The organism is Myceligenerans indicum, from assembly GCF_016742955.1.
GTDB classification, from domain to species: domain Bacteria; phylum Actinomycetota; class Actinomycetes; order Actinomycetales; family Cellulomonadaceae; genus Myceligenerans; species Myceligenerans indicum.
In genome coordinates this window covers 1-52413 of record NZ_JABBYC010000032.1, presented here as the reverse complement: position 1 = coordinate 52413, position 52413 = coordinate 1, and the positions used below count along the sequence as shown (strand labels likewise).

Here is a 52413-nt window from a genome sequence, read left to right as displayed (position 1 = left end):
AGATGTGTATAAGAGACAGGCCCTGGACCGGCCGACCGCCCCCGGTGTCACCGCCCGCCGACCCGCCGCGCGACTGATGCCCCTCCGCGGTCCGGGCCACGTTCCCGCTGCCGCTCCGGCCGCGACGGCGCCTGCCGGACCGGCCGGAGCCACTCCCGCCGCCCTGCGCGCCACCGTTCCCCCCGGGCCGGGACGCCGTCGTCGTCCCCTGCCCCTGACCGCTCACCGTCACCTGCTCCACGAGCGGCGCCATCTCTCCGACCAGGGCTGTCACCGTCGCATCCCCCGGAGCCACGTCCTGCGGCCGCGCGGTGATCTTCGCCTTGCGGGTCAGGACACGCATGTCGCCGCGCTGCTCCGGCAGCATCACGGTGACGACGTCGCCGCCCGAGCCGGCTCGCGCCGTACGCCCCGAGCGGTGCAGGTAGGCCTTGTGCTCGGCGGGCGGATCGACGTGCACCACCAGCTCGACGTCGTCGACATGAATGCCGCGGGCCGCGATGTCGGTCGCGACCAGCACCTTCACCGCTCCCGACGTGAACGCGGCGAGGTTGCGCTCGCGCGCGCCCTGCCCGAGGTTTCCGTGCAGGTCCACGGCGGGTACGCCCGCCGTCGTGAGCTGCCGGGCAAGCTTCTTCGCCTGGTGCTTGGTCCGGGTGAACAGGACCCGGCGGCCCGTGCCGCGCGCGAGCTGGTGCACCACCTCCTTCTTCGCGTCGCGGTCGGCGACGGCGAGGATGTGGTGCGTCATCAGCGGCGGCGGCGCTGCGGCCTCGTCCACCGAGTGGGTCACGGGCTGCTTCAGGTAACGCTTGACGAGGACGTCGACGCCGTTGTCCAGCGTGGCGGAGAACAGGAGCCGCTGGCCGTCCTGCGGTGTCCGGTCGAGGATGCGCTTCACGCCGGGCAGGAAACCGAGGTCGGCCATGTGGTCCGCCTCGTCCAGCACCGTGACCTCGATCTGGTCGAGCTTCAGCACTCCCTGCCCCAGGAGGTCCTCGAGCCGTCCCGGACACGCGACGACGACGTCCACGCCCGCGGCCAGCGCCTGAACCTGCTTGTTCTGGGAGACGCCACCGAAGATCGTCGTCGTCCGCAGACCCATGGAGCGCGCCACGGGTGCGAGCGTCGCGTCGATCTGGTTCGCGAGCTCTCGGGTGGGGCAGAGGATCAGCCCTCGCGGCGCCCTGCGGGCACCCGACGAACGCGAGTGGCCTCCCTCGCCGATACCGCTGTCACGCCTCGCGGCGAGACGCGCGACGAGCGGCAGTGCGAACGCGAGCGTCTTCCCGGAGCCGGTACGACCGCGGCCGAGGACGTCACGACCCGCGAGGGAGTCCGGGACCGAAGCGGCCTGGATCGGAAACGGGCTGGTGATGCCACGCTCGGCGAGCGATCGGACCACGGGATCGGGCAGGCCGAGTTCGGCGAAGGTAGTCACAGGGGGGCGGGGCCTCTCGGGCTCGTTACTGGCTTCCGCCGCGGAGCAACACGTGGGGAACCTCACGACGCCGGGCTCGCGGGTTCGCGTCGCCCTCGGTGGGAAAGTGTCTCACGTTCTTGTGGTTCCATGGCCCGCATGACGGACTTCCTCGCGCAAGCTGGCGCTGTGCTCGGCACCATCTGGACCGCCGCGATCACGCCGGTGGACGCTCCCCCGTCCGTTCTGGTCCTGGCCATGTGCGGCCTCGCGCTGGCGGTCGTGCTGTTCCGGCCGACCTGGCGCCTGACCCGGCACGTCATCACGATCGCGCACGAAGCCGCACACGCGCTCGCCGCACTCCTGACCGGCCGGAAGCTCGAAGGCATCCGGCTGCACTCCGACACGTCCGGCGTCACGGTCTCGCGCGGCCGGGCACGCGGGTTCGGCATGGTCGTGACCGCGTTCGCCGGGTACGTGGGACCGGGCGTGATCGGGCTCGGGGCCGCCTGGCTGCTGCGGGAGGGCTACGCGGTCGGGCTGCTGTGGCTGATCGTCCTGCTGCTGGCGCTGCTCCTGGTGCAGATCAGGAACCTGTTCGGGCTGTGGTCGGTGCTGGTCAGCGGGACCCTGCTCGTCTTCGTCTCGTGGTGGCTGCCACCGGAGGCTCAGATGGGTACCGCCTACGCGGTGACCTGGTTCCTGCTCTTCGGCGCCGTGCGGCCCGTGCTGGAGCTCCAGGTGCAGCGTGCACGCGGACGAGCGCAGTCGTCGGATGCCGATCAGCTCGCGGGGCTCACCCACGTGCCGGGCATCTTGTGGGTGGGGCTCTTCCTCCTGGTGACGGGTGGCTCCGTGCTGCTGGGTGGTGGATGGATCCTCGCAGCGGCGGTGTGAACCGGCCGGATGCGCCTCCGCCGGGCCGCGCCCGTGCCGGACGCCGAACCGCGACCTGGCCGAGGGCCGAGGTCGCGGTTCGGGACGTTCTCCCAGTCGCAGGCCACGCGCGCGGGTGCGAGCACCCGCCCGCGTGGCCCCTGACGTGTTACGCCTGGACGAGCACGAAGCCCGGGCCATCGGCGTCGGGCTGGATGTCCAGCGTGAGGTCGTCGAGGGCGACGGAGGCCGCCTGGTCGACGAAGACGTGCGTGGTATCGGACTGGGCAACCACCTGGTCCTGGGCCTCAGGAGCCTGGACGAGCGCGAGCTCGAAGTTGCCCGGCTGGCCCGCTGCCTCCGCAATGCGCAGGCCGCCCTCGGCCGGGACCTGGTTCTCCTGAACCAGCCCCTCGACCGCAGTACGGGCGTTGTCGGTCACGGTGAGCACAGGAGCTCCTCTCGTCGGTTCTCGTGACGCGTTCCACCGAATCAAGGTGCGCCCGACACCGCAAGCGCGAAACGCCCAAGTGAGACATCTTCCACGGACCAATCCTGCGACCGCTCCGCCGATGCCCCTCAGCGGCCGGAACTCGGCTCCGCCGCGCCGCGCAGGGTGAAATTGTGCGGCCGCCCTTGCCGACCTGGGTAGGCTGGGACGTCGCGTGCCCGTCGGCACGCGGTGTGACGGCCTTGCCGACACACGGGCCGCTAGCTCAATTGGCAGAGCTACGGACTTTTAATCCGCAGGTTCTGGGTTCGAGTCCCAGGCGGCCCACCAGTCGGCCCACGGCCGACCGATCGCCCCCTACGATCGACTGCGTGCGATCGTTCGAGGACCCGACCTTTGCGCCACGACCGATGTGGCCCGAGCTGGAGCGCCTCATCGGACGCTGCCCGGTTCCGGTCGATCAGGTTCCTCTGGACACTCAGACGGCCCGACACACCCTGGAGCACCTGCAGGTCTCGACGGAGACGGCGCTCGGCGCGTTCGTCGCCCACAGCGGCGGGTTGTGGGTCGACCACGGCTGGCTGCGCATCTACGGCAGCCCGTCACGGCAGGAACCCACCCGCCTTCCCGGCCTCGCCACGATGAACTGGTTCCCGCGAGACGCCGCGGAGCCCTCGCCGGTGCACGGGCTCGTCGTCGGGCACGACGTGCTGGGTGGCGCCTACGTCCTGAACGGCCACCAGCCGGAGGCCGACGGCCGGCCGGGACAGCCCGGCGAGATGCTCTACTTCGCACCGGACGCGCTCCGATGGGAAGAACTCGGGGCAAGCTACGCCGACTGGCTGGCCTGGGTCCTCGACGACGGTCTGCGAGACTTCTCCGCCGGGCTGCGCTGGCAGGGCTGGGAGAGTGAGGTCTCAGACCTGACGGGAGACCTGGGCATCAACCTGTTCCCGCCGCTGTGGTCCGAGGAGGCTCATACGGATCTGGGCGCGACCACTCGCACCGCCGTACCTCTGTCGGAGCTCGTGGACATCGCCCGCGAGACCGCGGAACAGCTGAACGGCGGCGGTGTCGGGTCGCTGGGCAGGTTCGAGGGCAGCCCGTGAGCCCTGCCGCGGTGAACCTTCGGTGGCAGATCCGTGTGTCGGGTGATGAAGCGGCGCAGAACAGCGTGTTCCCCTGTGGGTATCGGATGGCAACGGCGCTCTCGCGCGCCGCGGGCCGGTAGGTTGCGGCAAGGCGCTCCGTGCGCCCGTCGTCGGTCTGGCCCACTACTTCGGGGAGATTCCCGTGACGCCTGTCGACCTTGTTCTCCTGCTGATCCTGCTCGCCGCCCTCGGCGCGGGGCTGAGCCGGGGGCTTCTGGCCACGCTCGGCGGTCTCGTCGGCCTGATCGCGGGCGGCCTCGCGGCGTTCTGGGCCGTCCCGGCGGTCAATGACCTGCTACCGACGTCCCAGTGGCGCGGGCCGGTGGCCGTCGCCGTGGCGATCCTGCTCCCGGTGGTGGGTGCCTCTCTCGGATCCGGGCTGGGGCACGATCTGCGACGCGGGGTGGACCGCACCGCGCTGCGCCCCCTCGAACGCCTTCTCGGTGGGGTGGCGAACGTCGTCGTCGCGGCCCTCGCGCTCTCGTTCGTCGGCACCGCGATCAGCGCCACGGGCACGCCGGTCGTGGCCTCGGCGTTGTCGTCCTCAGCGGTGCTGCGCACCATCGAGGACCTGACGCCGCCGTCGGTCGGCCGCCCGCTCGCCGAGATGCGCTCCATGGTGCTCGACGACGGCCTTCCCCGGCTGAACCTCCTGATCGTCCCGCGACAGGCGCCTGTCGTGCCCGCCGTCGACCTCGACAACGCGAAACTGGAGGCCTCGGCACGGTCTGTCGCCCGGATCTCGGGCATCGCCTATGCGTGCGGGAAGAGCTCGACCGGGTCGGGCTTCGTCGTCGCCCCCGACCGGGTCGTGACGAACGCGCACGTGGTGGCCGGCGTGGGCAGGCCGGTGGTCGAGCTTCCGGCGAGCCCGGCCCGTGAGGGGCGTGTGGTCTACTTCGACCCGTCCGACGACCTCGCCGTGATCGCCGTCGACCACTTGGACGCCGATCCGCTCGACATCGCGCCGACGCTCTCGCGAGGTGATCACGCCGTCGTGCAGGGCTATCCGTTCGGCGGCCCGTTCACCTCGACGGGTGCCGGCGTGCTCGGGGTGGACACCGTCCGCGTTCCCGACGTCTACGGCGCGGACGCGACGGGGCGCGAGATCTACTCCCTGGCGGCGGCGGTGCGCCCGGGCAACTCGGGCGGGCCGCTCCTGACGACCGGTGGGCAGGTGGCGGGAGTCGTCTTCGCGCGCGCCGAGTCCGAGTCGGACATCGGGTACGCGATGACCAGCACCGAGTTGCTGCCGGTCGCGGCCCAGGCCACAGAGCTGACCGAGGCGGTGTCGCCCGGCCGGTGCGCCGCCTGACCGCCCGTGTACGCGGGTGCCGGGGGACCATCGCACCCCTGACGGGGACTTTCGCCTCTGCCCGCGGACGTCACGCGTGCGATGTGCTGTCGTGGTGGTCATCTGTCAGCTCCGTGGTCATGACACCCCCGCGTCCGAGGCGGTCACCGTCGACCGGCACGGCCGCCTGGCCCGACGGTTCCCGCGGACCCGACCACCGGGGACGGATCGCACCGGGGCAGGCACGCTCGCGAGCAGGCGGCCATGAGCGCGCCCACGACGACCGGTGTGCGTGGCGGGTTCCGCCTGGAGGGCGTGCACAAGGTCTACGGGACCGGCGAGGCCGCCGTACACGCGCTGCGCGACATCAACCTGGAGATCCCCCCGGGCGAGCTGGTCGCGGTGCTGGGCGCGAGCGGGTCGGGCAAGACCACGCTCCTGAACGTCATCGGCGGCATCGAGTCCGCCGACAGCGGCTCGATCGAGGTCGCCGGGGTACGGATCTCGCATCGGCGGCCGAGTTCGCTGGGCCGGTTCCGGCGCGACCACGTCGGCTTCGTCTTCCAGTTCTTCAACCTGATCCCGAGCCTCACCGCGGCGGAGAACGTGGCGGTGATGATCGAGCTGACCGGGCGCGGAGACCGTCGCGACGTCCCGCGTCTCCTGGACGCGGTCGGGTTGTCGGACCGGGCCGGCCATTTCCCGGCACAGCTGTCCGGGGGACAGCAGCAGCGGGTATCCATCGCGCGGGCGCTGGCCACCGACCCGGACCTGCTGCTGGCCGATGAACCGACGGGCGCGCTGGACGTCGCCACGGGACGGACCGTGCTGGAGCTGCTGCAGGACACCAGCCGGGCCGGACGCGGGGTGGTGATGGTGACGCACAACGAGGTGGTCTCGACGATCGCCGACCGCGTGGTCCGCACCAGCGACGGCCGCATTACCTCGGTGACCCGCAACGACAGTCCTGCCGACGCCGCTGCCATCCGGTGGTGAGGACGATGCCGGTGACGTCGCGTCGCGTCATGCACCGCAAGGTGCTGCGCGACCTGCGCCGGCGCCTGCCGCAGGCTGCCGCCATCGCCTTGACGACGCTGCTGGGCGTGCTGCTGTTCGTCGCCAGCTACGACTCGTTCCGCAACCTGTCGGTGTCGTACCAGCAGACCTACGAGCGCCTGCACTTCGCCGACCTCACCGCCGACGGCGGAGATCCCGCCTCGATCGCGCAGGCGGTCCGCGACGCCGACGGCGTCGCGCGGGTATCGGTACGCACCCAGGCCGACGTCCCGATGACGATCGCCGGGACCAAGCTGGTCGGCAGGGTGTCGGGGCTGGCCCCGGACGAACGGCAGCGGGTCGATGACATCGATCTCGTGTCTGGCTCGATGCCCGATCACACGCAACCGCGCGAGGTCGTGCTCGAGAAGCACGCCGCCGACACGTTCGGGCTCGGCGCCGGCAGCGCCGTCCGAGTGTTCGACGGCGAATCCTGGCACGAGCTGAGGGTCACCGGCGTGGCACGGTCGCCGGAGTACCTGTGGCCGGCCCGCGACCGTCAGGACGTCCTCAGCGACCCCCACTCCTTCGCCGTGCTCTTCGTCCCGCAGGACAACGCTGCGGCGCTGACGGGGTCGCCCGGCCCGAACGAGACCCTGGTCGAGATGTCCGGGCAGGCGACGACGGACGAACGCGACCAGGTGGCAGGGCTGCTCCGGTCCGCCGGCGCGCTGCACGTGCAGCCCCGCGCCGACCAGGCGTCCAACGCGGCCCTGCACGAGGACCTCGCGGGGTTCTCGGAGATGTCCGTCGCGTTCCCCGCCTTGTTCCTCACCGCCGCGGCCATCGCCGAGTACGTCCTGCTGACCCGGCTGGTACGCGCGGAACGCCCGGTCATCGGAACCCTGCTCGCCATGGGTGCACGCCGGGGAGCCATCGTGCGCCACTACACGTGGTACGGCGTCGTCATCGCCGGGGTCGGCTCGCTGGCCGGCGTGCTGCTGGGCGCACTGGGCACGTCGGCGGTCACCATCGCCTACACCTCGGCTCTGCACATCCCGGACACCGTGGTCGACCATCGGGTCCTCACCGCGGTCGTCGGTTTCGCCCTGGGTGTCGGCATCGGGCTCCTCGGCGCGCTGGCGCCCGCGATCACGGCCGTGACGACGGCCCCCGCGGAAGCGATGCGCGGCGACGGATCCCGGACGGTGCGGGCGGGAGCGGTGGCCCGCCTGTCCACCCGCTGGACCGCCGTGCCGGTCACCGTGCGGATGGCGGTGCGGTCGCTGGTACGGTCGCCGCGTCGTACCGCGGCGACGATGACCGGTACCGTGCTCGCGCTCGTCCTGATGCTCGCGTCGGCAGGCATGATCACGAGCATGGTCCACCTGCTGGACGTGCAGTTCGGTGAGGTGGACCGCACGGATGCCACGTTGCAGGTCGACCCGGGCGCCACGGATGTGGGCGAGCGGCTGCGCGCGACGCCGGGTGTGGCCGCCGTCGAGCCAGGGATGCTGGCCCCGGCCGTCGTCGCCGCCGGTGACAAGTCCTACGACACGGTGCTGGCGGGGATGGAGCCCGACACCACGATGCACGGGTTCCGGACGCCCGGCGGCGCCTACCGGGACCTTCCCTCCGAGGGAATCCTGGCGGGCGACGCGCTGGTGGGTGAGCTCGGGATCGAGGCGGGCGACACCGTCACCGTGACACCCGCCTCCGGCAGTCCTACCCAGGTCCGCGTGGCGGGGTTCGTCCACGAGCCCCTGGGCACCTACCTGTACGCCACCGACGAGACCGCCGGATCGATCGCGCCGCTGCACGCCGTCAGCTACGCGCTGCGCTTCTCCGACACGGTGAGCGAGGACCGGATGCGCGCGACGATCAGCAGCATTCCCGGGGTCCTGTCCTACACCGACACCCGCGCGCTGCTGCGCCAGGCCGATCAGTACCTCGCCCTGTTCTGGGTGTTCGTCGGCGTGATGCTCGGGTTGGGCGCGGTGCTCGCGTTCACCGTCATCTACGTGACCATGACGGTGAACTTCGCCGAACGGAGCACGGAACTGGCGACCTTGCGCGCGGCGGGCGTGCCGATCCGCCGGCTGACGACTGCCCTGGCCGCCGAGAACCTCGCCGCGACCGTCCTGGCGCTGCCGGTCGGTCTCGCCGCGGGAGCGGTGGCGGCCTGGGCGTTCCTCCGGTCGTTCAGCAACGACATGTTCAGCCTGGACCTCTCTCTGGGATGGGTCCCCCTCACGCTGGCCGCGGTCTCGGTCGTCGCCGCGGCCGCGCTGTCCCAGTTGCCCGCCGCACGGCTGCTGCGACGCATCGACATCGCCCGGATCGTCCGCGAACGCGCTCAGTGACGGCCGCCTCCGATCCTCGGGGCCTCACGCCGTCGCAGGGCCGGGGCGATGCCACGCCGGCCGGCAAAGGCTCCACGGGCGGCTCCGGCCCGCGGCGGCGGCGTGCCGAAAGATCGTGAGGTGTCCGGCGACGGACAGCTCGAGGTGGATCAGCGTGCGGATCAGGTCCACGTCCGGGCTGAACACGGCGGTAACGATCGCGCGGCGTGCCGGAGAACGTTCCAGCGGAGCAGTTGAACGCCCGCGGAAGTTTCCCGGAACTCCGTGGGCGTTCGCCCGATTCGCGACTCATGCCGACCTATCGTGAGGAGAAGTCCGCAGATCGGAGCACGACATGGCCCTCCTGGAACGCCCGGCCGCCCCGGCGCGGGTCTTCGCCGTCGGCAGCAGCTCCACGTCGCTCGGCACGGCGTCGAACCGCACCACCGCACCCGGCACGACCGCCAGCTCCCCGGCACGCAGGCCCGCGGCTCGCAGGCGGGTACCGCGCTGGACACCGCTGGTCTGGCTCGCCCTGCTGGCCGACCATCGGCGACACGCACGGCTCGCGACCCGGCCGGTGGCCGCCTCTGCCGTCGGGCCCGTACCGGGCCGGAATCCCGGACACGCCGGCTCCACCGCCGGTGTCACGCCCGGGACCGGCGAGGCTCCGGCCCCACCTCCCGCTACGCTCGGGCGCATGACTCGCCCCGCCGTCGTCGCGCACCGAGGCAACTCGTCCGTCGCGCCGCAGAACACGCTGGCTGCGATCGAGGCAGCGTGCCGGGCAGGTGCTGACGCGGTCGAGATCGACCTGCAGCGCACCGCGGACGGCGCCGCCGTCGTCATTCATGACGACGCCGTCGACGACACCACCGACGGCCACGGGGCGGTCGCCGAGCTGCGGCTCGACCAGGTCCGGGCCCTCGACGCGGGGAGCCGGTTCGGACCGGCCTACGCGGGACAACGGATTCCCCTGCTGTCCGAGGTCCTCGAGATCCTGGCGCGCCATCCGGACACACACCTCCTGCTAGAGCTGAAGAACGTCTGGAGCCCGGCAGAGGTCCGTGACGTGACGACGGCGATCGACGACGCCGGGCTGTCCGGACGGGTGCTCGTCCAGTCGTTCTGGCCCGACACGGTCGCAGCGGCCCGCGATGTCGCCCCGCATCTGGAACGGGGGCTCCTGCTCGCCTACGAGCCGCCGGAGGCCCTCGATGTGTGCGCGAGCCTCGAGGTGGTCGCGTGCAACCCGTCCGCGGAGATGGTGCGGCGCGATCCGGGGCTCGTCACCCGCCTGCACCGCGCCGGACTGCGGGTCATGGTCTGGACGGAGAACGAGCCCGCGGGCTGGTCGCGGTTGTGCGAGGTCGACGACGGCGCGGGCGTGGACGCCATCATCACCGACCGCCCCGACCGTCTCCTGGGCTGGTTCTCCCGCTGACCCCCGTGGCGCACGGGCGGGCCCGGACCTGACCGCCTGGCCCGGGAGCGGCGTGCACCGTCCCGGGGCCGCTACCGGTCCCGCACCGCGAGGACGAGCTCGACCAGGCGGACGAGGTCGGGCGTGGCGCGATCCTCCGGGACGGTCGCCTCGTGGCCGCCGCAGGCGACCTGATAGGTGAACGCGTCCGGCCTGCCGGGCTGCCCCGTCCCGGCGTCCGCCTGCCGCGCGAGCAGCGCGATGTCGACGCGGCGCACCAGGGCCAGGGCCTCGCGGGCGCGCGGGTCGTCACGGTCCAGGTCGAGGGAGCTGGTCGCGGTCATCCCCGCGAGGCCTCCGCTCCGGCGGACCCGCACGACACCTGCCGGCTGCCCGGTCCCCGACGGCTCCCCCGGCCCCCCGGACTCCTGGTCGGTTCCCGGGCCGGTCGACGGCCGGTCCCGCCTGGTGTCCTCCCGGCGACCGGCATCCTCGCCGACCGGGACGCCGACCGACCGCCAGGCTCCGCGGACGACCTCCGCGTGCGCGCCGGCGACGGCCAGGGTCGCGGCCGCGAACCCGGCGAAGTCGGTGGCCGGCCCGGCCGTGAGGAGCGCCTCGTACCAGATCCTTCCCGCCCCTTCGGCGGACGAACCGCCGATCCCGGTCGCGGCCAGGTAGAACGCCCGGTTGGGGATGCCGGAGTTGAGGTGCACGCCACCGTTGTCGTCGGTCGTGTCGATGTAGTCGTCCAGGTGGGCGGGCTGCGGATCCCTGCCGAGCACCGGGTCGTCGTACGCGGTGCCCGGCTGCGACATCGACCGCAGCGCGGCGCCACGCACGGCGTCGGTGAAGAGCCCTTCGCCGATCAGCCAGTCGGCCTCCATCGCGTCCTGCCCGAGGACGCGCTGCTTGAGGCAGGAGCCGAAGACGTCCGACATCGACTCGTTGAGCGCACCGGACTGCCCCTGGTACACGAGGCCCGCGGTGCGCTCGGTGACCGCGTGGCCGAGCTCGTGGGCCAGGATGTCGACGGCGATCGTGAACCGGTTGAAGATCCGCCCGTCTCCGTCGCCGAACACGAGCTGGGTGCCGTCCCAGAAGGCGTTCTGGTAGTCCTGGCCGAAGTGCACGGTGGCGCTGACGCGAGCCCCGGCGTCGTCGTACGACGTGCGGCCGAAGACCTCCGAGAGCATGACGAGCGTGGCCCGGACGCCCTCCCAGGCCTCGTCGACGGTGATGTCGCCGGACGGGGCCGCGTCGTCCTCGTCCCGCACCGGCGTTCCCGGTAGCGTGCGGGTGTTGGCGGCGCTGTGGACGGTCCAGGTGAGCCGGGCCTCCTCCGGCGGCCCGGGGGCCGGCTCGGGTTCGGCCGCCTGCGGGCGCGTCCCGCGCGCGCTGCGCCCTTCCCGGAATCCCGCGTCCAGGTCCAGCGTGCGGCGGCAGGTGTCGCCGACGTCGGCGTCGGCCAGCAGTCCGGAGGAGGCGGCCTCGGCCACCCTCTGAAGAAGATACGGCGGGACAAATCCGGAACGACTCATAAGTCTCAATCAACCATGCTGGACTCCGACGCGCCAGGGACACGGCCGCCGGCTGCGACCGGCTCGGGGAGCCCGCCCGCCGCGTCGGCCTCGAACCGGGTGCGGGGGAGCGCGCCCACGGCCTCGCGCTGCACCCAGAGGATGATCTGCTCGCGCACGTGACAGCGGAGGTTCCACAGGTCGTCCCCGTCCCGCGCGCTGATGCAGGCCCGGACCCGGATGGTGCCTCCGGTGGCGTCGGTGACCTGGAGGCTCTGCACCCGGCCGTCCCAGAGCGTCGTCCCGGAGACGATCCGTCCCAGCTCGGCGCGCAGGGCTTCGAGCGGGGTCCGGAAGTCGAGGTCGAACTCGACGGTCCCGAGCAGTTCCGCGGACGTGCGCGTCCAGTTCTCGTACGGCTGCTGCGTGAAGTACGTGCACGGCAGGATCAGCCGGCGGTCGTCCCAGATGTTCACCACCACATACGCGAGCGTGATGTCCTCGATCCGCCCCCACTCCCCTTCGACCACCACGACGTCCCCGACGTGGATGCGGTTGGTGAAGGCGACCTGGATCCCGGCGAACACGTTACCGAGCGAACTCTGGGCGGCGAGCGCCGCCACGATGGACACCAGTCCGGCCGACGCGAGCAGGCTCGTACCCACGGTGCGGGCGCCGTCGAAGGTCATCATGATGCCCGCGAGGGCGAGGACGCCCAGGACGCCGACGGTGATCCGCCGCAGCATCATGACCTGGGTGCGCAGTTTGCGAGCCTGGCGCCAGTCGGTGACGTCGCGGCGGATGCGCGCGTAGGCGCTGTTCTCCGCGACGAAGGCGAGGTTGCCGACGAGCCAGGCCCCGGTGACGATGACGGCGGGGACCACGAGGTGCTGCGCCACGGGGAACCACTCCGCGTTGGCGTAGCCCGACATGTTCAGCGCGATCCAGGCGGCGACCACCAGGAAGGTGGCGCGGACGGGGTTGCGCAGGCGCTGGGCGATCTCGCGCGCGATCTCGCTGCGCCGCCCCAGGCGTCTGACCAGCCAGGCCAGGACGGCCGTCAGGAGGTAGGCGACGACGACGGCCCCGACCATCCATGCGACCGTCTCGAGCAATCCGGACGCGCCCTGTACTGCCTGTTGTTCTGGCATGGTCCTACTGTGGCGCGCCGAGCGCATAATGCGCAAAGCCCCACAGCGCGACTTATCGGCTGTGCAGCCAGCCGTGCAGGCGCCAGGTCACCCACGGGAGCACCCAGTAGGCCATGATCGGCGTCAGGATCAGCGTGGAGACCAGCACGCGCAGCACGAGCGGAATTCCGGCCCACCCGGGAACGAACTGGCTGGACAGCCAGGTGAAGAGCAGGTTGACCGGGAAGAACCCGAGCCAGATGCTCGTCGCCTGCTTCCAGCGGGGCGGCGCGGGAACGGCGTCGTCGGCCCGGACCGGTTCGTCGAACCAGCCCTCGATCCCGGTCCGGCGCTCGATCCGGCGCTCCTCCACGAGTCCCGCGCCACGTGCAAGCCAGACGCCGCGCTCCTCGGACCGTTCCCAGGCGTCGAGCCGCGCCTCGTCGGCGAACCGGTAGAGCATGAACCAGTCGCTCGAGCCTTCGGCGGCCCGGACCCATCCGGACCCGAGGAACCCGTCCCAGCGGTTGGCGAGGTTCACGCCCTCCTGCACCCAGCGCGTCACCTCCGGCACGTTCTCGGGGCTCACGACGCGGTGGATCGACACGGTCACCGGCACGGTCGGGGCTTGGTTCATGACAAGCAGTGAACGACGAGGACGGTCCACACGGCCCGGCGGAACACCTCACCGGGAGACCGCGTCTCAGGATTCGGACGGGTGTGGCTCGCGTCACCGCGGCCAAAGGCCTCTGAGCTGTGGTCAGACCTGAGACGCAGTCCACATTCGGCCCGTCGAGCTACCACCTCTGTCCCAACCTTCACGCCGATACCACCGAACGCCTACTGACTCTGTGAACAAGGTCGCACCGAAACGGCGTTACCTGACCGCAACCATCCCCCACCATGGATTGGTCGCCGACGCCGGCGCGGGCCCCCAAGGCCCGCCGTGCGAGCCACCCGGGCCGCACGACGACCCGGCCCAGCTACGGGACTCCGCCCGGCCAACGAACGGTCGCGTGAGTCCGGACGACGACAAGCTGTGGACCTCGTCCCATGACGAGTGCACGCCATGGCGCCCAGACACGACAACCGGCGCGCACGGGTCCGTCCCCCCCGAAGGGCACCCCCCTCACGGACCCGTGAGCCCTCCGAAGCATGCGCGCCGCTGCACGAATGGAAGTCCGCGTGAAGCACCCCCACCCTGCTGCCGCACACCCTGTTGCCCGCTCCACCGCGTTCGCCGCGGTCCTGGCGATCGGCGCGCTGAGCATGAGCGCTCCCGCCATGGCGTCCCCCGTGAGCACGGCCACGGAGGGCATCGCAGCGCCGTCCACCACGCCCGGGACCCAGCCGGCAGCCACCGCATCCGTGGTGCTCGCCGACGCAGGGGTCACCGGACTCGACCCCGAGACCAGGAGGGCCCTGGCCGACGCGACCAGCGCCCTCGTCCAGGCCCAGCAACTCACCACGTCGGGCCATCTGAAGGCCAAGAACGCCGCCCGCATCGAGAAGGCCGCCACGGAGGTTCGCGAGCTCGTCATCGCCGCCACGGCCGACGGCACCCTCGCCGGCCCCGCCGTGGCCGCGCTCGAGGACCGCACGGGACGCGCCTCGCGCACCGGCGCCCGCTCGGCGCCGCCCACCGGGAACGGCTCGGCAGGGGCGGTGAGCGCGAACGCGTCGTCGGGAACCGACGTGTCGGCCGAGAACCTCAGCGAGGCAGCCGCCAACCTGTCCGGCCTCCTCGAGGCACCGGCGCAGAACGCCGTCTCGGACGTCGTTCCGGGACCCACGAAGGCGGAGATCGCTGCCCAGAAGGCCAAGGCCAAGGCGAAGGCGGAAGCCAAGGCCAAGGCCAAGGCAGCCGCACAGGCCAAGGCCAAGGCGAAGGCGGAAGCCAAGGCCAAGGCCAAGGCAGCCGCACAGGCCAAGGCCAAGAGGCAGAAGGCCGCGACCCTCGCCGCACAGGCCAAGAAGTACGGGAACGGTCAGATTCCGTCGAGCCTCCTGTGCAGCCTCGGATTCGACTCCGGGGAACAGCTGCGGTGCGACGCCGCGCTGGCGGCCGGGAAGCTGAACCGCGCGTTCCGGGCGGCGTTCGGGCGGAACCTCACGATCAACGACTCCTACCGGTCGTACGCGGACCAGGTGGCCGTCGCCGCGAGCCGAGGCGCGCTGGCCGCCCCTCCGGGAACCTCGAACCACGGTCTGGGGCAGGCCCTCGACCTGGGCGGCGGGATCTCGACGTTCGGCACCGCCGAGTACCGGTGGATGGTCGCGAACGCCGGGAAGTACGGCTGGAAGCACCCCGGCTGGGCGGAGCCGGGCGGCTCCAAGCCCGAGCCGTGGCACTGGGAGTACGGCACCGGAGCATGACCGAGCGGACGCTCCGGCACTCGGCCGGAGCGTCCGCCGCCGTCCCCTACCCCCAGCCGAGCTCGTGAAGACGCTTGTCGTCGATCCCGAAGTGGTGCGCGATCTCGTGCACCACGGTGATCGCCACCTCGTCCACGACCTCGTCCCTGGTCTCACAGATCGCCAGCGTCGGATTGCGGAAGATGGTGATCCGGTCCGGGAGAGACCCGGCGGCCCAGTTGTGGTCGCGCTCCGTGAGCGGGACACCCTCGTAGACGCCGAGGAGCCCGGGATCGCCGGCGGGGGGATCGTCCTCGACGAGCACGACGACGTTGTCCATCCGGGCAGCGAGATCCCCGGGAACCAGATCGAGCCCCTCGCTGACGGCCTGCTCGAACTCACCACGAGTCATCTCCACCACGAGGCCATCATGACCGACGCCGGCGCGTCGCGGGCCATCGGTTCCGCCGACCCGCCTCGCGGGCCATCGATGTGGCCGACCCGGTCCAGGGCCGGCGACACCGCCCGAAGACCGAGCACCCGAGCACCCGAGCGCCGGCCGCGCCGTCGTACGTCGGCCCCTGGCACGCCCCACATGAGCCGTGACGGATACGACATGGACGCACGCCGTGGCGCCTGTAGACTTTCCGCGTCCAGCCCCCATCGTCTAGCGGCCTAGGACCCCGCCCTTTCACGGCGGTAGCACGGGTTCGAATCCCGTTGGGGGTACGAGGAGGCGCCAAAGCCCCTGCTCAAGGCGGGCCTCGCCAGGTGTGAGGCACGCCATCGCCGCCGGAGTCGGATTCAATTTCCGGATCCGGCGCAGGGTGGGTTAGGCTTCTCTCGGTTCGCACGGCGGACCACCTTGGCCGCAGTAATGCGGCCATGGCCCTGTAGCGCAGTTGGTTAGCGCGCCGCCCTGTCACGGCGGAGGTCGCGGGTTCAAGTCCCGTCAGGGTCGCGCTTGACGGCCCGGTAACGTCGGTCTCGACGCACCGGGCTTTCGCGCACGACGCACCAGCGTCGCGGCTCTGTAGCTCAGTTGGTAGAGCGTTCGACTGAAAATCGAAAGGTCACCGGATCGACGCCGGTCGGAGCCACCGTCCACAGCGGGCCAGGAACTCAGGTTCCTGGCCCGCTGTTCGTTGTGCGGCACCGGTCCGTTGTGCGGCACGCACCGTATCCGGGTGGCACCCGCGCGACATCCACCTGCGCCGGCGCACTTGTTGACCAGAACACCAATGTGTCGAAGCAGTTGCCGAGACGCTCGCACCCACGTCGTCGGACAACTCATGCTCGCTTTTCCGCGCGCGGCCGAAACCACGTGCAGTTGCCTGCACAAGAGCTCGGAGACCGCACCGGCCTCATCCAGTTCGACTCAACAGTTGGTCGGTCGTCCAACTATTTCATGACCATACCGTCACATTGCCTCCACGTTGCGTGCGTCACACGCAGGAGGCCGCCGGAATCCGCGCCGCGCCGTGCTCTGGAATTGCCCTCCGCCTCCCCTACGGGTTGAGTTGACCTGAGCAGATACACGGCAGCGACCGCAAAGCCCGCGGCAAGGCACCGTGCACGGGAGGGGCACATGAGTCAGGACACGATGAACGGCGCGCCGCCGCAGGATCGCCCGACGTCGCTCGGCGGCCTCGTCGAGCAGATCAGCGAGCAGGCGTCGCGCCTGGTGCGGGCGGAGATCGCGCTCGCCAAGGCAGAACTCGCCGACAAGGCGATGAAGTCCGGGATCGGGATCGGCCTCTTCGTCGCAGCCCTCGTCGTGGTGCTGTACGGGATCGGCGTACTGCTTCTGGCGGCGGTCTACGGCCTGGGCACCGTCTGGCCCATGTGGCTCGCCGCACTGGCCGTGGGCGGGTTCCTGGTGCTCGTGACCCTGATCCTGGCCCTGGCGGGCCTCGCGCTGCTCAGAAACGGCACTCGGAAGCCGGAGAGCATGCAGCGCATCAAGGACGACGTCACGACCATCCGCACCGGCATCCAGGAAGGGCTGCACCGATGAGCACCGAGGACAAGGCACAGCGCAAGCCCTCCAAGGAGGAGCTCGAGGCAGAGGTGCTGCGCACTCGCGCGGAGCTCGCCGCGACGATCGACGAGCTGACCCTCCGCGTCAATCCCGCGCACCAGGCCCAGCGACTCGCGCGCAGCGCGAAGCAGGCGGCCGCGGGAGCAGGAAGCCGCGCGGCCGACGCCTTTCACCGGGAGAAGAAGAGCCCGGTGCCTGAGGGACACCGGGCTCGAAACACCAAGCTTCTCGTGGGAACCGCACTGGGCCTCACGGCCCTGGGCGCACTCACGATCGCCGTGGTGGTCCTGCGGCGCGCGCGGGGCTGAGCTAGGGCAGCACCCGGGCGCGCCGTCACCACTACCTGCCGACCCCGTCGGCTACGCGTCGGACTCCTCGGGACTCTCGGCCGCTGCACCGAGCAGCGCCCGAACCTCGGACTCCTTGTACCGGCGGTGTCCACCGAGCGTGCGGATCGAAGAAAGCTTTCCCGCCTTTGCCCAACGGGTTACCGTCTTGGGGTCTACGCGGAACAAGCTCGCTACCTCGGCAGGCGTGAGCAGGACCTCGGATTCACCGTGGATGGACATCCCTGCACCTCCTCCGGAACGGCGCCGGCCCTGGCGGCACCAGGTTCTTTGACGGCTCCCGCTCTCTCACCATTGTTAGCAGCAAACAGGATTTAGGCGACTTGAGAGCGGACTCATTTCGCTCACATTCTCCGACGCGTCTCTCCGCAACGGAGCGCCCTACTACGCAACCATAGCGCGAACCCCCGGCAGATGAGCGATTCGTCGTCATTTATCGCTATCGGGAACCATCATCTCACATCAATCGCCTACCAAGCCTTCACAGATGGCGGTTCGCGACGCGCGAACACCGTTGCGTCACGTCGGTCACGACAGACGACGACGCCTCGTCACGTCGTTGCGTCGGCGGCCTTCCGCCGCGTCCCGGCTCGAATGGTGCCGAAGATCACCGGCGCATCGGGCGAATCACACGTGCAGACTGGAGGAAACCACGTACAACCATGTACCGTTGGAGCCTGGACAGATCAAGCACACTCCGGGGCCGCACGTCTGTTGCACGTAGCCGCCCCGCTCCTACGTTGAGGGGGTCGGAGCCATGGGCCGCGGCCGTCAGAAGGCAAAGCAGACCAAGGTTGCTCGAGCGCTGAAGTACTACAGCCCTGAGACCAACTACCACGCCCTTGAGCAGGAGCTCCGAGGCGGGAAGTCCCACACGGACGTGGTCACGGACGATTCTCGCTGGAGTGCACCCGAGGACGAGGACTACGACAACCGCTACGCGGACTGGGCTGACTTCGACGACTCGAACGAACGCAACGAGCACTGATAACGAGCACTGATTCAGAGCTCGACGGCACGCGTCGTCAACACCCCAGCAGTCGATAGTCCTTCCTGAGCAGTTCCGCCGTGGTCGGAGCGCACCGATCGGCGCGCAGGACCTCGCCGGTCGGGACTGCCAGGGCACACGTTCCGGAACGGAAGGCCCCTGAGTTCCGGAACGTGCCCGTCCCTGGCAGTCCTGGCCACCGGCAACGAGGTGGACCGTCACTCGGCCTCACCGGTAGTCGTTCACCAGCCGCACCGCGCCGCCTTGCACGCCCTTCGTGCCACCCACCAGGTTCTCGATCTGCTCCGTGGGGTCATGGGCCTCGACCCGCCCGAGTTCCCACGCCGGCACGCCGAGCCCGGCCAGTCGGCTCAGAGCGGCGTCGGCCCCTTCAGGATCGACCACCGCCACCATCCCGACGCCCAGGTTGAGCGTGTTCTCGAGATCGCCGCGGGGCACACCGCCCAGCTCCCGCACCATCCGGAACACCGGCGGCAGCTCCCACGAGGCGCGATCCACGGTGGCCAGCGTTCCGCCAGGCAGGACGCGCGCCAGATTCGCCGCGAGCCCGCCCCCGGTCACGTGGGTGAAGGCGTGCACCCGCGCGGCGTCGTCGGCGGCCAGCGCGAGGACGTCACTCGCATACACACGCGTCGGCTCCAGCAGCTCCTCACCGAGAGTGCGCCCGAGATCCTCGACGTGCCGGTCCAGCTCCCACCCCGCGTGCCGCACGACGGCCCGCACGAGCGAGTACCCGTTCGAGTGCAGCCCGGAAGACGCCATGGCGATCAGGACGTCGCCCTCACGCACCCGGTCCGGCCCCAGGACGTCGTCGGCCTCCACGATGCCCGTGGCCGCGCCGGCGACGTCGTACTCGTCGGGCGCGAGCAGGCCGGGGTGTTCCGCGGTCTCGCCGCCGACGAGTGCGGTCTCCGCGACCTCGCACGCCTGGGCGATCCCGCGCACGATGTCCGCGACGCGCTCCGGGACGACCTTGCCGGTGGCGATGTAGTCGGTCATGAACAGCGGCTTCGCGCCGACCACCACGATGTCGTCCACGACCATCCCGACGAGGTCGAAGCCGATCGTGTCGTGCTTGTCGAGCGCCTGCGCGATCGCCACCTTCGTGCCCACGCCGTCCGTGGACGTGGCGAGCAACGGCTTGCGGTACTCCCGGAAGGCCGACATGTCGTAGAGGCCTGCGAAACCGCCCACGCCACCGAGCACCTGTGGACCCTGCGTGCGGCGCACGGCGTCCTTCATCAGCTCGACGGCCTTGTCGCCGGCCTCGGTGTCGACCCCTGCGGCCGCGTAGGTGAGCCCTTCGGATGTCACTGGTACTCCATCACTGGTCGGGTCGGTGGTCCGGGTCCGACGGCGGTGGCGCGACCGCGCCGGCTCGCGTCGGGGTCAGGGGCGGTCGAGAGCGCCGGACCCGCCGGCGGAGACCGTGAGGGCCGACAGACCGTCCTCGGGAGCCCCCAGGGGCAGCTCGGCCTGTTCGAGCAGGTGTTTGCCGAGCTGATCGTCCGACGGCAGCTCGATCGGGTACTTGCCGGTGAAGCAGGCGGCGCAGAGCTGTGACGCCGGCTGCTCCGTCGCGGCGATCATGCCCTCGGCCGAGATGTAGCCGAGACTGTCGGCCCCGAGCGACTGCCCGATCTCCTCCACGCCGAGGCCGTTGGCGATCAGCTCGGCGCGGGAGGCGAAGTCGATGCCGTAGAAGCACGGCCACTTCACCGGCGGCGACGAGATCCGCACGTGCACCTCGGCCGCTCCGGCCTCGCGCAGCATGCGGACCAGGGCTCGCTGCGTGTTGCCGCGGACGATCGAGTCGTCGACCACCACGAGCCGCTTGCCACGCACGTTCTCGCGCAGCGGGTTCAGCTTCAACCGGATCCCGAGCTGCCGGAGCGTGTCCGAGGGCTGGATGAACGTGCGCCCGACGTAGGCGTTCTTGGTGAGTCCCTGCCCGAACGGGATTCCCGACTCGGTGGCGTAGCCGATGGCGGCGGGAGTTCCCGACTCGGGCGTCGCGATGACGAGATCGGCGTCCACCGGGTGCTCGCGGGCCAGCTCCCGGCCCATCTCCACGCGCGCCGCGTGCACGGACCGCCCGTTGAGGGTGTGGTCCGGCCGGGCCAGGTAGACGTACTCGAAGACGCAGCTCGCACGCTGCGCGGTCCCGAACCGTGTCGATCGGAGGCCGTCGGCGTCGATACAGATCAGCTCACCTGGCTCGACGTCCCGCACGTACGACGCGCCGACGATGTCCAGCGCGGGGGTCTCGGAAGCCACCACCCAGCCGCGCTCCAGGCGGCCGAGCACCAGCGGACGCACGCCCTGCGGGTCCCTGGCCGCGTAGAGAGTGGTTTCGTCCATGAACACCAGCGAGAACGCGCCACGAAGACGCGGGAGGACCTCGACCGCCGTCGCCTCCAGCGTGTGGTCGGGGTCCCCGGCGAGCAGGGCGGTGATCAGCGCCGTGTCGGTGGTGTTCCCCCGGGCCAGCTCACCGCGGCGCTGAGCGCCGTACCGTTCCGCGACGAGGTCGACCAGCTCGCCGGAGTTGATCAAGTTCCCGTTGTGTCCCAGGGCGACCGTGCCGGAGGCCGTCGGGCCGAGAGTGGGCTGCGCGTTCTCCCACGTCACCCCGCCCGTCGTCGAATAGCGGCAGTGCCCGACGGCGATGTGGCCGGTCAGCGCGTTCAGCGCGGTCTCGTCGAAGACCTGGGACACCAGTCCCATGTCCTTGTAGACGAGAATCTGATCGCCGTTGCTCGTCGCGATACCGGCGGACTCCTGGCCCCGGTGCTGGAGCGAGTACAGGCCGAAGTAGGTGAGCTTGGCGACTTCCTCGCCAGGGGCCCAGACCCCGAAGACGCCGCAGGCGTCCTGGGGGCCCTTCTCCCCGGGCATCAGTTCATGGTTGAGGCGGCCGTCCGGGCGCAGAGGCATGCCATGAGTATCCCATGAAGGCGGCGCGCCACGTTCATACGGTCCCACGGGCGGATGTGACGTGCGTGACCCGCACGATCGGCGGTCCGGCGCGCCTCACGCCCGCCGGCGGGAGCGGCCGCGCTCGTACCTGCGCACGCTGCGGCGGTCTGCGAGGACAGCCAGCAGGCCTGCCACGAGGGTGGTGAGGGTGCCCGTGAAGGCGGTGATCACCGCGACGTACACGCCGGGCTTCAGCATCCCCTGCGCCTCCGGTGTCCCGACGACGAAGAGGCCGAGGCCCAGGCCGATCACTGTCCCGACCACGGCGCCGGCAAGCAGGAACCGGCCGACACGGGGCGCCCGGCGCACATCGGCAGGGCTGACAACGTCGCGCAGGGGCAGCCGGGCATCCGGCGCCTGATCGGCCGGGTGCACGGGGTCCGAGCCGGGTTCCGGTGCGGTCGAAGGAGTGTCGCTCACGGTCCCAGCCTAAGAGGTCGCGGGGGCGGACGGCGTCGCCGCCTGCCGTCGACGACGTCGAGCGGTCGGCGGGTCGCGCACGCGACCCGCCGACCGCTCGACGCTCAGGTCACTCGGCGACCGGCACCCACGGGCTGGCCCACCACCTGAGGCCCGGCGCCCAGTGGATGTTCGGGCGCTTCGCCTCGTAGACCTCGCCGCGGTACATCACCTGGTCACCCCACCAGTAGAGCCGCCACGGCTGCCACTCCGGCGCGGACGGCACGGCGGCATCGACCGTCACGGGCACCGCGATGCTCGTGGCGGACGGCTCGGCGACGACGTACAGCACGTACTCGCCCGCTTCCGTGTCCGCCGGGACCGTCGCCGTGAGCGACGTCGCACCGTCCGACACGGATGCCGTCCCGAGCGGGACCCCCCCGGAGACGTCCTCCCCCACGGGGGCGAGCACGGCCTGGGCGTCCGTGTTCCGCGGAGCGCCGAGCGAGGTGAGGTCGAGGCCCGCGAGGTCCACTGCCACGTCCTCGCCCGCCGTGACCGTGCCCGGCAGAGCCTCGGTGACCGCGTGCGAGCGAGCGAACGACGGCGACAGCGGCGAGTTCGTCCGGATGTAGTCCATCCAGGCGTCCCGGTCCACCAGGCCCGAGTCCCGCACGTCGGTCCCCTGCGTGAACACCCGGAAGTTGTCGCCGCCCGACATCAGGAACGAGAACGTGGCGACGCGGTACTCCGCCGCGGGGTCGACCGGCACGCCGTCGATCGTGATGGACGAGATGTTGTCGCCCGGGGTGGCGTTCGGATCGTCGGTGGACGCCGTGTACGAGACGTTGTCCGACAGGCCGAGCGCCAGGTAGGGGCGAGACGGACGTTCGCCCGCCTCGTCCGTCTGCCACTGCTGTTCCAGCAGCGTCTTGATCTGCTCACCGGTCAGCGTGACCGTGAGCAGGTTGTTGACGAACGGCAGCACGGAGTTGGCCTCGGCGTACGTGACGACGCCGTCGCCCTCTGCGCCCGAGGCCGCGTACAGCAGCTCGCTGCGCAGCCCGCCGGGGTTGGCGACACCGAGGTCGGCGCCCCCGCGCTCCTCGCTCGCGAGGGAGTCGCGCAGGGCGTTCGCCACGAGGTTCCCGAGCGCCGACTCCGACGCGCGGTCGTCCCGGTCACCGCCCGTCCAGACGCCGTCCACGTACTCGCCGCCGGCGAACGCCGTGGTGATGTCGGACGTGACCTCACCGATCGGCTGTGCGCCGATCTCCTCGGCCTCCGCCAGGGCGGCCTGCACGATCGTGTCCACCTGCGCCACGCGCGGGTAGGTCGCGATCAGTTCGTCGTCCGGTGTCCCGGTGCGACCGACGTTCTGGGCGGTGTAGTCCGTGACCTCGAAGGAGTCGGTGTCCACCGTGAGCGACACGTGGCCCACGTTGGAGCCGTAGTCACCGGTCTGGATGATCGGCCGGGTCTCGCCGTCCGTGCCAGGCACCGGGGCGTCCCACGCGTACTTCTTGTGCGTGTGACCGGTGAAGATGACCGCGACGCGCGGGTCCGTGCGCTCCACGATGTCCGCGAACGGACCGCCTGCGGCGACCTCCTCGTCGAGCGTGGCGCCCTCCGGCGTGCCCATGCTCGCCCCTTCGTGGGTCATCGCGACGACGAGGTCCGCCTCACCGTTCTCGGGGTCGCCGTCCAGGAGCTCGTCCGTGACGCGGTTGATCGCGTCCACGGGATTGCCGAACTCGAGGCCCTCGATCCCGGCAGGCGTGACGAGCGTGGGCGTCTCCTCCGTCACGACACCGACGAAGCCGACGTCGACCCCGCCGATCTCCTGCACCGTGAACTCCGGCAGCGCCGGCTCGCCCGTGGTCGCGTCGTACACGTTGGCGCCCAGGTAGTTCCAGTCGGCCGCGTCCGTGACGCGGCCGGTCAGGTCGTCCATACCCTGGTCGAACTCGTGGTTGCCCACCGACGACGCCGTCATCCCGAGCGCGTTCAGCACGTCGATGGTGGGCTGGTCCTGCGCCACCGCAGAGGCGAACAGCGAGGCACCGATGTTGTCACCTGCCGCGACGAGCGCGGTGGCGTCCGGGTTCTGCGCGCGGAGCTCCTCGACCGTTCCGGCGAACCCGACGGTGTGTCCGTCGATCCGGCCGTGGAAGTCGTTGATGCCCAGCAGGTCGATCGTCGTCGTACCCGGCTCGGTCGTGCCTTCGCCCAGGTCGAGACCGACCAGCAGCGGGTCGTGGTCCGAGGACCGGAACGGCGTCTCGTCGTACAGGATGGTCGCGTTGTAGTTGTACCGGCTGTACTCGTTCGCGACGGGCTCGTACGAGTTGATGTTCCAGATGTCGGTGCCGGTCACGGCCTCGACCGCGCCCGGGGAAGCCAGCACGTGGTCGAGCGAGCCGACCTGGCCCCCGTAGTTGTAGGAGTACTCACCGGTGGCGGCGCCGAGGTCGACGTAGCCGGCGTCGGTCACGACCTGGATCGGGTCCTCCTGCTCGTAGGCGTTGAAGTCGCCCACGAGCAGCACCTTGTCCGTGCCGGCCGCCGCTGCCTGCTCGTCGGCGAACGCCACCAGCGACGTCGCCTGGCGGACGCGGGACTCGTTGGAGTTGCCCTGGCCGTCGCCCTGGTCCGTGTCGCCGGGCCACGGCCCGACCGAGCCCTTCGACTTGAAGTGGTTGGAGATCACGAGGACGTCGTCGCTCGTGTCGTCCGCACCGCCCGCCGGCTGGAACACCTGCGCCAGCGGCTCACGCGCGTTGCCGAAGGCCTCGTCCCCGGTCAGGATCGTGGACCCGCCGACGGGCTCAGCCGTGGCGGTGCGGTAGACGAACCCGTTGCGGATCACGTCCTCGTCCGCGGGCAGCTCGGCCGGGGACTCGACGTATGCCCAGGTCCCAGCGCCTGCCGCAGCATTCAGCGCGTCCGTCAGGTCGGAGAGCGCCTGGTCCCGCGACTTGCCGAGGAAGTGCGCCGAGTTCTCGATCTCCTCGAGGGAGACGACGTCCGCGCCGAGCGCGGAGATCGCACCGACGATCTTGACCTGCTGGCGCTCCAGGTCCTCGTCCTCGGCGGCGCCGCGGGCGTCGCACCCTCCGGACACGGACACCGGATCGCCCTCGCGGTCCGTGTAGTACGTGCAGCCCTCGAGCTCGTCGCCCGTGGTGGTGAAGTAGTTCAGCACGTTGAAGGTGCCGACCTTCAGCGAGCCACCCACCTCGGCCGGCGAGGCCTCACGGGTGTCCTCGAACACCGCCGGCTGCAGGGCGTCTGCCGTGTCGGGCGTGAGCTGGCCCTGCGGCTGCAGACCCCAGGCGCTGTACCGGTAGTCGAGCACGACCGGCGCGGTGAACTGCACCGCGGCGCCGACACGCACGGGCGCACCGCCGGTGAGCCAGGGCAGCGGCTTCGACTGGTTCGAGGAGGAGCTGTAGTTCCACGAGGCACCGTCGTCGAGCAGCAGGCCGCGCGCGTCGTTGTCGGCGATCTGCGCGTCGTACGCCGCCGAGAGCGGCCGGCCGGCCGAGGTGGGCTGCACCAGTGGCGAGTCACCGGCCGCCAGACCGATCGTGCCGTAGTAGTTGGTCCGGTAGTTGTCCGTGACCGTGAAGTCGCCCTGCGGCGCCAGCAACATGCCTTCCAGGGCCTCACGCCCGGCATCGGTCGCGGGCCACTCGGTGAGCAGCGGTTCGACGGCGGCGCCGTCGTCGAGCACCGTCCAGGCCTCCGGCGTGATCTCCGTCAGGCCGTGGTACTCCGACACCGCTCCGGTGAGCTCGACGGAGTCGCCGACGGAGAGCTCCGCCGCTGCCGCCGCGGAGTAGACGAAGACGCCGTCCGAGGCGCCTGGTGTCGCGTCGGCGGCGGGGTCTCCGCCGGTGCCCCCCGTCTGGAGGTAGAGGCCGTTGAAGCCGCCGGTGGGGTATGCGGCCGTCACGACGCCACGCGTGGTGACCGTCTCCCCGGCCAGGGGGGAGGCGTCGCCGGTGCCCTGGATCTCGGCGATCGGAGTGACGTCCGCCTCGTCGGCGAGAGCGGGGGCCGCGAACACGGCCGAGGTGGGGAGGGCGAGCGCGGCCGCCAGGCCTGCCGCCAAGGCTCTTGGTCGCTGGACCGGTCTGGACGACCGGGGCGTGCTGGGTGTCACGCTGACTCCTTCTGCAACAGCGGGCCGACACGCGGCCCGGGAACGACTCTGCCAAGTGGTGCGCGACGTCGATCGGCGCCGCTGTACCCGCCACAGCGCGGGAGCACACACCGCTGGTAGGGGCACACAGGCCCAAACCAACCATCAGACCGTGAACCACCGGTTACGACCGGAATAAATCCGCCTTGTCCACCGAAAGGCACCGCCTCGGTCACGCATCCGTGAGAGTAGTTGGGGTCACGGACATCCACCTGCGCGAGGCGGTTTCGCGTCAGCCCACGCGGAGGTGCAGCGGCAGGAACTGGGAGAGGTCGGCGCGTTCGCCGGAGGCGGTGACCCGCCCGTCCGCGACAGCATCATCCCAGGTCACACGGCCTGTCACGAGCTCGAGCCACGTCGCCGGATCGGTCTCGACGACATTCGGCGGCGTTCCCCGCGTGTGGCGGGGACCCGCCACTGCCTGGACCGCCCCGGCGGGCGGTACACGCACCTCGACGGCATTCCCCGGGGCGACGTCGGCCAGTTCCTCGAGCGTGAAGCGAACCGCCGTCGTGATGTCGCGGCGCTCACCCACGCCCTCGGACCACGCCACGAGAGCGGCACGGCCGGTCACTGGATCGGTTCGGCGACGTGGTGGCATGCGGTCAGCATAGGAGGGGACACCGACACGCGGCGCTGTCACCTGGTACCGAGCCCTCTCAGGCGGACGAGTTGTGGCACCCTTCCCGAATGACGCAGCACAGCGACGCCCCCGCGCCGCCGGCGACCGAACCCAGCCTTCAGGAGTTCGGCGAGACGAACGACGGAGACCTCGGCACGGACGAGGCCCGTGGGCGAGAGGGCCTGCGTGCGTGGCATCGGTTCGTCGGCTGGTTCCTGTGGCTCTGCTCGCTCCCCGTCCTCGCGGTTCTGGGCTCGCGTGCCGTCCCGGACGACGGCATCACCCCGGTGGCGCAGCTCGTTCCCTTCTTCACGTACGCCCTGGCCGCCGCGGTCGTGCTGCTGGTGCTCGCCGTCACGGCGCGGCGACAGCTGCTCTCGGCAGTCCTGGTCGTGTGCGTGGGCGCGGGCGGCTTTCTCGCGGGGTCGTCGTTCCTCCCCGGGGAGCACGCCGCGACCGGGGCGGACCTCACGGACCCGAGAACTCTGCGGCTGATGACCGTCAACGCGCTGTACGGCTCGGCGGACGCCGAGTGGATCGTCGGGACGGTGCGCGCCGAGGAGGTCGAGATCCTCGCGGTCCAGGAGCTCACCCCCGAGCTCGACAGGGAACTGGCGGACGCGGGGCTCGGCGAGCTGCTGCCGCACCAGGTGACCGGCAAGGTCGAGACCGGTAGCCCGGCAGGTAGCGGCCTCTACTCCGCGCTGCCCCTGCGGGACGAGCGAGCGGGCGAGTCCTCGACGTTCGCGATGCCGTCGGCCGTGATCGACGCCGGAGGGCTGGACGTACGGATCCGCCTGGTCCATCCGGTGCCCCCGATGCCGGGCGACACCACGACCTGGAAGCGCGAGCTGGCCGGCCTCCGTCAGGTGACGCACGCGGACACGACGCCCCAGATCCTGCTCGGCGACTTCAACGCCACCTACGATCACGCGTCGTTCCGTGATCTCCTCGGAGGACGCTTCCACGACGCCTGGCGGGAGAAGGGTGTCGGGCTCGCGCGCACCTGGCCCGAGGGCAGATCCCTCCCGGTGCTCGGCACGCGGATCCCCGCGCTGATCCCCGTGGACCATGTGCTGGTGGACGACTCGATGCGCGTGGGGGACGTCCGCTCCCGGATCGTCCCGGGCAGCGACCACCGGGCGGTGCTGTCCACCGTGGTGGTGCGCTGATCGGCCAGGCTGCTCAGCGGGCCCGGATCCACTCCTGCGACGGGGGCACGGGACCACTCCCGGCGGGCGACGCGGCCACCTGGTCCGGTATCAGCTTCATGGTGTCCGCGCCAGGCGGCCCGGCAGTCCCACCCGGAACCTCCGTCGCGGCAGGCTGATCGGGCGCGACCGGCTCGGCCTGCGGCTCCGGGGCCCGGTCCGGAACGTGCTCGGCCCCTGGGGAACGCGCGGCGTCGTCACCGCCCAGGACGAACTCCACCTTGTGCGCATCGACGTCGGCCACCGAGAGCCGCACCAGAACCGGCTCCCCGAGCGGGAGGTCCCGCCCGACGACGTCCGCCCGGACCGCCGGTTCGGCCAGGACGACGGTGCCCTGCGAACCGCCGTCGTCGACGTCCACGATCACGCCCTCGAACTCCTCGCCGACGCGCCCGGCGAGGATCGTCGCCTCGACGATCTCCACGACGGCGCGCTCGAACTGCGCCGCGCGGCGGCCCGCGCCGGCCATCTCCCCGGGGAGCGACGGCAGCGCCGACAGCACCCATCCCGGCACCTGCGTGCCCGCGGCCAGCGAGAGGCAGATCTCCGTGGTGTAGCGGTCCACGAGCCTCCGGAGTGGCGCGGTCACGTGCGCGTAGTCCGCCGCGATCGCGTGGTGACGGGTGTCCGCCGGCACCGGTACGGGTCCGGAGCCGTCCTGTCCCGGCTGGCCGAACGCTACGTAGCCCGCCCCGCGGAACAGGGTCGTCGCCTCGTTGAGGAAGGCCGCCTGCTGCGGCACGCGGGAGTCCAGACCCGGAACGAGGTCCGCGTACGGAACGGCATCGGGCCAGTCGATCCGCAGCGCCCGGGCCGTGCGACGCAGCCGGGCGAGGTCGCGTTCGTCCGCCTCCGGCAGTGTGCGCAGCACGCCCACGCCCGCCTCGCGCATCATGGTCGCCGCGGCCATCCCCGTCAGGAGCGAGATCTGTGCGTTCCAGCCCTCGACGGGCAGGTTGCGCCGGAACTGCAGGGCGAACGACCCGTCCTCACCGCGTTCCACCTCCTGCTCGGGCACGTCCAGCGAGACGCCGCCCCGCTCACGCTCGCGCTCCAGGCGCAGGCGGCCGACGACGGCCAGGAGCCGCAGCGGCTCGCTCGCGGTGCCGTCGTCCAGGGCTGCCTGTGCCTCCGCGTAGGTCAGCCGCTCACGGTTACGGACCAGCGCACGGACGACCGTCGCCGTCGTGAGTTCCCCGCGCGAGTCCAGCCCGATGGTCCACAGGGCGGCAGGCCGGTCCTCGCCCGGCAGGAGGCTTGCCGCGCCCTCGGAGAGTGTCTTCGGATGCAGCGGTGTGCTCGTGTCCGGGCCGTAGACCGTGAGGCCGCGACGGTGCACCTCGGCGTCCAGCGCGCCGTCCGGGTCGACGAAGGCGGCGAGGTCCGCGATGGCGTACCTGACGATGTACCCGTCGCCCGACCGCGCCACGTGCACCGCCTGATCGAGATCGAGCGAACCCGGCGGATCGATCGTGACCAGTTCGAGGTCCCGGCGGTCCTGACGGGTGAGCCCGTCCGGACCGCCGTCCGGGTCCACCGCGATCGTGCGCTCCGCGGCGATGCGCGTCTCGTCGAGGACGTCGGCGGGGAACATCGGCGGAAGCCCGATCTCGGCACGCAGCGCGGCAAGAGCACCCACCACACTGTCCGGCGTGACAGGCGCGAGGCGCATCTGACGGTTCGGCATGCTGCCGAAACTACAGCGTGTGGCAGAACTCGCGACTTGTGCCGAGACCCGGCGCGACGGCCTCAGCCGAAGATGCCCGGAAGGGTGCCTTCGTGCGTCTCGCGTGCCTCGTCGAGCGGGATCTCGAAGTGTCCCTCGATCTCGACCGTGTCGCCGCCGGTGACGCCGAGCCGCAGCGCCGGGACGCCGTACTCGTCGGCGAGGTGGATCAGATCGCCCTCGTGGTCCTGGGTGACGGCCACCAGGACCCGCGCCGTCGACTCGCTGAACAGCGCGACGAACGGGTCCACCTTGTCGCGGCCGGTCACGCCCTCGAGCGCGATCCTGGCGCCGACCCCGAAGCGCAGCGAGGCCTCCAGCACGGCCTGCGCGAGCCCGCCCTCGGACAGGTCGTGCGCGGCGACCTCGAGCTCGTCCTTGCGGGCGGCGACGAGGAGCGCCGCGAGCGACCGCTCCGCGTCGAGGTCCACCTGCGGAGGCAGGCCTCCGAGGTGACCGTGCACGACGTCGGCCCACGCCGAGCCGTCCAGCTCGTCGCGGGTGGTGCCGAGCAGCATCACCGAGAGCCCTTCGGTCCGCCAGCCGGACGGCAGCGCGGTGCGCACGTCGTCGAGCACGCCGAGAACTCCCACCACCGGCGTGGGGTGAATCGCCGAGTCGATCTGTCCGGGCTCTCCGGTGCCGTTGTACAGGGAGACGTTGCCGCCGGTGACCGGCACCGAGAGGGCCTGGCACGCGTCCGCGAGCCCCTCGATCGCCTCCACGAGCTGCCACATGGAGTCCGGGTGCTCCGGCGACCCGAAGTTCAGGCAGTCGGTGACAGCGAGCGGCTCGGCCCCGACGGTGGCCACGTTCCGGTACGCCTCCGCGAGGGCGAGCGCGGCGCCGGTGCGGGGGTCGAGCTTGCCGTAGCGGCCGTTCGCGTCGGTGGCGAGCGCGACGCCGAGCCCGGTGGTCTCGTCCACGCGGACCACGCCGCCGTCGTCGGGCTGGGCCAGGGCCGTGTTGCCCTGGACGAAGCGGTCGTACTGGTTGGTCACCCAGGACTTGGAGGCGAGGTTCGGGGAGCCGAGCAGGCGGAGCGCCGTCTCCCGCAGTTCGTCGCCGCTCCCCGGACGGGCGAGCCCGGCGGCGATGTTGCCGTTCGCGTTGAGGCCGTCCTGCCACTCGGGCCGGGCGTAGGGCCGGTCGTAGACCGGGCCCTCGTGGGCAACGGTCTTCGGGTCGACGTCGACGATCCGCTGCCCGTGGTGGTCGATGGTGAGCCGGCCGCTGCCGTTGACCTCACCGATGACGGCCGTCTCGACGTCCCACCTGCCGGTGATGGCGAGGAACTGGTCCAGCTTGTCGGGACGGACCACGGCCATCATGCGCTCCTGCGACTCCGACATGAGGATCTCGCCGGCGTTGAGCGTGGGGTCGCGCAGCAGGACGTCGTCGAGGTCGACGTGCATGCCGCCGTCACCGTTGGACGCGAGCTCGCTGGTGGCGCAGGAGATTCCCGCGGCGCCGAGATCCTGGATCCCCTCGACGACGTCGGCCCCGAAGAGCTCGAGGCAGCACTCGATGAGCACCTTCTCCATGAAGGGATCGCCCACCTGGACGGAGGGCCGCTTGGCGGGGACGCCGTCCTCGAAGGTCTCGCTCGCCAGGATCGAGGCGCCGCCGATGCCGTCACCACCGGTGCGCGCGCCGAACAGGACCACCTTGTTGCCCTGGCCGGACGCGCTGGCGAGGTGGATGTCCTCGTGCCGCAGCACGCCGAGGCAGAGGGCGTTGACGAGCGGGTTGCCCTGGTAGGAGCTGTCGAAGACGAGCTCGCCGCCGACGTTGGGCAGGCCGAGCGAGTTGCCGTAGCCGCCGACACCGCTGACCACGCCGTGCACCACGCGCGCCGTGTCGGGGTGGTCGACCGCGCCGAACCGGAGCTGGTCCATGACGGCGGTGGGCCGGGCACCCATCGAGATGATGTCGCGGACGATCCCGCCGACGCCGGTCGCGGCGCCCTGGTAGGGCTCGACGAACGACGGATGGTTGTGCGACTCGACCTTGAAGGTCACCGCCCAGCCGTCGCCGATGTCGACGACGCCGGCGTTCTCGCCGATGCCGACCAGGAGGTTGCGCTTCATCTCCTCGGTGACGCGCTCGCCGAACTTGCGCAGGTGCGCCTTCGACGACTTGTAGGAGCAGTGCTCGCTCCACATCACCGAGTACATCGCGAGCTCGGCGGCCGTGGGACGGCGGCCGAGGATGTCGCGGATGCGCTGGTACTCGTCCTGCTTCAGACCCAGCTCGCCGTACGGCTGGGCCTCCTCGGGCGTGGCCTCGGCATTCTCGACCGTGTCGAGGACGGGGCGGGCGGCCTGGGACGCGGGCGCGGTCATGTATCCCTCGCGTGCAGTGGGGGAGCGCAGAGCAACGGCTGCGCGGGAACGTTGCGCGGAAGGCGCGGACACAGTCTATCCGGCACACGGCCCGAACGCCGTGAGATCACCGGTGAGACGCGCCACCGCAGGTCAGCCCATTGCGGACGGTGATCAGGACGAGAAGCCACGGCGAGATCCCCACCAGTCGGGCATTTCTCGTTCCTCGTCGAACCATCGTGCGACGACGATGTCGGTGGACGAGTGCAGCACGATCGAGAGCACGATCGTGACCGCCACCAGGGCGAACACCTCGTTCGCCGCAGCAATGGGCGAGGTCAGCACGATCACCCCGTAGATGACGGAGGCGAAGCCCTTGGGGCCGAACCAGGCGACGGCGATCTGTTCCCTGGCGGGCAGACCAGATCTGAGGAAGGAGACCCAGATCGCCAGCGGACGGGCGACGAACAGTGCGAGCACGGCGAAGATCCAGCCGAGCGCCCCCACCGAGCCGAGCATCTGCGGGGTGATGAGCGCGCCGAAGACCAGGAGGGCCGCGAGCTTGAAGACTTCCGCGAGCAGTTCACCCAGTTCGTGGAAGGTCTCGCGCTGCCGTTGCCCGAAGGTCGCGACCGTCACACCCGCCGCGAACGCCGCGAGGAACAGGTTCCCGTGAGTCGCCGAAGCGATGGCGAAGACCATGAGCCCGATCGCGAGCCCGTTCAAGGGTTCGTACTGGACGGAGGCCGAGAACCAGCGGGTGTGCTCGAGCTTGATGGCGAGCCACGGGATCACGACGCCGATGGCGATTCCGAGCACGATCTCCAGTGCGAGCTCGCCCAGATGCAGGTCCGCGCTCCCCTCGGCGATCCGGAGGAAGATGATCACGAACGGCAGGGCGAGCCCGTCGTTCACCCCGGACTCCACGTTCAGCAGGCTTCTCAGGCGCGGCGGCACCTTCTCGTTGCCCACGAGCGCGGCCGCGAAGACGGGGTCGGTCGGGCTGAGGATCGCCCCGATGAGCAGCGACTCCACCCAGCCGAGCCCGACCAGGTAGTGGGCCACGAGTGCCGTGATCGCCAGGGTGAGGGGCAGCCCCCAGCCAAGAGCCCGCCCGGGCAGCCGCCATGCGGACCGCAGGTCGGACCAGCCCACCTTCATCCCGTCGCTGAACAGGACGGCGAACAGGGCGATCTCCGCGAGCGTGTTGATCAGCGCGTCGTCCGGGGACAGCGAGACGACGCCGGAGACTCCGTCGCCCAGCACGAAGCCGGCCACGAGGAAGAGCACGGCGGTGGACAGGACCGTGCGGTGCGCCAGGCCGGACAGCAGCACGGCGGCGAGCAGCACGCAGGCAAACGCGGTGAGCAGGGTCATCGGGAATGATTGTGAGGCATCTCATCGACCAAGGTCACGCTGTCGCGCACACCACACCGCCGCACCTCGCTCACAACCTCCGCCGGCTATGTCGGAAATGCCCACTTTGCGGAACTTACCAACCCCGGCAAAAACCGGCCCTGACCAGGGGGTTTCGCGCTCATACCATAAGGTGGTTTGATTCGCACATGCAGATGCTTCGCACTTTCGCCAAGGATGCCTTCCGATTCGGACTTGCTTCCTGGCGATGGCTTGGTATCAGCGGCAAGACCCCGCGCTTCACCACCTGCTTCGGCGACGTGTTCCTGGAGTCCCTCGAGGGCTGGTGGTTCCTGGACACGATGGAGGGAACGCTCGAGCTGCGCTGGACCACGGCGGTGGACATGTACGCCGAGCTCGAAGCTCCCGAGGGCCGCACCACGTATCTCATGGACGACGTCGTCCGGGACGCCGAACAGCGTGGTCTGCGACTGGGGCGCAAGGACGTCTTCACGTTCAACCCCCATCCCGCGCTCGGCGGCGACATGACGGCCGACAACCTCACCACCATGCGGTTCAGCCTCGCGCTCAACTGGGCGGGAACGATGCACGAACAGCTCCGGCAGGTACCCACCAGTTCGGCGGCGCAGCCTCAGGCGCCGGCAGCCACGCACTGGGTCCACGAGGCCCCTCCGGTCCGCGTGGACACGGCGCACCCGGTCTACGCCGAGCCTCACCCTCCGACGGGATCGTTCGCGGTGACCGGAGCGTACGGCACCGTCCCGCCCCAGACCGGAGCCCACTACGTCCCCGACACGGGCACCTTCCCGCACTACGCCCCCCAACAGAACGCCTACGAGCCGCGGCCCGCGACCGGATCCCAGATGACCGGACAGCACATGGCAGCGCCGGGCCCGCACGAGGACCCCCGTCCCTACGTCCAGGCCGGAGACCCCCCGGCCTGGGACGACATCTGGCGTCGCTGACGAGCGGCCGCCGTGCCGGCGCGACGCCGCGGCTCCCGGATCCTGCGCTCCCGCTCGGTGCGCGCGATTCGGCTCAGTTCGGCCACGGTCACCGTCCGCGCGTGGCGCAGCAGCCGAGTCTCCAGCGCGGCACGCCCACCCCGGTGCAGCCCGCACGTGTATCCCAGAATGGTCTGCGCGTGACCGTAGGAGATCCTTCCGCGCCGCAGCGCGGCGAGAGTACGCGGATGCTGATGCACCAGCGCGCGCGACTCCTCGACGAGCCCGGCCGCCGCCTCCGGGGACACGCGCAGGACACTCGCGAGCCTGTCCGCGACGATCCCGGCCGCGACCTCCTCGGCCTCCTCGGCAACCGCGTCGTCGCCGCCGACCGCCCCGGGAAAGATTTCCTCGAGATGTTCGGCCGCCCACGCCCCGAGATCGCTCATCAGCACCGCACGCGAGGCCGCGAGCGACGCCAGGAGCGCATCCACCGCCGCGACCGCGTCGACCGCGTCCGCGAGCGATCGGAAGTGGTCCGTCTCGACTGCGACCGTGCCGCTCGCCATGACGACCGGCCTGCTGGTGGTAGTGCTGTTGTCGCCCATTGCTACCCCTCCCGGGTCCTGCGGTTCGAACAGGTGTTCTAACCATAGCGACGTCACGCGGGAGCCGCCACCGCAACACTCCGGGAGAATGAGGCCGTGCGCGCCTCACACGTCATCGCCGTCGCGGCCGCGGTCATCGTCCTGGCCGCTCTGCTCGCCTCGCGCGCGGAGCCCGGCGACGGCCGCGAGCCTGCGGCAGAGGCGACGCACACGGAAGCGGCGATGCCGGCTCCCGGCGGCGACGACCCCGGCCCGTCGGCCTCGGCCGCACCACTGGAGCACGCGAGCGTCGCCGCCGCGGGCATCGACCTGGAGATCGCCGCCGCCCGGGTGACGGTCGGCGCCCTGCGGCCGGACGGCACGCGCCAGGTCACGACGTCAGGTGCGCCCTCGTTCTCGGTCAGGACACCGGGAGCAGATGTCGTCGAGCACGGCGACGGGAGCGTGACCGTGCGCCGCGACGGCACGGCCGTCGCCGCGCTGACACCCGTCGACGACGGGTCGGCGAGGCGGTCCGCGGGCACGGCCACCTTCACGCTCGGCGACGACGCTCTCAGCTCGGCGACCTGGGCACAGCGAGAGGGCGAGGGTGGGCTCTCGCTCGCCGTCGTCCCCGAGCCCTGGGTGCGTGGTGCCGGTGAGGCCGCGCTCGATCTGCTCACGGCGCAGCTCGCGTCCGCCGAACCCGAGACCGACAGCGACACGATGCGCGACCAGCTCGCCTGCCATCACCTGGGAGCGCCCGACAAGGCGACCTGGAACCTCGAGCCGTGGCGACCGGACGTCGGGATGCTCGGCACCATCGCGGCACGCTGCAACCCGACGGATTCCTGACTCCCGGCCGCACCCGTGGGCGGCCCGGCCCCGCTCCCACGAGGCGACACGCGGATGTGATGGGATCGTGACTTAGCACACGTCGATTCGGCGTGCGAGTCAAGCTGTGATCAGGTTTCCTGGAGGAGGTGCAGGCGTCGGCAGAGGGCGTCACGGCACCGGAAGACGCCGTCAGCAACCCCCAGCTGATCCTTGTACGGCCCCAGGGTCGTGGCAAGCACCACCCCCGCGTCCCCAGACCACGTGGGAGCCCCGTGCAGGGGCATCAGCACCAGCACGGCAGAACCTCGGCAGGGAGGCTCCCGATGACTCGTGTACTCGCCCTGGGAACGATCGTCGCCATCGGCTGCGGCATGCTCCTCGGACTCGCGCTCGCGTACGGCCAGTGGATGTTCGCCGTCGGCATCCTCATTCTCGGCGTCGGAAGTGCGACGGTCGTCGCACTCGCCGCGCCGGAGCCGACACCCACGATGGCGCCCATCATCCTCAGCGGTCCCGTCGTCCGCCCGACGATCGAGCTGGACGACGCCTCGGAAGCCGGCGCCGATCGCGACGCGGCCGCCGAGATCCCGGGGACGGCTCCGGCGCCCACACCGGCACTGCTCCCCCTCGATCCGGACCGCACCATCCCGAACGCGGCCTGACCGGCGGCCGTCCCGCCCCGCGGCAGGGCCGGCGGCCCTGCCGGCAGGGGCAGCAGCCGGCCCCGCAGGCCGGCGGCTCAGAGAGGCGTGACCGTACCGGTGAAATGACGCGTCGTGCGCCCCGTACGCCAGCCGTCGTAGACGAAGCCTCCGGCAGGACCCGCCGCGACGTCGGCGCCGGCGTCCGACGCGTAGCGGACCGCCACGTCGACCGAGCCCGGCAGCAGCACCGGCTTGTGGAACTCGGCGGTCCATTCGTACGCGTCACCGCGCCGGGCCGGGCCCACCTCGGCCAGCGCGCGTGCCGCCGTGTACATCCCGTGCGCGATCGCACGCGGGAAGCCGAAGGCCTTCGCCCCGAGCGCGGACAGATGGATCGGATTCCGGTCGCCCGAGACCGCGCCGTACTCCGGCCCTACGCTCCTGCCGAGACTCCAGCGCGCCGTCGGCAGCGGCGGGGTCCAGGACGGGCGCTCCGCGTCGCGCCGTCGCGACACACCACCGTCGGTTCCGGGCCCCGCGTCGCCGGACACGGCATAGCCCTTGGCCAGGTACGTCGAGACCGCACGGTACGCGAGCGCACCGTTCACACGGGCCTCGGCCACCACGTCCACCCGCACGCCGCGCCGGTGTGCGCGCGCGTTCTCGGCCCAGGCACGGATCTCCAGCCGGTCACCCAGCCGCACCGGGAACAGGACCCGGGCCACGTTGCGCAGGTGCACCATCCCGAGCAGGCCCAGCGGGAAGTCCTTGCGCACCATGACCGCGGTCGCCAGCGGGAAGGCGAGCACGTGCAGGAACCCTGCGGGCAGCACGTCCGACGACGGCTCCCCGACCACGTCCTGGTATGCCGCCAGGCGAGCTGCGGCATCAGCGGTGTCGACGTCCGCCACCCGGTACGCCACCGCGGGCAGCACGACGCCGGCCCGCGGACGCTTGACCACCGACGCCGCCGCGCCCCTGGCGTACAGCCCACCGAGCGTCGGCACCTCGGCGAGATCCGTGACCGTGTACGACGACGGAGCCCCCTCCTCGGGGGCGTTCGTCACCTCGTCCGCGCTGATCACGGCGGTCACTTACCCACCAGGTGCTGGCCGCACACGCGCAGCGTCCGGCCGTTGACGCCCGCGGCAGGATCGGACGCGAGGAAACAGATCGCCTCGGCGATGTCCACGGGTTCGCCACCCTGCGCCAGGGAGGGCAGCATCCGTGCCACCGATCGGGTGGCGAACGGGATCCGCGCGGTCATCTCGGTCTCGATGAAGCCCGGCGCGACGGCGTTCGCCGTACCGCCGGCGGCCGCCACGAGCGGGGCGGTGGCTGCCGTGTGCCCGATGACCCCGGCCTTGGAGTAGCCGTAGTTGGTCTGGCCCTTGTTTCCGGCGATGCCGGAGGTCGACGCCAGCGACACGATGCGCAGGCCCTCGACGCCCGCTTCCAGGAGCCGCTCGTTGATCCGCAGCTGCGAGGCCAGGTTGACGGCGATGACGGAGTCCCAGCGGTCGGCCTTCATGTTGGCGAGCAGCTTGTCCCGCGTGATACCCGCGTTGTGCACGAGGATGTCGAGGCCACCCAGGGGCTTGGCCGCCGCCAGGATCTTGTCCGCGGCGTCGTCCGCGGTGACGTCGAGCTGGAGCGCGACACCGTTCACGGAGTTGGCAACGGCCGACAGCGCCTCGCCCGCAGGCGGCACGTCGACCACCACGACCTTCGCCCCGTCGCGGGCCATCGTCCTCGCGATCGCCGCGCCGATGCCCCGCGCGGCGCCGGTCACGACCGCGACCTTGCCGGCCAGCGGCTGGTCCCAGTCGATCTGCCCGGAGGCGTCGGAAGGACCCACGGGGAGGATCTGCCCGTCGACGTAGGCCGACTTCGCCGAGAGGAAGAACCGCAGGGTCGCGACGGCCGAGACGGAGTCGACCGCCGCGCCGTCGGTGAGCTGAACGCCGTTCGCGGTGGAGCCGCCGCGCAGTTCCTTGCCGAGGGAGCGGACAAGGCCCTCGACGCCCGCGCGGGTCGCCGCGAGCGCGGGCGCGTCGCCGTCCTCCGGAGCGCGGGAGACGGCGACGACACGACCGTTGCCGGCCAGCTTGCGCAGGGTTCCGCCGACGGTGAGGACCGCCGCCGAGACGTCCTCGGGATGCGTGGCCCCCGAGAGCACGAGGACGACGGCACCGAGCTTCTCCCCCTCGGCCAGGTCGGCCGAGCGGCGTACGTCGAGGTCCCAGCCGGCGAGGACCTTGGCGACGGCATCGCCGTCGGCGGCCGAGGCGTCGTCGGACACCACGAGCACGGGGCCGACGGTGAGTGGGCTGCCGGCCTTGTACCGGCGCAGGATCGCGGGCTGGGGAAGCCCGAGCTTCTTGACGAGCGGCTTGAAGCCGCCGTTGGCAAAACGGGTGTAGCTGTCGGTCACGGTGCCCTCTTGGATCGTGGTGGTCGAAACGTGCTGGAAGCGACTGCGGACGCGAGACGGCTCAGGCGGACTCGACGAGCGCGGTGACGCCCAGGCCGCCCGCCGCGCAGACCGAGATCAGGGCGCGTGCCGGGCTGCCGGTCTCGGCTGCCTTGGCGTGCACCAGCTTCGCGGCGGTGGCGACGATCCGGCCGCCGGTCGCGGCGAACGGGTGGCCCGCGGCGAGCGACGAGCCGTTCACGTTCAGCCGGCTGCGGTCCACCTTGCCGAACGCCCCGGGCAGTCCCAGCTCGTCGCGGCAGTAGTCCTCGTCCTCCCAGGCGGCCAGCGTGGTCAGGACGGTCGAGGCGAACGCCTCGTGGATCTCGAAGAAGTCGATGTCCTCGAGAGTGAGCCCGTTGCGCGTCAGCAGGCGGGGAACGGCCGCGGCCGGGGCCATGAGGAGCCCTTCGTGACCGTGCACGAAGTCCACGCCGGCCGTCTCGGCGTCGACGAACTTCGCGAGGACCGGCAGGTCCCGCTCCTCGGCCCAGTCCCGTGAGCTGAACAGCACCGCGGACGCGCCGTCGGTCAGCGGGGTGGAGTTGCCGGCCGTCATCGTGGCCGGAAGGGGCGCGCCGTCGTCGCCCGTCAGGCTCTTGCCGAAGACAGGCTTGAGCTTCGCGAGCTTCTCCGCCGAGGTGTCGCCGCGGACGTTGTCGTCGCGGGACAGCCCGCGGAAGGGCGTGACGAGGTCGTCGAAGAAGCCTTCCTCCCAGGCACGGTGGAGGTTCTGGTGCGACTTCAGGGCGATCTCGTCCTGCGCCTCGCGGCTGATCCCCCACTTCGCCGTGGTGAGGGCCTGGTGCTCGCCCATGGACAGGCCGGTGCGCGGCTCGCCGGTGTCGGGCGTCTCGGGTGCGAGCCACTTCGGGTGTCCCAGGACCGGGAGCAGGGCCTTGATGCGGTCTCCGGTGGAGCGCGCGTGGCTCGCCTGCAGCAGCGCACGGCGCAGGTTGTCGCCGACGGCGATCGGCGCGTCGGAGATCGTGTCGGTCCCGCCGGCGACGGCTGACTCGATCTGGCCGAGCTTGATCTTGTTGGTCACCGCGATGGCGGCCTCCAGGCCGGTGCCGCAGGCCTGCTGCAGGTCGTACGCGGGCGTGGCCGGTGCCAGGGACGAGCCGAGCACGCTCTCGCGGATCAGGTTGAAGTTGCGGCTGTTCTTCAGCACGGCGCCGCCGACGACCTCGCCGAGGAGCTCACCCTGCAGCCCGAAGCGGGCCACCAGGCCCTCCAGGGCGGCCGTGAACATGTCCTGGTTGCTGGTCCGGACGTACTTCTTCCCGGCACGGGAGAACGGGATGCGGTTGCCGCCGATGATGACGGCCTCTCGGGTGGTGGGAATGGAAGAGGCCATTTTCGTCAGGTCCTTCACGTCGTTTGGGAAGTTCTTGGGCGGATGTCAACTCGGACAGTGTCCGAGACTCACAGTACCTGATACTGTCAGTCTCGTGAGGCGGAGCACAAGAGCGACGGCCCGAGAAGGGGAGAATCGATGAGCGTCGGCGTGGACGGACGATCGACTCGCTGGGCGGACCACCGCACCGCGCGCCGGGCAGAACTCGTGCGTGCGGCCCGGAAGGCCGTGCATCGTCTCGGTCCTACGGTATCCATGGATGAGATCGCCGCAGAGGCTGGAACGTCGAAGTCGATCGTGTACCGGTACTTCGACGACAAGGCAGGGCTTCGGCTCGCCGTGGCCGAGGCGGTCGTCGCCCAGATGCACGACACGCTCCAGGAGGCCGCGCACGGCGCCGCGACCCCGGAGGGCGCGCTGCGCGCCATGGTCCGGGTATACCTGGAGATGATCGAACACTCTCCGAACGTGTACTGGTTCGTGACCAGGACCTCCATCGGTGGCAACGACCCGGTCGCGCCCGCCGACGCGCCGGGCGGGCGGGACGCGCAGGCCGCGGCCTCGCTCGTCGGCTCGTCGGACGCACCGTTGGGCGCCTACCTCGACTCCGTGATCGAACTGGTCGCGGAACCCTTCGCACAGGCCGCCGGAGTCACGCCGGAGGACGCCGCCGCGTGGGCGGCCGGCGCCGTCGGCTTCGTGCGGGGCTCCGGTGAGTGGTGGCTCGGCCACCGCGGCACCGGGCACTCCGTCACCCGCGAACAACTCACCGAGCGGGTGAGCCTGTGGCTCTGGACAGGCCCTGTCGGTGTCCTGCACCCCGATGAATCCGCCACGACGACCACCGCCTGATCCGCGCGTACCTCAACCTCGCGGCCGCCGGCCGCCGACCCTCGAGGAGAACCGATGACGACCACCTCCGAACCTCCCGTGACCACGTCCGTCGCACCGTCGGCGGCGTCCGGGACGACGCCTGCCACCGTGTCCGGCCGATCCGTGTCCGACCGACCTGCGTCCGGCCGATCCGTGTCCGACCGCGCGACGTCGGGCACCAACGGTCCTCGCGTGGACGTCGCCGCGCTGGAGCACCTGCTGCTCGGGCGCTGGACGGACGTGCGATCCAACGCCCGGCGTCTGGTTGCCGAGCACGAGGAGATCTGGAAGGTCGACGGGCTCTCGATGCAGGAGCACCGCGAGCGCACCCTCGGGATCATGAAGTACATGGCGGCGGATGAGCACGGTCAGGTGTGGCGCGCCTTCCCCGAGCGCCTGGGCGGCAACGACGACGCCGGGGGCAACCTGGTGGGCTGCGAGGAGCTCTTCGTCGCCGACCCGTCGCTGCAGATCAAGTCGGGTGTGCAGTGGGGCCTGTTCGCTGCCGCGATCCTGCACCTGGGCACCGAGGAGCAGCAGGACCGCCTGCTGCCGGGGGCGATGGACCTGTCGGTCCCGGGCGCGTTCGCGATGACGGAGACGGGTCACGGCTCGGACGTGGCGTCCGTCGGGACGACCGCGACGTACGACCCGGAAACCGAGGAGTTCGTCATCAACACCCCGTTCCGGGGGGCGTGGAAGCAGTATCTCGGCAATGCCGCGAGGCACGGCGTGGCCGCGACCGTCTTCGCCCAGCTCGTCACGAACGGCGTGAACCACGGCGTGCACTGCTTCTATGTGCCCATCCGGGACCCGAAGACGCTCGAGTTCCTGCCGGGCGTGGGCGGTGAGGACGACGGCCACAAGGGTGGTCTCAACGGTATCGACAACGGCAAGCTGCACTTCACCGACGTCCGGATCCCGCGTCAGGACCTCTTGGCCCGATACGGCCAGGTCGCCGCGGACGGGACCTACACGTCGCCGATCGACAGCCCGGGACGCCGCTTCTTCACGATGCTCGGCGCTCTGGTCCAGGGGCGGGTGACACTTGACGGGTCCGCCTCGGTGGCGGCGAAGGTCGGCCTGGCGATCGCCACGAAGTACGCCTCCGAGCGCCGCCAGTTCGCGGCCGGTGAGGGCCAGGACGAGATCACGCTGCTCGACTACGCCATGCACCGCAAGCGCCTCTTCCCGCGGATCGCGGAGACGTACGCGATCTCGTTCGCGCACGACGAGCTCCTCGACCTCTTCCACGGCGTGTTCTCCGGCGAGGAGGACACGCCCCAGAACCGCGAGGACCTGGAGACGACGGCAGCGGCGCTCAAGGCGACGTCCACCTGGTTCGCCATGGACACCCTGCAGACGTGCCGCCAGGCCTGCGGCGGTGCCGGATTCCTGTCGGAGAACCGCTTCACGTCGATGCGCTCGGACCTCGACATCTACACCACGTTCGAGGGTGACAACCACATCCTCCTGCAGCTCGCCGCGAAGCGGCTGGTGGGTGATCACGGCAAGCAGCTGGCCAGGGCCGCCAAGTCTCCCGCCGGCATGGCGGGCATCGTCGCCGGCCAGGTGAAGGACACGCTGCTGCACAAGGCCTCGCTGCGGAAGCTCGGCCAGAACGTGGCCGACGGCGGTGGGGCGCGCGCTGCGGACCACCTGCTCGACGCCCGGACCCAGCGGTCGCTGCTGCAGGGACGCGTGGACGGCCTGGTGCACTCCGTGGCGATGGGCATGCGTCCCGCGATGGGCATGAAGGACGCGGCCCGGGCGCAGGAGATCTTCGACGACAACCAGGTCGAGCTCATCACCTCGTCGACGGCCTGGGCGGAGCTGTTCCGCTGGGACGCGTTCACGAGGGCGCTCGGCGCGATCGACGACCCTGGCACGCGCGCGGTCATGACGACGGTGCGCGACGTCTACGGCCTGACCGTGATCGAGCGCAACCTGGACTGGTACCTCGCGAACGGGAGGCTGTCGGCGTCCCGGGCGAAGGCCGTGACCACGACGATCCACCGCCTGCTCAAGCAGCTCCGCCCGCATGCCGTGGACCTCGTGGACGCGTTCGGCTACGGCCCGCGCCATCTCCGTGCGCCGATCGCGGACGGTTCGGAACGGGTCCGCCAGGACGAGGCGATGGCGTACTACCGGGACCAGGCGGCGAGCGGAACGGCCCCGGCGTCCGAGAAGTCGCTCCGCAAGGCGAGCAGCAGGTCCTGACCTTCTCGCCGAGGCGTCCCGGGCCGGCCGGCGCGCCACCGGCACCGGGCCACGAGGGGCGGCGGCATCGTGGGATGCCGCCGCCCCTCAGAGCCACCCCTTGCGGGCGGCATGCCAGCCGAGCTGGATGCGCGTGGCCACACCGGCGGTGTCCATCATCGACTTGACGCGACGCTGGACCGTGCGGAGGCCCAGCTCCAGGTGCTTGGCGACCGCCTGGTCGGTCAGGCCGGAGAGCATCAGGCCGAGAATCTTCAGGTCCAGGTCGTCGAGCTCGCCGCCGACGCCCTCGGCCTGCACCCGCAGCGGCACCGCGTCCCGCCAGAACGCCTCGAAGAGCGCGATGATCCCGTCGAGCAGGCCGCTCTCGTGGATGATCAGCGCGGAGACGGCGTCGGCCTCGTCGTGCGGTCGCGACTGGCCCTGCACCGGCACGATGGCGAGCCGGCGATCGATGACGAACGCCTTGATCGGGACGTCGTCGGCGATCCGGACCTCTTCGCCGGCGCGTACGGCGTCGACCGCGGCCTCCACCGTCAGCAGCCCCTGGTCGAGCATCGAACGGTCCATCACGGCCCGGTAGCGCACGCCGCGCTGCACCGCCTCGTCCTCCGCCGTGTTGTCCTCGAGTCCCATGACGAGGACCGGCGGCCGCAGAAACGTCTCCACCGTCTCACGCGCGCCGGCCTGGAGCTGCAGGATGCGCTGCAGCACCGCGTCGGAGCCACGGACCAGGTCCACGATGTCGCTCGCGGGCCTCAGGTCCGCCGCGCGGCGGTACTCCTCCTCCAGGTCCAGCATCTCGAGCTGCGCGGAGCGCAGTTCCTCGGTCCGCCGCGAGAGGATCGCACCCAGCGCGATCTCGGGTGGTGCGGCCTGGAACCGTGAGTCGTCGGTGCCCTGGCGCGCCGCGAGGCCGTGCTCCTCGAGGACGAGGAGCACGGCGTAGGCCTCGCCGGGGTCGGCCCCCATCCGCCGGGCCAGCTCGCCCGCGTCGAGCGAGGGCGAGCGGACCAGCTCTCGGTAGGCCAGCGCCTGTGCTTGTGACAGGCCGAGCACGTTGCCGAACATCGGCACCCTCCAGCAGAAATCGATGCACCGAGAATGCGGCGAGGATACGCCATGGCGGGTAACCGCCACGAGATGCCACTCGGATGCGCGCCGTCTCCGCCTCGGCGTCGGTCGACGTCGGCCGCTGCGCGGGCAGCGGTCGAGCCCCGCACTCCGACGAGGGAGTGCGGGGCTCGGCCGTTCGCTCCGGTGGCGTCGTCGGTCAGCTGCTCGCCGGCGGGACGTACGCGCTTCCTGCCGCCGGGTGCTGAACCTGGCCGTTGGCGGCCCCGACGGTGCCCGCGCTGCCGGCGGCCCCGATGCCCGCGAGCCAGCCCTCCCACTTGGCGCGCATGGGGCCGATGAGTCCGCCACCGACACCGACGATCAGGATTCCGGCGACCGTGGCCAGGACGGCGGTCAGCACGGAGGTGGTCACCGAGACTGCGATACCGACCTGGTTGAGAGCCGCGACGACACCCAGGAAGAGAATCGCGACCGACGCGATCCGGGCCACGAGCGGTCCGTGGGAGACACGCCCCAGGGACGACGTCAGCAGGTCCTTGACCGCGTTGGCGATGGCGCCCGCAATGACGACGATGACGATCGCGACGACGAGCTGGGGAAGCCAGGCGACGATCTCGTCGACGATCTGGCTCACCGGATTGGTGGGCCCGAACGCACCGAGTGCGAGCTGCAGCACGATGAGCAGGACGAAGTAGTAGATGATCTTCGTCAGCAACGAGATCGGCTCGACGCCGGACCCGGCGAGCACCCGGCCGGCACCGGCCCGGTCCAGCAGCTTCGTGAACCCGACACGGTTCAGAACCATGCCGACGAACCGCCCGATCGCCTTCGCGATGATCCAGCCGACGAAAAGAATGGCAAGGAACACGAGCAGTCTCGGAACGAAGCTCGCGATCGAGTTCCACGCGCTGGTAAGACCTGACATCCAGTCCATATCGGTGTTTCCCCTTCCCCCTTCGAGGTGACAGTTGCCGGTCAGGGAATCTCTCGTTCCCCGGACACTTCCGGCACGACCTGAAGGTAGTCCGGTGGCGGGCATTGTGCCCGTTCAGGAAATATGGTGAAGAGGAATCAGCGCGACAATGTCAGACATCATTGCAGGTCAGGAAGATGCAGTGGAATTTTTCGTGAATCTCGCTCGTCAACACCGAAAAGGAGTTATCGGGCATCGCCTATATGCTTCGGCCCAGGTCAGACGTCGTCGGGCAGGCATCCGGCCACGTCGGCCAGGTAGCCCGCAGCAGCCGTGGCCAGAAGTCCGGCCAGCCCGGACCCCTCCGGCACGGGGCGCGGGTCGTCGACCACGACCCAGAGTCCGTCGACGACGTCGTACCGCGCCTGCGGCCCGTCGGTGACGAGCGCGCGCACCGCCGCGACGAGGCGGTCCACCTCCTCGCCGGCGGTGCCGACGCCGACCGAGGCCCGCACGGCCCCGGCGTCGAACCCGAGACGCCCGAGGAGCGGGTGCGCGCAGAACCTGCCGTCACGCACGCCGATGCCGTGCTCGGCCGACAGGTAGGCAGCCACCAGGCCCGGGTCGTAGCCCGCCACCGTGAAGGTGACCACGCCGACCGGGTCGACCGCGTCGGCCCACACGCGCACCACGGAGACCCGGTCGATCGCCTCCAGGCCGTCCACCAGGCGGCCGCGCAGCGCGCCCTCGTGTGCACGGACCTCGGCCGGGTCGAGCGCCGCGAGCGCCTCGCAGGCGGCGGCGAGCGCCACGGCGCCGATCACGTTCGGGGAGCCGGCCTCGTGGCGGGCGGGTCCGTCGTGCCAGTCGGTCCGGTCGGCGCGCACACGTCGTACGGCGCCGCCGCCCGCGAGGTAGGGCGTGCCGGCGTCGAGCCAGTCGCGGCGTCCGACCAGGGCGCCCGCGCCGTAGGGCGCGTAGGTCTTGTGCCCGGAGAAGGCGAGGTAGTCGACGCCGGTGTCGGCGAGGGAGATGCGGCGGTGAGGTACGAGCTGGGCGCCGTCGAGCACGATGCGCGCGCCGTGTTCGTGCGCCGTGGCGACGAGTTCCGCCAGGGGGAGCGACTCGCCGGTCACGTTGGACGCGCCCGTGACGGCGAGCAGTGCGTAGGGACGGTTCTCGGCGACGGCGGCGGCGAGCTCGTCCCGGACCTGCGCGAGCGTGCCGGCGACCGACGCGGCGCCGGTCAGCACCGTGGCGTCGGTGTCCCGCTGCCAGGGCAGGAGGTTGGCGTGGTGCTCGACGTCGAGCACGAGGACGCGGCCGGCGGCTCCGGTGTCCGGGTCGGTGGGGACGCACCCGGCCAGCAGGTTGAGCGAGTCGGTGGTGTTGCGGGTGACGAGGGTCAGGTCGTCGTCGCGTGCGCCGACGAACTCCCCGATCGCGCGGCGGGACGCCTCGTACAGCGCGGTGGAGACCTGGGACAGGTAGCCGGCGCCGCGGTGCACGCTCGCGTACAGGGGCAGGGTCTCGGCCACGCGCTCCGCGACGGACTCGAGCGCGGGCGCGGAGGCCGCCACGTCGAGATTGGAGTAGGCGACCTGTCGTCCGTCGACGAGCGGGACGAGCGTGTCGTGGCCCACGACAGGCAGCAGCGGAGCCGCGTTTCCGGTCGGGGTGCCGAGCGTGGTCGTGGTGTGGGTCGCAGCCGTCATGGCGTCCTCCAGCGGGTTCTGGGGGAGTCCTCCCCGCGCTTGCCGCGAACGGAAGAACGCGGCCAGGTCGTCACCCGGGGCACCCCACCGCAGGAGGAGGGTTGCCGGCCAGCAAGCCGGGGCTTGTCGCTGGCGCTCATGACCTGGCGTCATCCTGCGGCCGCCGGTCGGGCGCGTCAAAGACGGTCCATATTCTGGTCTCACTGTGTGATCGGCCCGCCCCGGTGACGTACGATCGCGTCGACCATCCCGAGCGGGCGAGTGACGTGGCACGTCGACCCCGCAGCAACCCGCGGGACTCGCGCTCCGGCGCGATGTTCCGGACCAGGGTGCTAACGCCACGACCGATGGGAGGAGTGCCATGAGCAACCCCGAAGCCGACGCCCCCGCGAACCCCGGAGCACCGCTGGACGCGCGCCCCGCCGCCGGCTACGCCGGTGACATCACCCCGCAGCAGGCCTGGGATCTTCTCGGCGACGACCCGGATGCCGTTCTCGTGGACGTACGCACCGAGGGCGAGTGGCGCACCATCGGCGTGCCGGACGTCAGCTCGTTCGACAAGCAGGTCGTGTTCGCGCAGTGGGTGCACGCCGACGGCCGCCCCAACCCGGAGTTCCTGGAGGAGCTGAAGGCAGGCGTCGGCTCGGCCGGCGGTCCGGTGGTGTTCCTGTGCCGGTCCGGCCAGCGGTCGATCGGCGCCGCGCGGCTGGCGACGAGTGCCGGGATCGCGCCGTCGTACAACGTGGTCGAGGGTTTCGAGGGCCCGGCGGGGCCGGACGGCGTCCGGAACCACAACGGCTGGAAGGTTCGCGACCTGCCGTGGACGGGGGTCGAGGCATGACGACGACCGGCGCCTTCCCGTCCGACGCCGTGCCCGGCGGGTCGGGCCGCAAGCCGCTCCCGGCCGGTGTCCGCCCCCGGACCCTCGCCGTCCGGGGCGGCCACGCCCGCACGGAGTTCCAGGAGACCGGTGAGGCGCTCTTCCTCACGCAGGGGTACGTGTACGACTCCGCGGCCGATGCCGAGGCGGCGTTCTCCGGCGACCTGGACCGGTTCGTCTACTCGCGCTACGGCAACCCGACCGTGCACACCTTCGAGGAGCGCCTGCGCGTCCTCGAAGGCGCTCAGGCCTGCTATGCGACGGCGACAGGGATGTCGGCGGTGTTCACCGCGCTGGCGGCGCTGGTGCGGTCCGGGTCCCGGATCGTCACTGCCCGTGCGCTGTTCGGCTCGAGCGTCGTGATCTTCGACGACATCCTGGCGAAGTGGGGGGTGCGCACCGACTACGTGGACGGGCACGTGCTGTCCCAGTGGGAGGAGGCGCTGGCGGAGCCTGCGGACGTCGTGTTCTTCGAGACGCCGTCGAACCCGATGCAGGACCTCGTCGACGTGCGCGCCGTGGTGGAGCTGGCCCGCCGCGCCGGGGCGACGGTGGTGCTCGACAACGTGTTCGCGACGCCGCTGCTGCAGCAGCCGCTGGAGCTCGGGGCGGACGTCGTGGTCTACTCCGCGACCAAGCACATCGACGGGCAGGGGCGTGTGCTCGGCGGCGCGATCCTCGGGACCGAGGAGTTCATCACCGGGCCGGTGCAGACACTGATCCGCAACACCGGGCCGTCGCTGTCCCCCTTCAACGCATGGACCCTCCTCAAGGGGCTGGAGACGCTGCCGGTGCGGGTCGCGGCGCAGACCGCGGCGGCGCTGGAGGTCGCACGGGCCCTGGAGGGGTTCGACGGCGTCGGCGGCGTCCGGTACCCGTTCCTGGACTCGCACCCGCAGGCGGAGCTCGCGCGGGCGCAGATGTCGGGCGGTGGGACGGTGGTGACGTTCGATCTGGAGGTACCGGCCGGGACGGACGCCGAGGGCGCCAAGAAACGGACGTTCGCGTTCCTCGACGCACTGCGGATCGTCGACATCTCGAACAACCTGGGTGACGCGAAGTCGCTGATCACCCATCCCGCCACGACGACCCACCGCAAGCTGGGCGCCGAGGGACGCGCCAAGGTGGGCATCAGCGAGACGACGGTGCGGCTGTCCGTGGGGCTCGAGGACGTCCAGGACATCGTGGAAGACGTGGAGCAGGCACTGGCCGCGTCGTAGGCGCGGACGCCGTCAGTTCGGTGCCGAGCGCCCGCACGGTTCCGGCGTCGCGAGCGCGTTAGCGTGGGGGACGTGGAATCAGTGACGCCGTTCGTGTCCGTGCTGCGGGCCGACAACCCCGGGCCGATGACGCTCGACGGGACCCGGTCCTACGTGCTGCGGGCGCCGGGCGCCGCGGGGTGCGTGGTGGTGGACCCGGGACCGGACCTGGACGACCATCTGGACGCGCTGGCCGGCGCCGGACCCGTGGAGCTGGTGCTGATCACGCATCGGCATCCGGATCACACGGCCGGGTCCGCCGGGCTTCGCGAGCGCACCGGCGCACCCGTCCGAGCGCGCGACCCCGAGTTCTGCCTCGGCGGGGAACCTCTGCACGGGGGCGAGGTGCTCGACGTGGCGGGCGTACGGGTCGAGGTGCTGGCGACGCCCGGGCACACGCGCGATTCCGTGTCGTTCGTGGTCAGCGGGCCAAGGACGGGCCGAGCCGGCGGTCATGCGCAACGAGCCGGGAAGCCGGGTGGCGGGCCGGCGCCGTCGGGCCCGGAAGCCGTCGTCCTGACCGGCGACACGGTGCTCGGTCAGGGCACGACGGTGATCGCCGAGCCCGACGGCTCACTTCGCGACTTCTTCGAGAGTCTCGACCTCCTTGAGGCGGCGGGCGACGAGACCCTCGGGCTCCCCGCGCACGGCGAGCCGATCGGCGACCTGGCGGCCGCCGTGCGCATCTATCGGGCGCACCGGATCGAGCGGCTCGAGCAGGTCTGCGAGGCGCTCGAACGGCTCGGTGTTCCCGACGACGGCCGAGGCTCCGACATCTCGGAGCTCGCGGACGCGGTGGTGGGGATCGTGTACGCCGACGTCGACCCGCGCGTCCTGGGCGCCGCGCGCCAGAGCGTCCTGGCCCAGCTGCGCTACGTGCGCGGGGAGTGATCCGAGAGACCGCCTCAGAGTGTCTTGCCGTAGCAGAGCTGGTCGTCGTGCCCCGCCCACTTGCCGTACGAGGCGATCCGCGCATATCCGAGCTTCTCGTACAGGGCGATCGCCTCCGGCTGCTCCGTGCCCGTCTCGAGCACGAGACGCGCCAGGCCGGCGCGACGCGCACCGTGCTCCAGCTGCTCCATGATCCGTGTCGACAGGCCACGACGGCGGAAGGCAGGCACCACGAAGACACGCTTGACCTCGCCCGTCGCGGGCGGGTGGACGCCGCCCACGCCGTCGTCGGTCCCGGAGACGTCGCGCACGCTCCCGCCGGCGGCCGCGACCCCGGCAACCCGGATGAGGACCGTCGCGGCGATCGTGGCGGGGTCGATGTGCTCGTTCGCGTCCTCGTCGTTGCCGTAGCGTTCGCCCAGTTCCACGACCGCGGCCTGGCGGAGCGCCGCCGCCTCGCGATGGTCGAACGGCACATGCTCGACGGCGACGCCGTGCGGCGCCTCGCGCGGCCCGATCGTCTCCGTCATGCTTCCGGAGCGGGTCTCATGCCCCGACGAGCGAGGCCAGGACGGACCGGAAGAACGCGAGCCCGTCCGTTCCCGCGTGCGGGCCGTCCGCACCGGCCGGGCCGAAGCCCGGTTCGACGGCGTGCTCCGGGTGGGGCATCAGCCCCACCACGTTGCCCTTCTCGTTGGTGATCCCGGCGATGTCACGACGCGATCCGTTCGGGTTCCAGCCGTCGTAGCGGAACGCAACACGGCCTTCGCCCTCCAGCCGGTCGAGCGTGGCGTCATCGGCGACGAACTGGCCGTCCTGGTTCTTCAGGGGGATCGTGATCCGCTGGCCCGTGGCGAACTCGTTGGTCCACGCCGTGTTGGCGTTGGCGACCACCAGGGTCTGCTCACGGCACACGAAGTGCAGGTGGTCGTTCTTGATCATCGACCCCGGGAGCAGATGTGCCTCGGTGAGCACCTGGAAGCCGTTGCAGATGCCGAGCACAGGCATCCCGCCCCGCGCCGCGTCCACCACGGACGACATCGCCGGAGCGAACCGGCTGATCGCCCCGGCGCGCAGGTAGTCTCCGTAGGAGAAGCCACCGGGGAGCACGACGGCGTCGACGCCCCGCAGGTCGGCATCCGCGTGCCAGAGGGCGACGGGCTCGCCGCCCGCGAGCCTGACGGCGCGGGCCGCGTCACGGTCGTCGAGGGTCCCGGGAAAGGTCACGACGCCGATCCGGGCGCTGTTCAACCGACCCATCAGGCGAGTCCGGCACTCTGGGCGGGGGCTGCCGCCGCACCCTCCGAGGCGTCGATGACGGCGACGACGTCCTCGATGACCGGGTTGGACAGCACCTCCTCGGCCGCCTTGCGAGCCTGCTCCAGGATCTCCGGCGTGACCTCGCCGTCGACCTCCAGCTCGAATCGCTTGCCCTGACGTACCCCGGTGAACTGCGTGAAACCGAGGCGCGGCAGCGCCCCGACCACGGCCTTGCCCTGGGGGTCCAGGATCTCGGGCTTGGGCATGACCTCGACGACGACGCGTCCCACGGAGGCTCCTTGAAAGACGAGGGATTTCCGGGGCCGAGTCTACTGGGAGGCGGGGAACGGTGAGGCATCCGCCTGTGGACGCACGCGTGAGGTACGCCACGACGCCGCACCCCGTTCGCCGTCGGCACCCAGGACCATGAGTACGCCGACCATCCGCGCCCGGACCCCGGCATCGTCCGTGACCGTGGTGGCACGGGCGCGGACCCACAGCTCGCGCCCGTCCGCCGCCGCGAGGCGGTGCTCCAGGTCCAGGGGCACGCACGCCCCAGCGAGCTGCTGCGCGATGGCCGACCGCACGGCACGCTGGTCGTCCCCGTGCACACGGCCGGTCCACTCCTCGATGCTCGATCCGACCTCGTCGTCGGCCAGGCCCAGCAGCGACTTCCACGTGCGCGAGTAGTAGACGTGCCCCGTGGTGATGTCCCAGTCCCACGTGCCCTCCAGTGCCACCTCCTCCACGAGCCGGTAGCGCACCTGACCGGCCCGCAGATCCAGGGCGAGCGCCCGCTCCCGCGCGGCCAGGTCGGCCAGCGCCGCCCGCTGCGTGCGCAGCGACACGAGCCGTGCCTCACGGTCCAGCGCGACGGCGAGCATCGCCGCCCAGTGGTCGAACTTGTCGCGGGCGCTGGTGGCGTGCGTGTCGATCGCACCGCCGATGAGCAGCAGTCCCCAGTCACTGGTCGCGAACGTGACGGGGATGACGAAGGCGATCCCGTCGGCGGAGTCCAGCAGGGCGCGCGTCGGGAACGACGCCACGGGCAGCCTCGTCCCGACCAGCGCCTTGGCCTGGGGTGACGCGGCCGTCGTGCCGACGACGGTGAGCTCGCGCGCCGGGTCGGCGGCGGTACCCGCGGGCGGGCGCGGAGCCGGGCCGTCGATGTCTCCCGCATAATCCCTCACGCCCGGCCGGGGAACCTCGTCGGGGACGGGCGGGTGGGTGAGCCCTGTCTCTTATACACATCTCCGAGCCCACGAGACGGAGCTACATCT

General features: G+C 71.2%; 45 protein-coding genes, 4 tRNA genes and 1 riboswitch. Of the genes, 23 read left to right on the top strand and 26 right to left on the bottom strand.

Annotated features, from left to right (window positions below):
• Positions 1-1441, bottom strand: a 1441-nt coding sequence (locus HGK34_RS15395) for a DEAD/DEAH box helicase (protein ID WP_307815989.1), incomplete at its 3' end; no start/stop codon positions are given.
• Positions 1442-1579: 138 nt separating this feature from the next.
• On the opposite strand from HGK34_RS15395, the gene HGK34_RS15390 reads away from it, so the two are divergent.
• Positions 1580-2317 carry a M50 family metallopeptidase gene (locus HGK34_RS15390; RefSeq protein ID WP_307815988.1) on the top strand — a complete coding sequence of 246 codons (738 nt, stop codon included), beginning with the start codon at positions 1580-1582 and terminating at the stop codon, positions 2315-2317.
• A 148-nt stretch (positions 2318-2465) separates the two neighbouring features.
• Here HGK34_RS15390 and HGK34_RS15385 read toward each other — a convergent pair whose 3' ends face one another.
• Positions 2466-2747 carry an iron-sulfur cluster biosynthesis family protein gene (locus tag HGK34_RS15385; RefSeq protein ID WP_201848973.1) on the bottom strand — a complete coding sequence of 94 codons (282 nt, stop codon included), beginning with the start codon at positions 2745-2747 and terminating at the stop codon, positions 2466-2468.
• A gap of 254 nt (positions 2748-3001) precedes the next feature.
• Between HGK34_RS15385 and HGK34_RS15380 the strand changes: the two genes are divergently transcribed.
• From HGK34_RS15380 to HGK34_RS15355, 6 genes are all read left to right on the top strand, one after another.
• Positions 3002-3077 (top strand) — tRNA-Lys (locus HGK34_RS15380).
• A gap of 41 nt (positions 3078-3118) precedes the next feature.
• Positions 3119-3856 (top strand): DUF2625 family protein, encoded by a 738-nt coding sequence (locus HGK34_RS15375; RefSeq protein ID WP_201848970.1) that lies wholly within the window; start codon positions 3119-3121, stop codon positions 3854-3856.
• 184 nt (positions 3857-4040) lie between these two features.
• Positions 4041-5213, top strand: coding sequence for a MarP family serine protease (locus HGK34_RS15370; RefSeq protein ID WP_201848968.1), 1173 nt, complete (start codon positions 4041-4043; stop codon positions 5211-5213).
• A gap of 243 nt (positions 5214-5456) precedes the next feature.
• Positions 5457-6188, top strand: a complete 732-nt coding sequence (locus tag HGK34_RS15365; RefSeq protein WP_201848960.1) for an ABC transporter ATP-binding protein — start codon at positions 5457-5459, stop codon at positions 6186-6188.
• An 11-nt stretch (positions 6189-6199) separates the two neighbouring features.
• Entirely contained in the window at positions 6200-8551 is a 2352-nt protein-coding gene (locus HGK34_RS23590; protein WP_201848958.1) for an ABC transporter permease, read from the top strand.
• Between the two features lie 334 nt (positions 8552-8885).
• Positions 8886-9974, top strand: coding sequence for a glycerophosphodiester phosphodiesterase (locus HGK34_RS15355; protein ID WP_244666803.1), 1089 nt, complete (start codon positions 8886-8888; stop codon positions 9972-9974).
• Positions 9975-10045: 71 nt separating this feature from the next.
• Here HGK34_RS15355 and HGK34_RS15350 read toward each other — a convergent pair whose 3' ends face one another.
• The 3 genes from HGK34_RS15350 to HGK34_RS15340 are packed head-to-tail and all read right to left on the bottom strand — an operon-like array spanning position 10046 to position 13240.
• On the bottom strand, positions 10046-11452 hold the full coding sequence (locus HGK34_RS15350) for a protealysin inhibitor emfourin (protein ID WP_307815986.1): 1407 nt from the start codon (positions 11450-11452) through the stop codon (positions 10046-10048).
• A 47-nt stretch (positions 11453-11499) separates the two neighbouring features.
• Positions 11500-12624, bottom strand: a complete 1125-nt coding sequence (locus HGK34_RS15345) for a mechanosensitive ion channel family protein (RefSeq protein WP_201848954.1) — start codon at positions 12622-12624, stop codon at positions 11500-11502.
• Between the two features lie 52 nt (positions 12625-12676).
• Positions 12677-13240 (bottom strand): antibiotic biosynthesis monooxygenase, encoded by a 564-nt coding sequence (locus HGK34_RS15340; RefSeq protein WP_201848944.1) that lies wholly within the window; start codon positions 13238-13240, stop codon positions 12677-12679.
• Positions 13241-13788: 548 nt separating this feature from the next.
• On the opposite strand from HGK34_RS15340, the gene HGK34_RS15335 reads away from it, so the two are divergent.
• Entirely contained in the window at positions 13789-14979 is a 1191-nt protein-coding gene (locus HGK34_RS15335; RefSeq protein ID WP_201848942.1) for a D-alanyl-D-alanine carboxypeptidase family protein, read from the top strand.
• A 46-nt stretch (positions 14980-15025) separates the two neighbouring features.
• On the opposite strand, the gene HGK34_RS15330 is transcribed toward HGK34_RS15335, so the two are convergent.
• Positions 15026-15370 carry a metallopeptidase family protein gene (locus HGK34_RS15330; protein ID WP_201848980.1) on the bottom strand — a complete coding sequence of 115 codons (345 nt, stop codon included), beginning with the start codon at positions 15368-15370 and terminating at the stop codon, positions 15026-15028.
• Positions 15371-15614: 244 nt separating this feature from the next.
• On the opposite strand from HGK34_RS15330, the gene HGK34_RS15325 reads away from it, so the two are divergent.
• The 5 genes from HGK34_RS15325 to HGK34_RS15305 all read left to right on the top strand — a co-directional run bounded on the left by HGK34_RS15325 (position 15615) and on the right by HGK34_RS15305 (position 17307).
• Positions 15615-15687 (top strand) — tRNA-Glu (locus HGK34_RS15325).
• Between the two features lie 158 nt (positions 15688-15845).
• Positions 15846-15919, top strand: a tRNA-Asp gene (locus HGK34_RS15320).
• Between the two features lie 66 nt (positions 15920-15985).
• Positions 15986-16058, top strand: a tRNA-Phe gene (locus tag HGK34_RS15315).
• Between the two features lie 488 nt (positions 16059-16546).
• Complete coding sequence (locus tag HGK34_RS15310; protein ID WP_201848940.1) at positions 16547-16975, top strand: phage holin family protein; 429 nt, start codon at positions 16547-16549, stop codon at positions 16973-16975.
• A complete protein-coding gene (locus HGK34_RS15305; protein WP_201848938.1) occupies positions 16972-17307 on the top strand; it encodes a DUF3618 domain-containing protein in 336 nt (111 codons plus the stop codon). The genes HGK34_RS15310 and HGK34_RS15305 overlap by 4 nt, the downstream gene beginning before the upstream one ends.
• Positions 17308-17358: 51 nt before the next feature.
• On the opposite strand, the gene HGK34_RS15300 is transcribed toward HGK34_RS15305, so the two are convergent.
• Complete coding sequence (locus HGK34_RS15300; RefSeq protein ID WP_201848936.1) at positions 17359-17568, bottom strand: BldC family transcriptional regulator; 210 nt, start codon at positions 17566-17568, stop codon at positions 17359-17361.
• Positions 17569-18103: 535 nt separating this feature from the next.
• Between HGK34_RS15300 and HGK34_RS15295 the strand changes: the two genes are divergently transcribed.
• A complete protein-coding gene (locus HGK34_RS15295; protein ID WP_201848934.1) occupies positions 18104-18334 on the top strand; it encodes a DUF3073 domain-containing protein in 231 nt (76 codons plus the stop codon).
• Positions 18335-18562: 228 nt separating this feature from the next.
• Here the strand turns inward: HGK34_RS15295 and purM are convergent, their stop codons facing one another.
• From purM to HGK34_RS15270, 5 genes are all read right to left on the bottom strand, one after another.
• A complete protein-coding gene (gene purM / locus HGK34_RS15290) occupies positions 18563-19669 on the bottom strand; it encodes a phosphoribosylformylglycinamidine cyclo-ligase (protein WP_201848932.1) in 1107 nt (368 codons plus the stop codon).
• Between the two features lie 75 nt (positions 19670-19744).
• Positions 19745-21292 (bottom strand): amidophosphoribosyltransferase, encoded by a 1548-nt coding sequence (gene purF, locus HGK34_RS15285; RefSeq protein WP_201848930.1) that lies wholly within the window; start codon positions 21290-21292, stop codon positions 19745-19747.
• A gap of 96 nt (positions 21293-21388) precedes the next feature.
• The gene (locus tag HGK34_RS15280; RefSeq protein WP_201848928.1) at positions 21389-21754 is read right to left on the bottom strand and encodes a hypothetical protein; all 366 of its coding nucleotides are present in this window, start codon (positions 21752-21754) and stop codon (positions 21389-21391) included.
• Between the two features lie 109 nt (positions 21755-21863).
• Positions 21864-25901 carry an ExeM/NucH family extracellular endonuclease gene (locus HGK34_RS15275; protein ID WP_307815985.1) on the bottom strand — a complete coding sequence of 1346 codons (4038 nt, stop codon included), beginning with the start codon at positions 25899-25901 and terminating at the stop codon, positions 21864-21866.
• A 271-nt stretch (positions 25902-26172) separates the two neighbouring features.
• Positions 26173-26541, bottom strand: a complete 369-nt coding sequence (locus tag HGK34_RS15270; protein WP_201848919.1) for a sterol carrier family protein — start codon at positions 26539-26541, stop codon at positions 26173-26175.
• Between the two features lie 89 nt (positions 26542-26630).
• On the opposite strand from HGK34_RS15270, the gene HGK34_RS15265 reads away from it, so the two are divergent.
• A complete protein-coding gene (locus HGK34_RS15265; protein WP_201848917.1) occupies positions 26631-27734 on the top strand; it encodes an endonuclease/exonuclease/phosphatase family protein in 1104 nt (367 codons plus the stop codon).
• 13 nt (positions 27735-27747) lie between these two features.
• Here the strand turns inward: HGK34_RS15265 and HGK34_RS15260 are convergent, their stop codons facing one another.
• The 3 genes from HGK34_RS15260 to HGK34_RS15250 form a co-directional block, all read right to left on the bottom strand.
• A complete protein-coding gene (locus tag HGK34_RS15260; protein WP_201848915.1) occupies positions 27748-29460 on the bottom strand; it encodes an RNB domain-containing ribonuclease in 1713 nt (570 codons plus the stop codon).
• 62 nt (positions 29461-29522) lie between these two features.
• Positions 29523-31844, bottom strand: coding sequence for a phosphoribosylformylglycinamidine synthase subunit PurL (purL, locus tag HGK34_RS15255; protein WP_201848913.1), 2322 nt, complete (start codon positions 31842-31844; stop codon positions 29523-29525).
• Between the two features lie 153 nt (positions 31845-31997).
• Positions 31998-33200 (bottom strand): cation:proton antiporter, encoded by a 1203-nt coding sequence (locus HGK34_RS15250; protein ID WP_201848911.1) that lies wholly within the window; start codon positions 33198-33200, stop codon positions 31998-32000.
• Positions 33201-33388: 188 nt separating this feature from the next.
• Between HGK34_RS15250 and HGK34_RS15245 the strand changes: the two genes are divergently transcribed.
• The gene (locus HGK34_RS15245; protein WP_201848902.1) at positions 33389-34165 is read left to right on the top strand and encodes a T6SS immunity protein Tdi1 domain-containing protein; all 777 of its coding nucleotides are present in this window, start codon (positions 33389-33391) and stop codon (positions 34163-34165) included.
• Here the strand turns inward: HGK34_RS15245 and HGK34_RS15240 are convergent.
• On the bottom strand, positions 34114-34752 hold the full coding sequence (locus HGK34_RS15240; protein ID WP_201848900.1) for a DUF222 domain-containing protein: 639 nt from the start codon (positions 34750-34752) through the stop codon (positions 34114-34116). The two genes, HGK34_RS15245 and HGK34_RS15240, sit on opposite strands and share 52 nt — an antisense overlap.
• A 96-nt stretch (positions 34753-34848) precedes the next feature.
• Between HGK34_RS15240 and HGK34_RS15235 the strand changes: the two genes are divergently transcribed.
• Together HGK34_RS15235 and HGK34_RS15230 are read left to right on the top strand one after the other, a co-directional pair.
• Positions 34849-35586 (top strand): DUF2599 domain-containing protein, encoded by a 738-nt coding sequence (locus HGK34_RS15235; RefSeq protein WP_201848898.1) that lies wholly within the window; start codon positions 34849-34851, stop codon positions 35584-35586.
• A 305-nt stretch (positions 35587-35891) separates the two neighbouring features.
• Positions 35892-36230 carry a hypothetical protein gene (locus tag HGK34_RS15230; protein WP_201848896.1) on the top strand — a complete coding sequence of 113 codons (339 nt, stop codon included), beginning with the start codon at positions 35892-35894 and terminating at the stop codon, positions 36228-36230.
• Positions 36231-36307: 77 nt separating this feature from the next.
• Here HGK34_RS15230 and HGK34_RS15225 read toward each other — a convergent pair whose 3' ends face one another.
• The 3 genes from HGK34_RS15225 to HGK34_RS15215 all read right to left on the bottom strand — a co-directional run bounded on the left by HGK34_RS15225 (position 36308) and on the right by HGK34_RS15215 (position 40045).
• Complete coding sequence (locus tag HGK34_RS15225; RefSeq protein ID WP_372433139.1) at positions 36308-37297, bottom strand: MaoC/PaaZ C-terminal domain-containing protein; 990 nt, start codon at positions 37295-37297, stop codon at positions 36308-36310.
• A gap of 5 nt (positions 37298-37302) precedes the next feature.
• The gene (locus HGK34_RS15220) at positions 37303-38646 is read right to left on the bottom strand and encodes a 3-oxoacyl-ACP reductase (protein WP_201848894.1); all 1344 of its coding nucleotides are present in this window, start codon (positions 38644-38646) and stop codon (positions 37303-37305) included.
• A gap of 61 nt (positions 38647-38707) precedes the next feature.
• Positions 38708-40045 (bottom strand): acetyl-CoA C-acetyltransferase, encoded by a 1338-nt coding sequence (locus HGK34_RS15215; RefSeq protein ID WP_201848892.1) that lies wholly within the window; start codon positions 40043-40045, stop codon positions 38708-38710.
• A 255-nt stretch (positions 40046-40300) separates the two neighbouring features.
• Here HGK34_RS15215 and HGK34_RS15210 point away from each other — a divergent pair, with 255 nt between their 5' ends.
• Entirely contained in the window at positions 40301-40897 is a 597-nt protein-coding gene (locus tag HGK34_RS15210; protein ID WP_443677253.1) for a TetR/AcrR family transcriptional regulator, read from the top strand.
• A gap of 54 nt (positions 40898-40951) precedes the next feature.
• Positions 40952-43138 (top strand): acyl-CoA dehydrogenase family protein, encoded by a 2187-nt coding sequence (locus tag HGK34_RS15205; protein WP_201848888.1) that lies wholly within the window; start codon positions 40952-40954, stop codon positions 43136-43138.
• Between the two features lie 87 nt (positions 43139-43225).
• On the opposite strand, the gene HGK34_RS15200 is transcribed toward HGK34_RS15205, so the two are convergent.
• The 3 genes from HGK34_RS15200 to HGK34_RS15190 form a co-directional block, all read right to left on the bottom strand.
• Complete coding sequence (locus tag HGK34_RS15200; protein ID WP_201848880.1) at positions 43226-44209, bottom strand: helix-turn-helix domain-containing protein; 984 nt, start codon at positions 44207-44209, stop codon at positions 43226-43228.
• 202 nt (positions 44210-44411) lie between these two features.
• Complete coding sequence (locus tag HGK34_RS15195; RefSeq protein ID WP_244666802.1) at positions 44412-45140, bottom strand: mechanosensitive ion channel family protein; 729 nt, start codon at positions 45138-45140, stop codon at positions 44412-44414.
• A 266-nt stretch (positions 45141-45406) separates the two neighbouring features.
• On the bottom strand, positions 45407-46843 hold the full coding sequence (locus tag HGK34_RS15190; protein ID WP_201848876.1) for an aminotransferase class V-fold PLP-dependent enzyme: 1437 nt from the start codon (positions 46841-46843) through the stop codon (positions 45407-45409).
• 30 nt (positions 46844-46873) lie between these two features.
• Positions 46874-46987: riboswitch (SAM riboswitch) on the bottom strand.
• A 217-nt stretch (positions 46988-47204) separates the two neighbouring features.
• On the opposite strand from HGK34_RS15190, the gene HGK34_RS15185 reads away from it, so the two are divergent.
• The 3 genes from HGK34_RS15185 (at position 47205) to HGK34_RS15175 (ending at position 49873) form a co-directional block, all read left to right on the top strand.
• Entirely contained in the window at positions 47205-47684 is a 480-nt protein-coding gene (locus tag HGK34_RS15185) for a rhodanese-like domain-containing protein (protein ID WP_201848874.1), read from the top strand.
• The gene (locus tag HGK34_RS15180) at positions 47681-48943 is read left to right on the top strand and encodes an O-succinylhomoserine sulfhydrylase (RefSeq protein ID WP_201848873.1); all 1263 of its coding nucleotides are present in this window, start codon (positions 47681-47683) and stop codon (positions 48941-48943) included. The genes HGK34_RS15185 and HGK34_RS15180 overlap by 4 nt, the downstream gene beginning before the upstream one ends.
• A gap of 126 nt (positions 48944-49069) precedes the next feature.
• A complete protein-coding gene (locus HGK34_RS15175) occupies positions 49070-49873 on the top strand; it encodes an MBL fold metallo-hydrolase (protein ID WP_201848976.1) in 804 nt (267 codons plus the stop codon).
• Between the two features lie 14 nt (positions 49874-49887).
• On the opposite strand, the gene HGK34_RS15170 is transcribed toward HGK34_RS15175, so the two are convergent.
• The 4 genes from HGK34_RS15170 to HGK34_RS23585 are packed head-to-tail and all read right to left on the bottom strand — an operon-like array spanning position 49888 to position 52323.
• The gene (locus tag HGK34_RS15170; RefSeq protein WP_201848872.1) at positions 49888-50403 is read right to left on the bottom strand and encodes a GNAT family N-acetyltransferase; all 516 of its coding nucleotides are present in this window, start codon (positions 50401-50403) and stop codon (positions 49888-49890) included.
• 16 nt (positions 50404-50419) lie between these two features.
• Complete coding sequence (gene purQ / locus HGK34_RS15165; RefSeq protein ID WP_201848871.1) at positions 50420-51133, bottom strand: phosphoribosylformylglycinamidine synthase subunit PurQ; 714 nt, start codon at positions 51131-51133, stop codon at positions 50420-50422.
• Positions 51133-51423, bottom strand: coding sequence for a phosphoribosylformylglycinamidine synthase subunit PurS (purS, locus tag HGK34_RS15160; protein WP_201848870.1), 291 nt, complete (start codon positions 51421-51423; stop codon positions 51133-51135). The genes purQ and purS overlap by 1 nt, the downstream gene beginning before the upstream one ends.
• A gap of 39 nt (positions 51424-51462) precedes the next feature.
• A complete protein-coding gene (locus tag HGK34_RS23585; protein ID WP_201848866.1) occupies positions 51463-52323 on the bottom strand; it encodes a PAS domain-containing protein in 861 nt (286 codons plus the stop codon).
• Positions 52324-52413: the final 90 nt, after the last annotated feature.

Coding starts and splice junctions, on each gene's coding strand:
- HGK34_RS15240 (WP_201848900.1), bottom strand. CDS start 34,752: ATGGGCGACAACAGCACTACCACCAGCAGGCCGGTCGTCATGGCGAGC.
- HGK34_RS15195 (WP_244666802.1), bottom strand. CDS start 45,140: ATGTCAGGTCTTACCAGCGCGTGGAACTCGATCGCGAGCTTCGTTCCG.
- HGK34_RS15180 (WP_201848873.1), top strand. CDS start 47,681: ATGACGACGACCGGCGCCTTCCCGTCCGACGCCGTGCCCGGCGGGTCG.
- HGK34_RS15185 (WP_201848874.1), top strand. CDS start 47,205: ATGAGCAACCCCGAAGCCGACGCCCCCGCGAACCCCGGAGCACCGCTG.
- purF (WP_201848930.1), bottom strand. CDS start 21,292: ATGCCTCTGCGCCCGGACGGCCGCCTCAACCATGAACTGATGCCCGGG.
- purQ (WP_201848871.1), bottom strand. CDS start 51,133: ATGGGTCGGTTGAACAGCGCCCGGATCGGCGTCGTGACCTTTCCCGGG.
- HGK34_RS15355 (WP_244666803.1), top strand. CDS start 8,886: ATGGCCCTCCTGGAACGCCCGGCCGCCCCGGCGCGGGTCTTCGCCGTC.
- HGK34_RS15295 (WP_201848934.1), top strand. CDS start 18,104: ATGGGCCGCGGCCGTCAGAAGGCAAAGCAGACCAAGGTTGCTCGAGCG.
- HGK34_RS15215 (WP_201848892.1), bottom strand. CDS start 40,045: ATGGCCTCTTCCATTCCCACCACCCGAGAGGCCGTCATCATCGGCGGC.
- HGK34_RS15210 (WP_443677253.1), top strand. CDS start 40,301: ATGGATGAGATCGCCGCAGAGGCTGGAACGTCGAAGTCGATCGTGTAC.
- HGK34_RS15190 (WP_201848876.1), bottom strand. CDS start 46,843: ATGACGGCTGCGACCCACACCACGACCACGCTCGGCACCCCGACCGGA.
- HGK34_RS15250 (WP_201848911.1), bottom strand. CDS start 33,200: ATGACCCTGCTCACCGCGTTTGCCTGCGTGCTGCTCGCCGCCGTGCTG.
- HGK34_RS15270 (WP_201848919.1), bottom strand. CDS start 26,541: ATGCCACCACGTCGCCGAACCGATCCAGTGACCGGCCGTGCCGCTCTC.
- HGK34_RS15300 (WP_201848936.1), bottom strand. CDS start 17,568: ATGTCCATCCACGGTGAATCCGAGGTCCTGCTCACGCCTGCCGAGGTA.
- purL (WP_201848913.1), bottom strand. CDS start 31,844: ATGACCGCGCCCGCGTCCCAGGCCGCCCGCCCCGTCCTCGACACGGTC.
- HGK34_RS15175 (WP_201848976.1), top strand. CDS start 49,070: ATGACGCTCGACGGGACCCGGTCCTACGTGCTGCGGGCGCCGGGCGCC.
- HGK34_RS15170 (WP_201848872.1), bottom strand. CDS start 50,403: ATGACGGAGACGATCGGGCCGCGCGAGGCGCCGCACGGCGTCGCCGTC.
- HGK34_RS15265 (WP_201848917.1), top strand. CDS start 26,631: ATGACGCAGCACAGCGACGCCCCCGCGCCGCCGGCGACCGAACCCAGC.
- HGK34_RS15310 (WP_201848940.1), top strand. CDS start 16,547: ATGAGTCAGGACACGATGAACGGCGCGCCGCCGCAGGATCGCCCGACG.
- HGK34_RS15330 (WP_201848980.1), bottom strand. CDS start 15,370: ATGACTCGTGGTGAGTTCGAGCAGGCCGTCAGCGAGGGGCTCGATCTG.
- HGK34_RS15200 (WP_201848880.1), bottom strand. CDS start 44,209: ATGTTCGGCAACGTGCTCGGCCTGTCACAAGCACAGGCGCTGGCCTAC.
- HGK34_RS15260 (WP_201848915.1), bottom strand. CDS start 29,460: ATGCCGAACCGTCAGATGCGCCTCGCGCCTGTCACGCCGGACAGTGTG.
- HGK34_RS15230 (WP_201848896.1), top strand. CDS start 35,892: ATGACTCGTGTACTCGCCCTGGGAACGATCGTCGCCATCGGCTGCGGC.
- HGK34_RS15205 (WP_201848888.1), top strand. CDS start 40,952: ATGACGACCACCTCCGAACCTCCCGTGACCACGTCCGTCGCACCGTCG.
- HGK34_RS15245 (WP_201848902.1), top strand. CDS start 33,389: ATGCAGATGCTTCGCACTTTCGCCAAGGATGCCTTCCGATTCGGACTT.
- HGK34_RS15340 (WP_201848944.1), bottom strand. CDS start 13,240: ATGAACCAAGCCCCGACCGTGCCGGTGACCGTGTCGATCCACCGCGTC.
- HGK34_RS15345 (WP_201848954.1), bottom strand. CDS start 12,624: ATGCCAGAACAACAGGCAGTACAGGGCGCGTCCGGATTGCTCGAGACG.
- HGK34_RS15365 (WP_201848960.1), top strand. CDS start 5,457: ATGAGCGCGCCCACGACGACCGGTGTGCGTGGCGGGTTCCGCCTGGAG.
- HGK34_RS15305 (WP_201848938.1), top strand. CDS start 16,972: ATGAGCACCGAGGACAAGGCACAGCGCAAGCCCTCCAAGGAGGAGCTC.
- HGK34_RS15390 (WP_307815988.1), top strand. CDS start 1,580: ATGACGGACTTCCTCGCGCAAGCTGGCGCTGTGCTCGGCACCATCTGG.